Raw genomic sequence first — 57,671 nt, forward strand, 5'->3', positions numbered from 1 at the left:
CCGCACCGTGCGCTCCACCGGCGCACCGCCGCGCCGCACCCGGTCCAGGTCGGCGTAGACCGGGAACCCGGCCGGCGCGTTCGGCATCACCGCCGCGCCCGGGCCGTACAGCCACAGGCACGCGGGCGGCCGGGCGAGGTCGCCGTGCGCGGCGCCGTAGCGCACCTCACGGCGCACCTGGTCGTCCTGCGCGTGCGTCATCACGGTGTACGCCACCCCGCCGACGACGGTGATCAGCAGGGTGATGATGGCGGCGGTGGTCAGGACGATCCGCCGCCGGGCCCGGCGCACCGCGGCCTCCCCGGTCCGCCCCGGTTCCCTCACAGCGACCCCAGCCGGTAGCCGACCCCGCGGACCGTGCGCACCGCCCTGCGGCCGAGCTTGCGGCGCAGGTAGTACACGTAGGTGTCGACGATGGACGGCGCGTGTGCCTCCTCGAACACGGTCCGGCGCAGCTCCGCCCGCGAGTACACCGTGTCCGGGCGGGTGGCCAGCGCCCACAGCAGCGCGAACTCCCGCGCGGCCAGCGCGACCCGCTCACCGTCCGCCAGCACCACCTCCCGGCGCCCGACGTACAGCTGGCCGGAACCGATCCGCAGCACGTCGGTCGCGTCGAGCGAGCGTCTGCACAACGCCCGCAACCGGGAGGTGAGTTCGTCCAGGTCGAAGGGTTTGGCCAGATAGTCGTCGGCACCGGCGTCCAGCCCGTGCACCCGGTCGGGCACGCTGCCCATCCCGGTCAGCAGCAGCACCGGCGAACGCACCGGACGGGACCGCAGCCGGCGCAGCAGGTCCAGGCCGTTCAGCACCGGCAGCCGCCGGTCGATGACGAGCACGTCGTACCGGCGGGAGAGGCCGAGGTGCAGGCCGCGCTGCCCGTCGGTCGCGACGTCCACCGCGTACCCCTCGTCCCGCAGCACCCCGGTGAGCAGCTCGACCAGCTCCAGGTCGTCCTCGACCAACAGCAGCCGCCAGGGACCCCGCGTGTGTCCGTTCGTCACTGTGCCCTCCCTCGCCGCAGTCTCGGGCCTGTCAACGCCTTTGTGACACACGGGAGTTCCGGTTCCGAGCCACTGGCGGGAAGGACACCGCCCGGTGGACCGCCGACCGTCGGGATCACGCCACCGCACACCTGTCCACAAACCCCCGCAAGGCGGACTGGCCTGGGAGGACGAGCCCGCCGCCGCTCCCGCGAGCGGGCCCGGCGTCGAGAACGCGCCCGGCCGACCCCCAGCCGAGGCGGACGGTGACGGCCGCTATGCCGTGCCTCGTGTTAGCGTGGTGCGTTTACGTGGTCGTCGCGGTGGGCGATTCCGCCTGTCCGGTCCCGCCGGGCCTTCCTCGCCACGTCCCCCAGCGGAAGGCTGTTCATGACGCACCCCGATGTCCCCGCTACCGCGCACGGCGGTCCCCTCGGTGGCACCTTCACCGGTCTGGGGCTGCCGGAGGAGGTACTGCGGACACTGAGCGATCTCGGGGTGCGCGAACCCTTCCCCATCCAGGCCGCCACGCTGCCCGACGCCCTCGCGGGGCGCGACGTCCTGGGACGCGGACGCACCGGCTCGGGCAAGACGCTCGCCTTCGGCCTGCCGCTGCTGACCCGTACGGCAGGGCGGCGCGCCGAGCCGAAACAGCCCCTCGCGCTGGTCCTCGTACCCACCCGGGAACTGGCCCAGCAGGTCACCCAGGCCCTGGCACCGTACGCCGAGGCGCTGCGGCTGCGGATGGCGACGGTCGTCGGCGGCCTGTCGATCGGTCGGCAGATCGCCGAGCTGCGCCAGGGGGCCGAGGTGGTGGTCGCCACGCCCGGACGCCTGCACGACCTGGTCGAGCGCAACGCCTGCCGCCTGGGACGGGTCCGGATCACCGTGCTCGACGAAGCCGACCAGATGTGTGACCTGGGGTTCCTGCCGCAGGTCGTCGACGTCCTCGACCAGGTGCGGCCCGACGGCCAGCGGATGCTCTTCTCGGCCACACTGGACCGCGACGTCGACCAGCTGGTCCGCCGCTACCTCCGCGACCCCGCCGTCCACTCCGTCGACCCGGCCGCCGACACGGTCACGGCGATGGAGCACCACGTCCTGGTCGTCCACGGCCCCGACCGCTACGCCGTCACCACGGAGATCGCCGCCCGGGACGGCCGAGTCCTGCTGTTCCTCGACACCAAGCACGCCGTCGACCAGCTCACCCGGCACCTGCGGGCCAGCGGTGTGCACGCCGCGGCCCTGCACAGCGGCAAGTCCCAGCCGCAGCGCACCCGCGCCCTGGCGCAGTTCAGGAACGGCCAGGTCACCGCGCTGGTGGCGACCGACGTCGCGGCCCGTGGCCTGCACGTCGACGACCTCGACCTCGTGGTCAACGTCGACCCGCCCACCGACCCCAAGGACTATGTGCACCGGGCGGGCCGCACCGCCCGGGCGGGCAGGTCGGGCCGCGTGGTCACCCTCGTCCTGTCGGGCCAGCGCCGCGAGACGAGCCGCGTGATGGCCGAGGCCGGTGTCACGGCGAGCGTCGCCAAGGTGCGCTCCGGCGAGGCGGAGCTGAGCCGGATCACCGGCGCCCGGGCTCCCTCCGGCACCCCGCTCGACAGCGGTTCCGCGGCCCCCCGCCCCAAGAACACCAACGCTCCCTTCCGCGGCCTCGGCACCAGCAGGGGCACCCCCGGCGCTGGCGGCAGGTCCCGCAAGGCGGGCGAGGCCCGCAAGCTCGCCGAGGCACGCAGGGCCGCCCAGGTGCGTCGCAGCGGCTGAGGGCTCTCCGTCGCAGCGGCTGACGGCCTTTATTGGCAGGTCGTACCCGTCCCGGCATGACAAGCTGTGCTCGCCCACCCCGAACCCAGGAGGTCACCATGACCGCAGAACCCGTATCCATGGAAGGTTCGGAGCCGACCGCCCCGGAGACGTCCTCCCCGCTGGCGCCGGACAGCGACGGCACCTACGACCTCAAGCGCAAGTTCCGCGAGGCCCTGGCGCGCAAGCGCGGTGCGCAGGCGGAGGCGTCCGAAGCCGCCGCCCGCCCCGACGCGTCCAAGGTGCGTGGCGCGCACGGCCCGGCCGCGAGCCAGCGGTCGTTCCGGCGCAAGAGCGGCGGCTGAGCCGCTCCCGAACCCACCCCCGGGCCGGGGACGACCTGGCCCGGGGGTCTGTCGTGGTCTGCCGTCACGGCGGACACCCCCGGTCGGCCGCGCTGCCACGGCCCGCGCGTGCCGCGCTTCTCAGAGCGCCTGCCAGACCCGGGTCAGCGCCGACGTGGTGAGGACCTGCTCCGGACGCCCCTGCCCGGCGAGGCGGCCGTCCCGGAGCAGGAGGCAGGCGTCCGCCGCGCGCGCCGTGGGGGAGTGGCGGGAGCCGCTGGACTGGCAGCGGCCCCGGCCCACCCTGTTCGTCCGCGGATACGTCGCGTACGTCTCCGAGCCCAGCGAGAAGGCGCTGCACGCCATCGACGTGGAGACGGGCGAGAAGATCGCCTCCGTCACCCTGCCGAAGGGCACCAACGAAGTGTCGGGCGTCGTCGCCGGACACTGACTCCCCAGCGGGGTGTACTCCGCGGTGGCGAGGGACTGACTCGTGCCGCGTACCGGACAACCGCGGTACGCGGCACGTGAGGTGGGGCGGTCCGCCCTACGCGCAGCAGCCGCACCCCTCGTCCGTCCTGCCGCCACCGGAGGGCACGACGGCGCCGGTGGGCGCGCAGCAGCCCTCGCCCCGCCAGGCGTCCCGGCCTTCCCTGACGGCGACCCCGGCGATGGCGAGGGCGGCGAGCGGATCGGCCCAGGACCAGCCGAGGGTGGCGTTGAGGACCAGACCGACCAGGAGTACGGCGGACAGGTAGGTGCACAGCAGGGTCTGCTTGGAGTCCGCGACGGCCGAGGCGGACCCGAGTTCGCGTCCGGCCCGGCGCCGGGCCGCGGACAGGAACGGCATGACCGCGAGGGACAGGGCGGCGATGACGATGCCGGGAACGGAGTGTTCGGCCTCCCCGGCACCGGTCAGCGCGCGGACCGCGTCGAAGGCGACGTAGGCGGCGAGGGCGGAGAAGGAGACCGCGACGACGTGCAGGGCGCGTCGCTCGCGGGCTTCCCGCACGGCGTGGTCGGAGGCGGGGAACTGCCAGGCGACGGCAGCCGCGGAGGACACCTCGACGACCGAGTCGAGGCCGAAGCCGACCAGGGCGGTCGAGGAGGCGAGCGTCCCGGCGGTGAGGGCGACGACCGCCTCGACGGTGTTGTAGGCGAGGGTCGCGGCGACCAGCAGCCGTATGCGACGGGTGAGTGCCTCCCGCCGCCCCGGGGAGATGCCGGGGACACGGACACGTCGGCGGACACGGTCAGCAGCACCCCTTCTCGGCGGCGTCCGCACACGTCCGGTCGGTCTCGACCGCGACCACGGCGGTACGCAGATCGTCCAGGGCATGGCCGAGACGCTCGTCGGCGATCTCGTAACGCGTACGGCGCCCGTCCGGCACGGCCACGACGAGGCCGCAGTCCCGCAGGCAGGCGAGATGGTTCGACAGCCGGGTCCGCGAGATGCCCAGGGCGTCGGCGAGGTCGGCCGGACAGGCGGGGCGGTGGTTCAGGGCGAGCAGGACACGGCAGCGGATCGGGTCGGCGAGCGCGCGGCCGAACCTGGCCAGCACCTCGATGTCGGAGGCACGGTCAACACGGGCACGAGAGTACACGGATCGCTGAATCCAGGAGACTGTGAACCGATCAGCTCGGAACGGCGATCTCTCCCGCACGACCTGAGCGTCCGTCAGCAGCGAGCGTGTCGGGTACGTTGCACACTTCGCGCACATCATCCGGGGGAGCGTTGACGGATTCGTCGTTGGACCTGGCTGGCCGGTTGGTCGGTGCCGTGAGCGCCGGGGACACGGACACGGTGCGGACGTGCCTGGAGCAAGGGGCGGCACCGGACACCCCGGGCCCGGACGGGCTGCCCGTGCTCTGCACGGCCGTGGCGGGGTTCGACCACCTCATCGCCGAGATCCTGGTCCAAGGGGGTGCCGACCAGGACCGCGAACTCCCGGACGGCGGCACTCCGCTCCTGCGGGCGGTCGACACCGGCTCTCCCGCGCTGGTCTCCGCGCTCCTGGGAGAGGCTCCCAGGCTCCGCTTGCCCGAGGCTTCCCGGCGGGAACTGCTGGACCTGGCCCGGTACTGGCACGAGACGGGCGTGGTCAAGGAACTGCGCAGGCGGACCGGAGCCGGAGGACCGGCTGCCAGGCGCCGGATCGACGACCCCCACGGTGACACGATCGACGAGTTCTCCCTCGGCGGGCACACCGTGCGGGACGGCCACGGGGCCGTCCTCACCCACCTCGAGTGGGCGTTCGGCGTGTTCCCGCCCCTCGACGAAGTGCTGGCACGCGCCCTCCCGCACGCGCGGGAAGGAGACAGCAACTGGTTCGCGGCCGCCTACTACCTGGGCCAGCGCCGCGGCCCGCGCATGTGGTCCGAACTCACCTCGCTGCGGCAGCACCCCGACCCCGTCCACCGCCGCTTCCTCGCGCAGGTCTTCTGGCACCGGAACTTCCTCGGCACGGTGGACCGCGCGCTGGACGTCGCCCAGGACGTCGACTTCCTGGCGTCCTGGGCCCGGCAGGAACCCGACGGGCGGGTCCTCGCCGCCGTCCTGGACGTCTACGCCGGTCAGGAGCATCCGGAGCAGGAGGCCATCGGCCTGCGGTACGTCGGCCATCCCGATCCCGGCGTACGCGGCGAGGCCGTGTTCTGCGTGAGCCGGGAGCGGGCCGCCCGCAGCGACGCCGCCACGGCGGCACTGCTCGGCCTCGTCCACGATCCCGAGCCCGAGGTCCGGGCCTCCGTCGCCGTGGCGTTCGCCCAACGCTTCACTCCCGACAAGCGGCTTGAGCCGGAGGTCCGGGACGCCCTGCTCGTGCTGGTCCGCGACGAGACCCTCCGGGTACGGCGCCACGCCGCCGAGTCGCTCTCCGGCTACGACGACCGGAGCGCCCCCGTCCTGGAGGCCTTCCTGGCACTCCTCAACGAGGAGGACCCGGACCTACGCCTGGAGGCAGCCTGGGCACTGGCCCGCCGCGACCACCCACGCACCGAGGAGGCGTACGAGCGGGTCGGCCCACTCGACACGTTCTCGGAACACGACCACCGAACCTCCGGCCTCTGGCACTACCGCGCGAACCGCGAGCATGGCGGCGCGTCACACTGGACGTAGCGGTCGGGCCCCGGTTCGTCCCAGTTCACGTGATCTTCCGAAGCAGCCCTCTCGATGACCGGTCAGTTCCGCGGGCGCACCGTCTCTGCGCTCGTCGTGCCGCTGTCGACGTCCACGCTGACAGTGGTGACACCGGCGATGCCTTCGAGCTCCTCACCGACCGACCGCGCAGTGGCCGCGGACCATGCCTCTGACGGTGTAGACGAGCTCGGTCACGGTGTCCGCGCCGGTTGCCCGCCGTCTCCGTGGGTCCGAAGAGCGCGGGTGGTCATGTGGGCCTGGCGCATACGTCCGTCCGGCGTGAACCGGCCGAAGAAGTGGACCTCGGTAGCGAGGTCCTTGCCGCGCCGCGAGGAGTGCGTGGTGTACCGGGCGGCGAGCCGGTCGCCGTCGACGACGGGCCTCGTGCACCTCCATACGCAGCGTGGGGGTGCAGTCAGAGGGAGCCCGGAAGCCGCCATGGGATGATCCTGGTTCGCTGAGCGGAGCACCGTCGCCGCGATCCGGCTCTGACTGCATGCAGTCCACGACCCGCCCGGCGCTGCTCAGGCCCAGGTGCGGGAGCACAGCACCAGGCGGTGGCCGTCCGGGTCGGCGATCGTCACACCGTGCTCGTCCCAGTACGGGTTGTGTGCCGTGACGCGGGTACCGCCGACCGCGACCAGGCGGTCGATCAGGGACTCGTCCGCCGGCTTGCCGAGGTAGACGACGAACAGGTCGTCCACCGTCGGGGTCGGCTCCAGGGGCCGCTCCGCGTCGTGTGTCAGCTCGAAGTGCCAGGCGGCGCCGGGCGGGCCGACCATCAGCAGGTCGTGCTTGCCCGGAACGCGCTCGGTCGTGCGCCACAGGACGGCCAGGCCGAGGCCGTCCACGTAGAAACGTTTGGCGGCGGCGAGGTCCCGCGAGGGCCGGGCCACCCGGACTGGGACGGTGGCGTCGATCACGCCGAGACCTCCAGGGCCGCCCGCCAGACGGGGCTGTCGACGTAGTGGTTGTCGAACCGCTCCGCGGAGGCGGCGATCTCCTTCGCGTCGGCCTCGCCACGCATCACCCGCCCGAGCAGGCGCAGGTAGTCGAACCGGCCCATGCCCGGCGTGAAGACGAACAGTACGTCCGCCTCACAGCCGGGCGCCGCGGCGAAGGCGTGCGGGGTGTGGGGCGGCACGGCCAGGAAGTCGCCCGTCTCCAGGACGGTGACCTCCTCACCCACCAGCACCTGAAGGGACCCGCTGATCACGAAGAACAGCTCCGTCGCCTTGGTGTGGAAGTGGGCGGGCGCCCCCACGGCCCCCTTGGCGAACGTGGACCGGTAGCTGGTGAAGCCGTCGGTGGTGCTGTCCGAGTCGGCGAGCAGCGTCATCACACTGCTGGGGTCGGCACAGGTCTCGGCCTCGGTGTGACGGGTCAGTACCGGCCGTCCGCCGGTCTCCGCGATCTTCATGTCGTGTCCTTCCAGGGGATCGGGGAATCGTGCAGGGAGTCGAGAGGGCCATGAGCTCTCCGGGAGGCCCGTGTTCGGTTCTGCAGGGCGGGCGTCAAACGAAGATCACGGAGGGTTCGCCGGTGTACCAGGTGTTGTCGATGCGGAGCCGACGGATGACCCAGCGGTCGCCGTCGCGGACCAGGTCGACGTCGTAGGGGTTCTTCAACAGCGCGTGTGTGGCGGGGTCGGCGATGAGCAGGTGCTGGGCTTCCACCAGGGCCGTGAGCCGGGCGGTGTCGCCATCGATCGTGATCCGCGTGTTGGTGACCTGGTGTGTGGTGTCCACCCGGCCGGTGAACACGGCCAGAATCGTGGTGACGATGGTGTCGCGCCCGGACATCAGTGGCGGCTTGGCCCCCCATGCGGAGGCGGCCGGGCGGAAGTCCAGCTCGGCGTCAGGGGCGAAGGCCGAGGCGAACAGCTCCCTGTCCTTCAGGTCCTGGCCCAGGCCGAAGCGGTAGAGCGCGTCGGTGATCTCCGCCCGGTCCCTGAGCTCCGCGACGGCTGCGGAGGTGTCGTGCGCAGGGGCGGTCAGGGCCCGGTCGCGGGTGACGTACATGATGTTCTCTCCTGTACGGGTGAGGTGGCCTTTCAACGCCTCTGATCCTGCTGCGGTCCGGATAGGGCATCAATGCGCACCTGTGCAACGATCGTGAAGCCTCGATTAACGATGGGAAGGTGCGGGATGCTGGAGCGGCACGAGCTGGAGGCGTTCCTGACACTCGCCGAAGAGCTGCACTTCGGCCGCACCGCCGAGCGGCTGCACGTCTCCACTGCCCGGATCAGCCAGACCATCGCCAAACTGGAGCGCCGCATCGGCGTCCCGCTGTTCAACCGCACCAGCCGCCGGGTGGAGCTGTCCCTGCTGGGACGACAGCTGTATGAGGAGACACTCCCCGCCTGGTCCCGGATCACCGACGCGTTCGAGCGGGCCGTCGAATCGGGGAGAGGGATGACCGGGCTGCTGCGGGTCGCCTTCACGGGGCCGGCGGCAGGCCAGCTGCTGGTCGGGGCGACGCAGGCGTTCCGCACCCGGCATCCCGACTGCGAGGCCCAGATCAAAGAGGCACACCTGCCGCAAGTCCTGCCGTGGCTGCGTAGCGGCCAGGTGGACATCGCGCTGACCTGCCATCCAATGCACGAGGAGGGCATCGTCATGGGGCCGGTCCTGGTGCGGGAGGCACGTATGCTCGCCGTGCCGACAGGGCACCCGTTCGCCCGCCGCGCAACCGTCTCCGTGGAAGACCTGGCTCGCGTGACCGTGCTGCAGATTCCCGAGACGCTGCCGAAGTCCCTGCGCGAGGACCGGGCGCCGAGCCGGACCCCCACGGGGAGACCGATCGCACTCGGTCCGTCGGCCATGACGTTCAACGAGACGCTGACCTTCGTGGGCGCCGGGGAGGGAGTCTTCGCCGTCGGCGCCCACACCAGGCGCTACTTCGCTCGCCCCGACGTCGCCTATGTCCCCTTCCAGGACGCAGCGCCAGTGGACTGGGGCCTGGTATGGCCCGCCGACGGGGCGACAGCCCGCGTTCGCGCCTTCAGCGAGACAGCACTCAACCTGGTGCAGGCACCTGCACCGAACCCCTGACCGTCACCGACGGCCCGGACGCCGCGCGGGCAGAGCGCGCGAGCACCGGATCGACGACCCGCAGTCGTCCCGGTCACCGCCGCGCTGCTTCGGCCACTCAGATTCATGGAGCTGCGGGCACCTCCTCCTTTGCGGCGGGATACGAAGGGCCTGGGCCGGCGATGGCCTCCCTTGAAGTGGTGTAGCCGGGCGGGGTCCTGGAACGCGCGGGTGTCTGCCCGGGGCGTGCATCCGCTGACCGCGCGTGCTCCCTGAACAAGAGCGGGCCAGCGCGCAGATCTCCCTGGTGAAGGGCCAGTTCAACCGGAGGAGCACGCGATGGCCTTGTCCCAATCTGAGCTGATGCGGCTGCTTGAGTCACTACGTCGGGCGGAGCAGGCCGGCGACCTGGACCTGAAGATTCCCTAGGTGCGGACCGGGTCGTCCTTCCCGTCCCTGCTGGAGCGGCGGCGGCGCATCGACCGGGCCCTGTTAGCCGTGGTGATGGAGGCTCACGTGCACGGGGTCTCCACCCGCAGCGTGGATGACCTGGTCAAAGCCCTCGGTGCGGACAGCGGAATCTCCAAGTCCGAGGTTCCGGGAGCGTCCGCGTCCGCCCCCGCGTGCTCGACGGTGGACGGGGAGGGACCCGCCTCGCGCGTCTCGCTGCTCATCCAAACTCCCCTCGACCGCGGGCCCGGACGGGTCCCGGCCGATCCAAAAGGAGTGGGAGGAGTGGGAGGCCCCTGTCAACCGATCCTGGTCCCCGGTCAGGGTTGGCCTGATCTCAACGCGTCACGCGCGGGAAGATCCCGTGAAGAAGAGGCAAAGCAGCAGTTCAGACTGCAACTGCCATGGCTTATCGGCGAGTTGTGTAGATCGTCTGTGTGCTTGACATGGACAGGGTGTTCTTTGTTAGGAATCTCGGCTGCCAACTGCCGTCCGGCAGATGGTCCTTGGTTCCTTCGAAGGGAAACCGATGCACAGACCACGGGCCGTAAGGCTCTTGGCCTCGAGTGCGGCGCTGGCGGTCCTCGCGACCGTCGCACCGATGACACCGGCATTCGCGGCACCACCCGACACGGGACGACTCGCCGACAGCCTCCGCGGTCTCTTCGCCGACGGGGACACCGAAGCTGCTGATCCGCCAGAGCTCCCCGACACCGATGTCCCGGCCAGTGACAAGCTCGCCAAGGCGAAGGACACGCCAAAGGCCAAGCGTGTCAGGGAGCTGACGGGCCGGCGGACGCCGTACTCCCGTCACTGGCGCATGTCGGACGGGCGGGTTCAGTCCGAGGTCTCGGCCATGGCCACCGCCTACGAGACGGGCAAGGGCGAGGACTCCGAGTGGAAGCCGATCGACACCGCGGTCACCGGCACCGACCGCAAGGGCTTCGAGAAGGCGAACACCACCAACCTCGCCCGCACGTACTTCGGCTCACGCCCCGGTGAGCTGGTCCGTTTCGAGCTCGACGAGGGCCACTGGGTCGCCATCGGCCTCAAGGACGCGGGGGCCGCGAAGCTGACCCCGGCGGTCGACGGCAACAAGGTCACCTACCAGGACGCCCTGGGCCAGGGGATCGATCTCTCCTACACGGTCGGCAACGGCAGCGTGAAGGAAGACATCGTCCTCAACGAGCGTCCGAAGGGCACCCCCTCCTTCGAGTTCACGCTCACCACGGGTGGCCTGACCGCGAAGTCGGAGAAGAACGGCACCATCTCGCTGTACGGCGAGAACTCCCCCGTCGGCGCTCCCGCGCTGGTGATCCCCGCGCCGTTCATGACGGACGCGAAGAAGGACGCCGGCTCCGCGTACGGCACCACCGGCACCGACGCCGTCCGCCAGGTGCTGTCCGGCAAGGAGGGCTCGTACGGCATCAGCCTGAAGCCGGACGCCGAGTGGCTGGCGGCGCCGGAGCGCCAGTACCCGGTGACGGTCGACCCGACCGTCACGATCGCGCCGACTCCGACGCAGTCCGCGGACGCGATGATCTCCTCGGACGACCCCAGCGCCAACTATGCGGACCTCTGGCGCCTTTCGGTCGGCAACACCAGCACCGGCACGTCGCGTGCGCTGCTGAGGTTCGGGCTGTCCGGCATACCCGTCGGCACACAGCTGGATTCGGCCGAACTGAAGCTGTACTACGACCAGACGCACACCACCGGCGCCACCGAGGTCCAGCTGGAGGCGCACCGGGCCACCACGGCCTGGACCGAGACGGGCGCGACCTGGGACAGCGCCAAGGACATCACCGGGGAGCTGTCCGGCACGTCGGTCCTCGTCGACGACGGCGACTCCGGTACCACAGCCGCCCAGGGCGCCTGGCCCACCTCGGGGAACACCGCGTACACCCAGTACGCGATCGGGCAGGACTACCGGTACAACAAGGACGCCACGGCGGGTGACACGTACACCTGGCGGCCGAGCCTCCCCGAGGACGGCGAGTACCAGGTCGACGTGCACTACGTCCCGGCCTTCGACCGCGCCACCGACGCGCCCTACACGGTGACGTACGACGGCGGCACCAGGACCTACCAGGTCGACCAGCGGGCAGGGACCGAGGGTGTCTGGAAGCCGCTGGGCAAGCACCCCTTCCAGGCCGGCACCACCGGCCAGGTCGTGCTCGGTGACGGCCCCGCCTCGACCTCCACGACCGTCCTCGCGGACGCGGTGCGCTTCACCAAGGGCGGTGTGGTCACCAAGCAGCCGCAGGAGGTCAACACCTGGCATGCCTTCCCGGTGACCAAGACGGTCCAGCAGTGGCTCGACGGAACCTACGAGAACCACGGCTTCGTGGTGAAGGCCGCCGACGAGTCCGCGAGCGCCCCCAAGGGCGGCCCGCGGTACGAGGCCGCCGAATACGCCTACAAGGGCGAGGTCGCCAACTACCCGAAGCTGATCCTCACGTGGGGCAACCAGGGCGTCGACGTCAACCCGCCGAAGGTCATCCACTCCACCGGTGCCGAGCTGAGCTGGCCCGCATACACCGACCCGTCGACCTCGCCGGGCGACGACATCGTCGAGTACCAGGTCCACCGCAGCGTCTTCCAGCACTTCAAGCCGTCCTCGCAGACCCTGGTCTCCCCTGTCGCCAGGGACACGCGCGCGTACACGGACACCTCGGCCCGGCCCACCCCGGCCGACTCCGCCGAGGAGTTCGGCGACGCGTACTACTACATGGTCGCGGTGAAGACCGCGAACGGGCAGATCCTCCCGTCCGCCACGGAGCTGGTGCGTCTGCCCAAGGCCGGACGCACCACGGTGGTGCTGCAGTCCGGGCAGAGCGACACCACGCTCTCCTCGGCGGAGCCGTCCACCGGTCACGACACGCTCACCGACGCGGGCGCCGCCCACCCGTGGCTGTCGGTGGGAAACAACTCGGCCACGTACGGCAACACCCGTGCCGTGCTGAAGTTCCCCGGCGTCAGCGAGATCCCGAGCGACGCCCGGGTCCTCGAGGCGCAGCTGAACATGTGGGGCTTCCAGACCACGACCGACTCGAACGGCGCGATCTACGAAGCTCACGCCCTGACCCGTGACTTCGACGAGGCGACCGCGTCCTGGACCAAGGCGGACGCCACCACGTCGTGGACGTCGGCCGGTGGTGACATGGACGCCGCCGTCTCCGACACGGTCGGCACGGTCACCAACGACCCGGCACGGCACTCGTGGTACATCACCTCACTGGCGCAGAGCTGGATCTCGGACCCCGCCGGCAACCACGGTGCGGCGGTCAGACTGCGCGACGAGTCGACAGCCGGCCCGCGAGAGCGGACGCTGTTCCTCTCCTCCGAGGCCGAGGAACCCCAGCTGCGCCCGCAGCTGGTCGTCACGTACCTGACGAAGTCGACGGAGGCGACGTACCACGCCCCGTACACGCCGTCCCGGATGATCCCGGGTGACGAGTACACAGTCGACGTCACCCTCACCAACACCACCACCGGCATCTGGGCGGCGGGCGACCACGCGCTCTCCTACACCTGGTCGCTCCCGGACGGCACCGACGCCACCACCGGTGGCAACCAGCTTCAGACAGCGCTGCCGGACGAGGTCCTGCCCGGCGACTCGGTCACCGTGCCGGCCAGGCTGAAGGCCCCGATCAACTCGGACTCCGGCAACAAGCGCCTGGACTACGTGCTGAAGTGGGGCCTGAAGAACACCACGACCGGCACCTGGCTGTCCGACAGCGACGGCATCGCCCCGCTGGCGCAGAACGTCCGCACCGAGGACCCGACCTCCAACCAGCTCGGCCTGGAGAAGTTCTACTCCTACGCGGGCAAGAACACGGGCGCGGGTTCGTCGCTGATGACGAACCTGTACGCGGGCAACAGCGTCTGGCAGTACAACGCGTTCTCCAACCCGGGCCGCGGCGTCACCACCTTCGCACGGTTCGCGTACAACTCCCAGGACACCTCCGACACGGTCCTCGGCCACGGCTGGTCGGCCCAGGCCGCGATGCCGCTGCGCCTGGGCGCCGCGCTGGACTTCCACCCCAACCCGAACCCGACCGAGGTCACCCTCCCCGACGGTGACGGCACCGCCCACGTCTTCCGCAAGCAGGCGGACGGGACGTGGCTGGCACCGGCGGGTGTGCACTACCTGCTGCGGCAGGGCACCGGCGCGGACTGCACCCCGGACAAGGACGGCGATCCGAAGGCCTGGTCGCTGACCCGACCGGACCGCACCCAGTTCTTCTTCGACTGCGACGGCTACCTGACGTCGATCGTCGACAAGAACGGCAACACGCAGACGTACACGTACGCCGAGCGCAAGTCGAACAACAAGCCGGTCAAGTTCCTCACCTACATCGAGGACCCGGCCGCGCGTCAGTCGCTCACGGTCGAGTACTACACGAAGGCCGACACCAACAGCCCGAAGATCATCGACCACGTCAAGTCGATGACCGACATCTCGGGCCGGAAGGTCACCTTCGAGTACTCCGACCAGGGCCTGCTCACCACCCTCACCGACGGTACGGGCAGCGCGCAGCCCAAGGTGTTCCGCTTCACGTACGACATGGAGCAGGGCAACAAGAACGCCAAGCTGGTCAAGGTCACCGACCCGCGCGGCAACTCCACCTCGCTGGACTACTACTACCCGAGCGAGGGCGATGACCCGAAGTTCCACTGGAACACGCAGACGCTGACGGACCGCCTGGGCGGGACCACCGGCTATGTGTACACCGATCCGGACGGCACGGCGGGCTCGGTCGTCAACACCAAGGTGACGGACGCCGAGAACCACGACACGCAGTACGTGCTCGACGGGTACGGCCGCGCCACCCAGATGACCAACGCGAAGTCCGAGACCACCAGGACGGCCTGGGACACCGACAACAATGTGACGCGCCTGGAGGAGGCCAACGGCGCGGTCACCACGTGGAAGTACGACACCACCACCGGCTATCCGCTGGAGATGAAGGACGCCGAGGCCAACAAGAACGGCACCGCGGCGCAGACCCTCACATACTCCTACGGGCTCGACGGCCATATCGCGGACCTCTTCGAGAAGAAGTCCCCGGAGGGCCGCACCTACCGGTTCGGCTACGACACCAAGGGCAACCTGACCTCGGTCACCGACCCCAAGGGCGTCGCATCCGCCGCCGAGGGCGACTACACCTCGCGCACGGAGTACGACGCGCTGGGTCAGGTCGTCAAGGAGACCGACGCCAACGGGCACGCCACGCGGTACGGCGAGTTCGCGCCGGCCGGCTACCCGAGGACCATCACGGACGCGGCCGGTCACCCCTCGCACTTCGTCTACGACGTGCGAGGCAACGTCACCAAGGTGACCAACGCCCAGGGCGCCGAAGTCACCCAGACCTATGACGTGTTCGGCAGGCCGCTGGAGAAGCGCGAGCCCAAGGACCAGGAGGCAGGCGAGTTCATCGTCACGCCGGAGCCGGTCTATGACGCCAACGACAACATCACCAAGGCCTTCGCCCCCAACGGGACGGAGACCACGGCGGTGTTCGACAAGGCGGACCAGCGGATCGAGTCGGTCAAGCCGTCCGACGAGCCCGGCGGTCCGGTGCGCAGGTCCACCTCCGTCTACGACAAGGTCGGCAACCTCGTCTCCGGCACCGGCGCACAGGGCAACCTGACGGCGACCGAGGGCGACTACACCGCCACCACCACGTTCGACGCGATCTACCAGCCGATCGAGATGGTGGACGCCGAGGGCAACAGGGCGACGTTGGAGTACGACAACGTCGGCAACGTCGTCAAGGTCGTGGACGCGCGCAAGAACGCCACCGCGGACGCCGACGACTACACCACGCGCTACGAGTACGATCTGAACCACCGGGTCAAGCGCACGGTCGACGCCCTGGAGTGGGCCACCTCGGTCCGCTACGACAAGGACGGCCTCCAGATCGCGCAGACCGACGCGGAGGGCAACGAGTCGCTCGCGACGTACGACGAACGCGGCGCGCTCGTGGAGTCCAGGGTGCCGGTCAAGGAGGACGCCTCCGGCAACATCAGCTACCGCACGACCAAGTACGCGTACGACCAGGTAGGCAACCGTACGAAGACCATCACCCCGCGCGGTGTCGCCACCGGTGACGACGACGCGGACTTCATGTCGGAGACGGTCTACGACGAGCTGAACCGGGTCAAGGAGGAGCGCTCGCCCTACGACAAGGACGACGTGCTCTACTCCTCACCGGACTCGGTGTTCTACGAGTACGACTCCGTCGGCAACCTGCGGTCGGTCTCGGCTCCCCCGTCGGAGGGCCAGACGGTCCGCAATGTCACCGACTACACGTACTTCGACAACGGCTGGACACGTACGGCCAAGGACCCGTGGGACATCACCACGGCCTACGAGTACAACAGGCTCGGCCAGCAGACGAAGAACACGCTGACCTCGGCGGGCGGCTCCCAGCAGCGCACCATGACCTGGGACTACTACCCGTCGGGCAACAAGAGGGCCCACTCGGACGACGGTGTGCCGGTCGGCAACCAGGTCGTCCTGGTGGACAGCTCGGACTTCAACAACACCGCGACCCAGGGCAACTGGTCGCGGACGCAGGCCGAGCAGCAGTACGGCTACGACACGTACTCGCACCCCGCGGGCACCGGCACCTCGTCGCTGTCCTGGCAGTTGAACATCCCGCAGAACGGCACCTACGAGGTGTTCGTGCGCTACCCGAAGGTGACGGGTGCCGCCTCGGACGCCAAGTTCAAGGTCGACCACGACGGCGGCAGCACCACAAGAACCGTCGACCAGACCGCGAACACCGGCGCGTGGGTCTCGCTGGGGTCCTACGCGTTCGTGGAGGACGGTCCGCAGAAGGTAACGCTGACCGACGCCGCCCATGGCACGGTGCTCGCGGACGCGGTGAAGCTGGTCCGCTCGAACTCCGGTGAGACGGACGACGAGAAGAAGGACTTCACCTACAGCTACAACGCGAACGGCAACATGACCGAGGTCCGTGACCTCTCGCCGGGCGCGAAGATCGACACGTACAAGATCTCGTACGACGGCCTCAACCACATCACCAAGGTGGAGGAGCTCGCGGGCGGCACGGTGAAGAGCACCACCTCGCTGGCCTACGACGAAAACGGCAATCCCGTCACGTCCACGCACGATCTGACCTGGACGAAGATCGAGTACGACGAGCGCGACATGGTCAAGAAGGTGACCAACGCCGATTCGCCCACCGCGGGCGATCAGCAGATCACCACGATGACCTACACCGGGCGCGGCCAGCTCCTGAAGCAGACCAAGCCCAACGGCAACACGCTCGACATGCGCTACTACCCCGACGGGGCGGTGGAGCAGTCGCTCGAGAAGACCTCGGGCGGCACCGTGGTGTCGCAGCACGACCTGGAGTACTCGCCCAACGGGCACCGCTCCAAGGACGTCCTGAAGCTGATGAACGCCGATGACAACTCGGCCTACATCAACAACACGTACACCTTCGACTACGACCCGCAGGACCGCATCACCAAGGTCACCAAGAGCGGCGACGACGCGTCCACCGAGTCCTACCGCTACGACCGCAACAGCAACATCATCGAGCAGACGGTGGACAACGTCACCACCACCCAGCGCTACGACCGCAACCGCCTGTTGTCGGCGAGTTCGGGCGGGGTCACGTCCACCTACAACTACGACCCGCTGGGCCGGCTCGACGCCGTCAGCACCGGCGGTCAGACCGTCGAGAAGCACTACTACGACGGCTTCGACCGTGAGGCGAAGGTCCGGCAGGGCGTGGGCGCCACCGCGGTGACCACCTCGTACGTCTACGACCCGTTCGACCGGACGGTCTCCCAGACCACCTCGGGCGACCAGGGCAAGACCACGGCGTTCACCTACCTCGCCATGGACAAGACGCTCGTGCGCGAGACGGTCGACGGCAAGGCGGACAAGGACTACCAGTACATAGCCGGTGGTCAGCGCGCCACGCAGATCAAGCACAAGGACGACGGCAGCAAGGAGGTCTCGCAGTACGTCACGAGTCCGCGCGGCGACGTCGAGGCGATCACGAAGGAGGACGGCAAGACCCGTTCCACGTACGGCTACACGGCCTACGGTTCGGACGACTCGTCCCAGATGACCGGTGCGGACAGGCCGGGCAGCGGCACCCCGGGCAAGAGCGACTACAACTCGTTCCGCTTCAACTCCTCGCGCTGGGACGGCGCCTCGGGCACGTACGACATGGGCTTCCGCAACTACGACCCGGGGCTGAACCGCTTCCTCACCCGGGACTCGTACAGCGGCGCCCTGGCCGACATGTCCCTGGCGACCGACCCGTTCACCGGCAACCGGTACGCGTTCGCCGGCGGCAACCCGATCAGCTTCGTCGAGCTCGACGGGCACCTGTTCGGTCTGTCGCTCTCGGACATCGGCCATGCCACGCTCGACGTGGTCGGCCTGGTTCCCGTCGTCGGTGAGGTCGCCGACGTCGCCAACGGCATCTGGTACGCGGCCGAGGGCAACTACGCCGACGCCGCGCTGTCGTTGACCTCGGCGATCCCGCTCGCGGGGTACGCGGCCACCGCCGTCAAGGCCGGCCGCTACGTCGAGAAGGGTGTCGAGGCCGTGGACTCCGCCAACGACGCGCGCAAGGCGGTGGACAACGCCGGTGACGCGGCGAACGCCGCGAGCGACGCCCGCAAGGCGGACGGCGTGGACGCCCCGACGACGAAGTCGCCGGACAGTCCGCAGGCACCCGCCTGCAAGGTGAACAGCTTCCTGCCGGGCACCCAGGTCGTCCTCGCGGACGGCACCACCCGGGCCATCGAGAAGCTGGAGGTCGGCGACCTGGTCGTGGCCACCGACCCGGAGACCGGGGACACCCGGGCCCGGGAGGTCACCGAGACGCGTGATCACGAGGGTGCCAAGGAGCTCGTCACCCTGACCGTCGACTCCGGCGGCAAGGGCAAGGCGCTCAAGCTGACCTCGACGGCCGCGCACCTGTACTGGCTGCCGGACTTCGGCACGTGGGTCCCGGCCAAGGACCTCAAGTCCGGTATGTGGCTGCAGACCTCGGCCGGTACCTGGGTCCAGATCAGTGCGGTCGACACCGCCCACCGCTCGGCCAGGGTCCACAACCTGTCGGTCGAGGGCGTCCACACGTACTACGTGGGGTCGGGTACCGCCGCCGTCCTGGTCCACAACTGTGGCTACAAGGACGAGGCGGTCAGGGCGCAGCAGCGCGCCCAGGAACTCGCCGGTCAGCTCCACTTCTTCAAGGAGTCCATGGTGACCGTGGCGGTCATCGGGGTCCGGAAGAAGGGCACCAAGGACATCGTCGAGAAGGTGGGCATGAGCTCCGGTCAGAAGGGCGACCTTCTGAGCCTCTCCGACGGCCAGTCGTTCGTGCCCGGCAACCTGGTGCCCGGACGTGTGACCAAGAAGGGCAATCCCGCCTACGAGCACGCTGAGGAATCGGTGTTCAGGTGGCTTGAGGAGAACCCGGACTACGAGGTGCTGTACGGCGGCACCTCGAAGAACGTGTGCTCCGACATCTGCGCACCACTCGTCGAGCAGAGCAAGATGAAGCTCGACGGTGAGGTGTTCGGCGGAGCGTCCGACAAGACCGACTTCCGGACGTTCTGGCGCTTGAGGCGCTAGGAGACACCGGCGCCACCTCCAGTGGCGCCGCCGGACACGCAAGCAGGACGCCCGGCCGGGGAGCTTCCCCGGCCGGGCGTTCGCGTCGCGGGACGCGCTCAGCTCGCGCCGGTCAGACTCCACAGGTGCACGGCCGCGCGGTCCTCGGCGAGGGTGGCCCACAGGCCGGGGCCGGCCGGTGACGGGCTGCCCGGGACCGGCAGGGAGTAGACGATCCGTCCGCGCAGGGCGAGTGTGCCCGGGTCCACGAGCCAGTGACGGGGCTCGGTGGTGTGCCCGTCGGTGCTGACGACGGCACCGTCCTCGTAGGGGTAGGCGCCCTCGTAGTCCCAGCGCGCCATGTCCTCACCCGGCGCGGGTGGCACGACATCCCTGGCGTTGAGGCGTCCGGTCTCCTGCGCGCCGGGGGACTCGTGCAGATACAGCGCCCACTGGCCGGGATCCGTGCACAGGAAGTGGCCACCGGACGGGCTGACGTCCTGCAGCAGTACCCCTTCGATGCGTTCGAAGCTCAGGTCCGTACCGTCCCAATGCCCCCACAGGGAAGGGGAGTCCTCATGCCCCTCACCGACGGTCAGTCCCATGTACGAGCCGTCGGGATGCGGGAAGTGCGCGGACGCCGAACCCACGGTCGAGGTCCTGGTCCGGCCGAGCACCGACCCGTCGGCAGCGTCAAGGACCAGCCACTCCTCGTGCGGCCAGTCCTGTGCGTGCCGCACATGGGCCCACACCAGCTTGCCGTCCGGGCTGAACGCGGCGGAACCGCGGTCCGCGTCCCGATGCCGCGGGTCGTCCGCGTACTCTCCGAACGAGGCGTGGGCCGTCGTGCACCTGGCGGCGGACCAGCACCCGTGCGGGAGCTCCCAGTGAACCTTGCCCGTCCGGTCCACGGCCCGTACGGCGTGCACGCCGCTGAACACGGCGAGGTCGCCCGTGGGAGAGACGGTGGCATCGCCGAAGGGCCGAGGCCAGGGGGCGGGGAAGCGGGACTCGGCGCCGTGCTCCTGACCTGTCGGGCCGAGCCGGACCATGGCGAGCTCGTCGTCCCCGCGCTGGACGAGCAACCTGTGACCGGGCCCGTACTGGATGCGCGGAGCGTCGGCGTCTACGGCACCGAGGGGGGCGAGGACCGTGGCAACGAGGCGGGCCGTGTGTGCCACAGCGGCCGCGTCTGTGGGATCGGTGGACATGGATGGCATGCTTCCACACCGGAGTGGCAGGTAGCGTGCCACCGCGGGGAGAGCCGCGTCAGGTGACGGTGGGCCAGCTGCGCAGCAGGGCGGCGGTCTTCCCGGCGGTGCAGGCCGGGGCCAGGAGCAGGTCCTCGAGGGCGAGGGCGTCCTCGCGGACGGGTTCGACGGTGATCCCGGCGGCCTCGAGGTACATCACGCCGGTGGCGGCGGCCACGGCCATGACGGAGCGTTCCAGCCAGCGGCACCGGCCCAGCGTGTGCACCAGGGCGGCGGCTCTGGCGTAGGGCCGTCGTAGACGGGCTGTTCGAACAGTTCGGCCTGGTGGCGGGCGACCACCGAGACGGGGACGCCGTAGTCGTCGGGGGCCGGGTCGTTCACCCCGGCGGCCCCGGCGACCTGCAGGATCCAGGGAACGTCGATGTGCGGGTTCGTCAACGCCCGACCTCGCCCGTGCCGGACGATCACGTGCTGACGATCTCAGCTTCGACCAGCCCGCCCACAGCTCGTCCGCCGCCTCCACCTGTTCGGCATCCGGCCACGCACGGCCCGCAACACTGCCCTCGTCGAGATGGCCTCCGAGCTGCCCGCCGTCATGGTCAGCCGACTGCTCGGCGTTCACCAAGACACCGCCGACTCCTGGAAGCACATCGGCGGACAGGGCAACGTCTACGCCGCCGAAGCCGCCAGCCGCCCTGAATCCACGTTTCCATGAATTCAGGCTTCTATGTACCCTCTGGGGGTGCTGACACTCGCTGCTGACATCGAGGCGCTGGCGCGGTTCGGCCGCGCCCTCGCCGACCCCATCCGCTGCCGCGTCCTGCTCGCCCTCCGCCAGGCCCCCGCCTACCCGGCCGACCTCGCCGACGCCCTGGAAGTCTCCCGTACCCGGCTGTCGAACCACCTGGCCTGCCTGCGCGACTGCGGCCTGGTCGTCACCGTCCCCGACGGCCGACGCACCCGCTACGAACTCGCCGACGAACGCCTCGGCCACGCGCTCGACGACCTGCGGACAGCCGTTGTCGCCGTCGAAGCGGACAAGACCTGCCCGGACGCGGAGAAGAAGGGATGCTGCTGAATGACCGCGATACCCCTCAGCCCCAACTCAGCCCGCCGTGACACGCTCGCCCGGCGCATACGCCTGCTCGTCGCTGCGACCATCGCCTACAACGTCATCGAAGCCGTGGTCGCGATCACCGCCGGCACCCTGGCCTCCTCGGCCGCACTGGTGGGCTTCGGGCTCGACTCCGTCATCGAGGTCTCCTCCGCCACAGCCGTCGCCTGGCAGTTCTCCGCCCGCGACCCCGCCGTCCGCGAGGCCCGCGAGCAGCGCACCCTGCGGATCATCGCCGTGTCGTTCTTCGCGCTCGCGGCCTACGTCACCGTCGATGCCGTCCGCGCGCTGACCGGCACCGGCGAGGCCGACCACTCGATCCCCGGCATCGTCCTCGCCGCTCTCTCGCTGGCGATCATGCCCTTCCTGTCGGCAGCCCAACGCAAGGCCGGCCGCGAGCTCGGCTCCGCATCCGCGGTCGCCGACTCCAAGCAGACCCTGCTGTGCACCTACCTCTCCGCCGTGCTCCTGGTCGGCCTGCTGGCCAACCTGCTGCTCGGCTGGTCCTGGGCCGACCCGATCGCCGCCCTCGTCATCTCCGCGATCGCCGTCAAGGAAGGTCGCGACGCCTGGCAAGGGAAGGGATGCTGCGCGCCCACCACTCACGCCTCTGACGTGAGTACCGCAGTAACCTGCGGCTGCGCCAAGGGTGGTGACTGCTGCTGACAACCACAACCGCGGCAATCCTCGGCATTCGCATCGGGCGCGGACGGTGCGCTACCTCAGGCGCCCGCTGGTCCGGCGGCGCCGAGCAGGCGGAGCAGGCTGACACGCAGCACATCCTGCGCCTCCGCCGCGGGGAGGCGGCCGGCGTCCTGCTCCGTGCTCGCGGTGTGGCCGAGCGCCATGGTCGAGGCGACGAGCCAGTCGACGGGGAGGCTGCTGTCGAACTCCCCGGTCCGTTGCCCTCGTTCGATCACCTGTCCAAGCCGCTCGGCGACGGGCAGGTGCCGGTCCCGGTCGACCTCCGTGCTGACGGGCTGGGCACTGATCATCCTCAGCAGCACGGGGTAGCGCTCGGCCACCTGGGCGCTGGCATCGATCATGCGGAACAGCGTTTCCGTCGCGGTGTCGGCGTCATGGGCGATGGCGTCCATGGCGGCCACGGCCTCGTCGGTGATCCGCTCGACCACGGCCAGCAGGAGCTGTTCCCGGGAGGAGAAGTGGGCGTAGACCGTCGGTCGGGTCACGCCCGCGGCTCCGGCGATGGCCTCCAGGCCGGCGTCGGGCTCGATGTTGAGGACCTGAGTCGCGGCATCCAGGATGGCGGCCCTGCTGCGGCGGGCGTCGGCGCGGCGGTTGCGGGAAGGGGATGACTTCATTTCTTACATGTTGCCAAACTTGTCAGCGGCTGTATATTTTACAGCTCGTAAAAGATTGCGTCCGTACATCGAGAGCGGGAGAGACATGCGACCACTCGGCAGCACCGACCCCGGACAGTTCATCGCGGACTTCTACACCTCCTTGACCGAGGAGTTGCTGCGGTCGGACGAGGATGCGGCGGCGATCATCGACCGGTATCACACCCCGGACATCGTCGAGATCGCCGACGGGCACCGGATGGACCGCGACAAGCTCATCGAGCACTGCCGTCCCGTGCGCAGGAACCGCCCCACTCTGCGTATGGAGGTGCACGAGGCCGTCGTCGACGGCGACCGGCTCGCCGCCCGGTACACCATGCACTCCTCGCAGCGCGGCAAGGACCTCGCCACCGAGGTCTACTTCTTCGGCCGGTTCGTGCCGGACGGACGTATGCGCCAGGCCCACATGACCACCCGCACTCTTCGGGTCGACGGAAGCAGCGGGCGGCAGGCGACGACACCGTGACCGAGCGCGTCTACGCCGTCACAGGAATGGTCTGCGGCCACTGCGCGGCGTCGGTTGGCGAAGAGCTCGAAGGCATCGCCGGTGTCACGGCTGTCAGCGTGGACGTCGACAGCGGCAGGGTCGTGATCACGAGCGATGAAGCGCTGGACACCGCGAGCGTACGCGCGGCGGTCGAGGAAGCGGGCTACGAGCTGTCTGCCGAAGGCGCGTAGATCCCTGCCGGCAGCCGCCACGAGGCAGTGCCCCACCGTTGAACCGCGCGTCGGACTGTCCGTGCGCCGGGGTCCACGCCTTCGGCCGCCGACCCGCCCGACACATGCATAGATGGTTGCACCTGCGGAACTGACCGCGTCCCGCACGCCAAGCGGCGGCGTCAGGCCCGCCTCCGACAACCGTCACCGAGAGGGCTGCCATGCGGCGGATCACGGGCTTCGGCTCTGCGGCGCGGTACATCCGCACCGCACGCTCACGCAGCTCCAACGGGTACTTCCCCGGGTCGGGCATCGGCAGGGCTCCTCTCCGTGAGTCCTGTCTGACCCACTGTCACCACTTCCCGTATCTCGGGGGAACCTCACCTCCTTTGAGACGGGATACGAGGGGCCTGGGCCGGCTGACCCATGGCGGCGCGTGGTCCGACTGGCAGAACGGGGGCCGCCGTATCCCCCATGCCGCCGCCTCTTAGTGCGTTGTGGTAAAGGGAGTCCCTGTTCGATGAGCAGGGGCTTCTTCGTGTGCGGGGCATGATCGCGATGGGGTAGGGGCAGGCAGCGGGCGGCTTGTTGTGGATCGAGGAGGGTGCGATGCCGTCGGTGCTGGGGTTGATGGAACAGCGTGAGGCGCGGGCGAGGCAGGATCTGGAGTCCTGGACGGAGGTTCTGGAGCAGGCTCAGGCGGAGGTGGATGCCGCGCGGGAGCGAGTCGAGCGGGCCCGGGTGGGGCGTGAGGAGCTCGTGTCGGTGCTGGCCGAGGAGAGCCCGGTAAGTACGCCGGTTTCCGTGCCGTCTGGTGGTGAGAGGGCTGCGGCGGTGGGGTCGAGCGGCCCCGGCGCGGGGCATGGCGAGAGGCCGCCGGTGTGGCGGTCGGGCCTGGGCGAGGAGGTGCTCAGCGGCCTGTACCGGGAGGTGTTCGCTGCGGTGGTGGCCGCTGCGGGGCCGGTGAACGGGGTGGAGCTGACGCGGGCGGTGGGCCGGGAAGCGGAGATCAAGAACGAGGTGGAGAAGATCCGTCACCGTGCCTACGTGCTGGAGAAGCGGGGCTGGCTGGTGCGGGCGAAGGACGGACGGTTCATGCCCGCGCCCGAGGCAGTCGGCTGGGGCGCTTCTCCGGCCAGCGCGGAGCGTCTGCGGCCAGGCGCCTCGACAGCCTGATCACGGCGGCCCACCACACCATCGCCGCGTGGTGGTCGGGGCGGCGTTCGTGGTCGCGGTTGAGGCGGCGTGAGCGGGAGAGCCAGCTCAGCGTGCGCTCCACCACCCACCTGCGGGCCAGGACGACAAATCCGCGCCGCCCGTCAGAGCGGCGCACGACCTCGACGCGCACTCCGTGGCGGGCGAACGCCTTCGCCAGCGCCGGACCCTGGTAGGCGCTGTCGACCCACACCAGCTTCAGCAGCCGGCCCGGCTGGTCCATGAACGTCTCCAGCAGCGCGGGGGCGGCCTTGGAGTCGTGCACGTCGGCCGTGGTCACGGTCACCTCGAGGAGCAGGCCCTCGGTGTCGGTCAGGATGTGGCGCTTGCGTCCGTCACGTGACTTGCCGCCGTCGTATCCGCGGCTGTCCTCGCCGACGGTCTCGGAGGCGTCCACCGACTGACTGTCGATGACTCCCGCACTGGGCTCGGCGTTGCGGCCTGAGCGTTCCCTCGCCGTGCGGCGCAGGCGTTCGTACAGTTCACGCACGTAGTCACAGGCCCGCCAGCGGCGGAAGAAGTCGTAGACCGCCCGCCAGTACGGGAAGTCAACCGGCAGGGCCATCCACCTCACGCCGTTGTCGACCAGGTAGCGCACCGCGTCGAGTATCTCGCGGTGGCAGTACGCCTCCGGACGCCCGCCCCGCTTGAGCAGCCAGGCCGGCACCGGCATCGCGGAGCGGACCTCGGCCCACTCCGCATCCGTCATGTCGCTCGGATAGCACCGCACCCGCCGTCCCGGAGCGACCGAACCGAACCTGTGGACGTAGCAGTCACACCCAGGGGTGACCGTGGTGGACGCGGGCACAGCAGGGATGGTCAACTCGTCAGGCAACGGGTCTCCTTGCTCGTGACCGGCCTCAACAACCACGTCACTACCAAGGGGCCCGTTTCTTCATGCCCACGACCACATGGGCATCTCTGCCCGAATGATCACCCGCACCGCAGGCTTCGAACGAGATCCGGTTTGCCACAACGCACTTACAGCAACCAGGCCGGAGTGATGTTCCTCACAAACATCGGTCGGGGGTGTCGGTGTAAGGTCGGGACCGCCCTTGACCTGCACAAAGCAGGCAGGGAGCCGTCTTCCAGGAGTCCGACATGCTGCGCACCATGTTCAAGTCCAAGATCTAGCGTTTGGGTATTTTTGCAGGTCAGAGGCCCGCTGACCCCGCTCGGGTCAGCAAACGGTCAGCATCGGATGCGGGAGCGTCCCAGCTTGCTGACCTGGTGGCGGCCATGACGAAGGACCTGGACACAGGTGCCTGGCTCCCGCTCGGGAGGTTCGCTGCACGACTCGACAGCTCGTCCGCGGCACGGGTCCTGAGCGAGTGGGCTGCGTTCGGGGGCAGAAGTGGCGTGCCCTATGGATGCCGCCTGCCCCCTTTGGCCGCCACCGTACCCTCGGCCGCACTGGAGTCCTTCCCGTCCACTGCGCCGGCGCCATGGGCCTCGGCTTCGGCACCGTCGTCATGTCCGACACTGAGACCGAAGCCGCAGCCGACTCCACCGCGGCGGCCCGCCGTGTGACCTGCTGCCTCATGATCACCCGCGCCCGCGAGCGGGGCCGGTGCCGGGTCGGCAGGACAGCCGGGTTGCCGCGCCACCTGGGGGGCTGCACGGGTAGGCCATGATCCGCTAAGCGCCCACTGGGTGAGATGTCCGAGGAAAGGACGTGCGACGCCCGACCCGTACGTACGACAGCGGATCCCCGTATTCACCATGCCGCCGCCTCCCAGCAGCGATACTGGATGCATGGACACGACGATCGCCCCCCGCGCCGAGGTGCTGCGGGACCGCTACCGCAGCCGACTGCCCGAGCGCTTGCTGGAGCTGGCCGGTCCCGTCGAGGGCAACGTCGACCTGCCGCTCCACATCGTCTGGTCCGGTCGGACCAGCTACAGCCTGGACCGTCCGAAGTCCCGCATGACGCTCTACCGGACCGTCCTCGCCGAAGGACTGAGTGAGGACCTGGTGGCCCTCCTGCACCCCCGGCTGCTTACTGAGCAGTGGCCCGTGCTGCGGCGCTTGATCAGTCCCTACATCCGCGAGGTCTGGGAGGACGCCTTCCCCGAGCTGCTCCGCACCGCTCCGGGCGACACGACCGCCGCGTGAAGCTCACTCCGCTCCACGAGCGTCTCCTCGCCGACATCCTCGACCTCGGCTCCCCCTACCCTCTGGTCCTCACCGGCGGATACGCCGTGCAGGCCCACGGCCTGGTCGAACGCTTCAGCCGTGACCTCGACGTCGCCACCGAGAACCCCGCTCCGATGCAGGAGATCGTCGCCTCACTCACAGCAGGGCTCAGCGCGCGCGGATGGCGGCCCACGCACGTCCAGACCGATCCGCTCAGCGGCCGGTTCCTCGTCACCGATCCGGGCACCGGCGAGGAGTGCGAGGTCGATGTCCTCAAGGAGGCGTTCTGGGCTCCGCCCGCCCAAACCCCCTACGGTCCCGTTCTTTCCCTCGACGACGTGATCGGCACCAAGGTCCGCGCCCTCGCCGACCGCGGCACCGTCCGCGACCTCATCGACGTCCAGGCCGCCTCCCGCCACCGCTCCATCGCAGACCTCGAATCCCTGGGCCGCCGTCGCACCCACGACGTTCAGCCTCGAAGACCTCCGGGACCGGCTCATCGGCGCGGACTGGTACGAGGATGAGGACTACACCGCGTACGGGCTCACCTCCCGGCAGGTCGAAGAACTCAAGGCGTGGGCGCTGGAGTGGGCGGAGGATCTGAGCGCGCGCATCCATGACGAGAACGCCTGAGAGGCGGTCATCGCGTCCGTCCCCTCTACCGCCGTTGTAACGAGAGGCTGTGGCGCCACGGTCGCGTGGAGTGAGTTGGCCGAGCGGCTGGGCAGGTGGGTCCACGGCCGGGCGAGACGGGCGCCGCGCCCCGTGGACGACAGCAGCTGAGTGAAGGTACCGACGGGGGCGCCGAACGGGGATGCAGCGTGGTTCATGACGGCCGTCGCCCGCTCCGGAACGCTTGATGCGCCCGTCTGCCGAACAGCGGGCCGGCGGTCCCGGCGGCGGGGCGGCCGCACCGGGTCCGCGGGCGGCGCCGTCAGCCGCCGAGCGTCATCGCCTGCTCCGTCCAGATGACCTTGCCGTCCTCGGTGTGGCGAGTGCCCCATCGCTCAGCGAACTGGGCCACGAGGAAGAGGCCCCGTCCGCCCTCGTCCGTGCTGGCCGCATAGCGCAGATGCGGCGAGGTGCTGCTGTGGTCCGAGACCTCGAAGATCAGCACGCGGTCGCGGATCAACCGCGCCTTGATGGGCCCTGTGGCGTGGCGCATGGCGTTGGTGATCAGCTCGCTGCAGATCAGCTCCGTCGTGAAGACGAGGTCCTCCAGTCCCCACTCCATGAGCCGGGCCGAGACGGCAGCGCGTACGCCGCGAACGGCGGCATGATCGCGCTCTACGTCCCACTCGGCGACCTGCCCGGGCCCCAGCACCCGCGTACGGGCGACGAGCACCGCGATGTCGTCGCTCTGGATCTCCGGCAGCAGGGCGTCGAGCACGGCGTCACAGGTCTCCTCTGGCGACCGGTCAATGCCCGCCAGCGTTTCGCGGAGCAGCCGGAGCCCGTCGTCGATGTCCATGTCGCGGCGCTCGACGAGGCCGTCGGTGAACAGGACGAGCCTGCTGCCCTCGCGTAGATGCACCTCGGCGCACTCGAAGGGCAGTCCGCCGATGCCGAGGGGAAGGCAGGACGGCACGTCCAGGAACTCCACCGTCCCGTCGGGGTGTACGAGTGCGGGCGCAAGGTGGCCGGCGCTGGCGATGGCACAGTTGCCGGTCACGGGGTCATAGACCGCGTACAGGCAGGTGGCTCCGGTGACGGTGGTTTCGTCGCCGGCCGCGATCGCGTCCTGGTCGATGAGCGCGACCAACTCGTCCAAGTGGCTGAGGAGTTCGTCGGGCGGCAGGTCCAGGGGAGTGGAGAAGTTGTGCACGGCGGTACGCAGCTGCCCCATGGTGGCCGCGGCATGCAGTCCGTGCCCGACGATGTCCCCCATGACCAGCGCCACCCTGGCGCCCGACAACGGGAGGACGTCGAACCAGTCGCCGCCGACCGCCTGCGCGGGCAGGTAACGGGAAGCGACCTCGACGGCGTCCTGCTCGGGCAGCGCGCGGGGCAGCAGTCTCCGCTGCAGGGCCACGGCCAGTCCGTGCTCGCGGGTGTAGCGGCGTGCGTTGTCGAGGGACACGGCGGCTCGGGTGGCCAGTTCTGCCGCGAGGGAGAGGTCGTCCTGGTCGAAGGGGTCGGGCTTCTCGGACCGCCAGAAGTGGACCATGCCCAGCAGCGCACCGCGCGCGGACAGCGGCGCCGTGATGAGCGAATGGATCCCGAAGTCGATGACGCGGGAGCCCCGCGCGGGGTCCAGGTCCACCTCCCGCCACTCCGTGGACTTGCGCAGATCAGGCACCAGGACCGCCAGGCCGCTCTCGACGGCGCGGGCCTGTGGTGAGAAGGGCGCGAACGTCATCAGGTCGCCGACGGCGAACAAGGGAGCGTCGTCGCGGATGCCGCTGACGGCCGCGCGCTGCATCCGCCTACCGCTGGTCCTCGTGCCGTTCGTCCCCAGTTCCACATCGCGCAGCATGGACTCTGCCAGGTCGACGGTGACGTAGTCGGCGAAGCGCGGAACCGCGACCTGCGTCAGCTCTTCGGCCGTACGGGTCACATCGAGGGTGGTGCCGATGCCGCCGGTCGCGTCGTAGAGCAACTTCAGCCGCCACCGGACCAGCTCGACCCTCTGCGACGCCTCTCCGATCATCTCCATCACTTCTTCGGTGCCGACCTCCTCCTCTCCGGCCACCGCGGCGATCGCAAGCCGCGCGGACGCGCTGCCCACCGAGCCGGCGAGCTGGGCTTCCGCGTGATGGACCAGCTCCGGCGGCGCTCCGGCTGCCGGTGAATCGGGTCTCCTCCCGGGGTAGGAGCGCAACGCCCGCTGGGCGCCCTCCCGCCCGAGGAAGCGCTCCAGCAGGGTCTGCAGTTCTCCGACCGTGGCGCGGACCTGCCAGCGCCGCTCCATGACAGGCTCTTCGAGGACTTCGACGAACCGCTCCGCCTGTGCCCGCTCGGCGGCGTCCGGACGGTCCGCGAGGGAGACTGCGACATACCCGCCGAAGTTCAGCAGTGCACTCCAGAACATCGCATGGCTGATCGGGTCCATTCCCGCCAGGCCGAACAGCTGCTGTGGCCGGAGCAGCCCGATGCCGAGCGGGCCCTCCCTCAGGAAGGAAGAGGGCAGCAGCTCGGCCTCGGCGAAGGTCGGCAGCAGCAGGGTGTACGCCCACACGGCGAATCCCGCCACCAGGCCGACCAGCACGCCCCGGCGGGTACCCCCCTTCCAGAACAGGCCACCCAGGATGGCGGGCGCGAACTGTGCCACAGCCGCGAACGACACCAGGCCGATCGACACCAGTGCCGTCTCCTCGCCCGCGAGCCGAAAGTACGCGTACCCCAGCAGCAGGATCAGCACGATGGTCGCCCGGCGGATGCCCAGCACCAGCCCGGCGAGGTTGTCGCGGTGCGCCAGCCGGGACTTGCTGCGCAGCAGCAGCGGCATCACGAGCGAGTTGGACACCATGGTACTGAGCGCGGTCGTCTCGACGATGACCATGCTGGTGGCCGCACTGAGGCCGCCGATGAAGACGAGCAGTGCGAGTGCCTCGTGGCCCTCGGCCATCGGCAGGGTCAGCACGTAGGTGTCGGCGTTGACGGCCTTCCCGAACCGCAGAAGGCCGCCGGCCGCGATCGGAAGCACGAAGAAGCTGATCACGAGGAGGTACAGCGGGAACAGCCACATCGCCCGTCCGAGGTGCTTCACGTCGACGTTCTCCACAACGCTGATCTGCCACTGCCGGGGCAGCAGCACGATCGCCAGCATGGACAGCACGGTGAGCCAGACCCACATGCCGTAGCCGGTGTGCCCGCGCAGCGTGAACATCGTGGTGAGGCCCGCGTCCGCGGCCCGGGAGAAGAGGTCGTGGAACCCGCCGAACATCCAGAAGGTCACAAAGATCCCGGCCGAGAGGAACGCCACGAGCTTGACCACGGACTCGAACGCGATGGCGGCGACCATGCCCTCGTGGCGTTCGGTGGCGTCCAGATGACGGGTGCCGAAGACGATGGTGAACGCGGCGAGCACCAGCGCCGCGTACAGCCCGGTGTCCTGCCACAGCGGGATATGGCTCAGTTCCGGGGTGGAGGTGAGCTCGGGGTGCCGCCGGATCACCGCAAAGGTGATGGAGACCGCCTTGAGCTGCAGTGAGATGTAGGGAACCACTCCCACGACAGCGATGATCGTCACCAGACAGCCCAGCGCGGTGCTCTTGCCGTAGCGGGCGGAGACGAAGTCGGCCAGTGAGGTGACCCGGTGCCGCTGGCTGATCCGGATGATTCTGCGCAGCACCAGCCAACTCAGCGCGAGCATGATCGTCGGCCCCAGGTAGATCGGCAGGAAGCCGATTCCGGTCCTGGCGGCCCCGCCCACGCTGCCGTAGTACGTCCACGAGGTGGCGTACACGCCGAAGGACAGCGCGTAGACCGTGGCATTGTTGATGATGCTCCGACCGGAATCCGCCCGCCGGTCACCGTAGAAAGCCACTGCGAAGAGCAGGCCGAGGTACCCGGCCGAGACCACGACGATGAACCAGGTCTGGAGCACGGCCTACCTCGATCTGCCGCCGATCACGGCGACCAGACCGATCACGATCGCCCAGACGAGAAACAGGTAAGCCGCGAGAACGGGGACGCCGAAGATCTGGCCCATGTGATCGAACCGCGCCAAGAACGGCGGAACGATCAGCACGAACCCCAATGCCGCTACGGCCGTGAGACCGGGCTGCTTGTCGTCCCGCGACTCCGCCATAAGCCGCCTCCACATCCTCAAGGTCATGCGTCGCGACGTGCACCGGCGTTCGACCGATGTCATACCACGGCGTCGATCGGCGCCGTGGTGACACGCACTCTGCTCAGTTCAGCACGGCCCGGACAGGCCCGCTACCTCGCCGAACCGCCCACCCGCCACCTGGTGCGTGAGGGACGCGTGGCCGGCCGACCCCTGGTTGTCCGCCCACCGGGACGGACGCATCTTGTCGTGCGCCATCCTCGGCGGAGGGGTCTGGCATCGTGGGCGTGCGGTGACGTCTGATCAGGGCAGCCGGTGGCGCGGTGGCAGGGCCCTCCCCCCCCCACCGCTCGGCTCATATCCTCCCTCGCGCATCATGGCCTCCGCATGGCGCAGGTCGTCCGTGTGGGCAGAAAGGCCTCCCACATGTCTGATGACTCATCAGGTATGCCGGCATCCGGTCGGCATGAGTCCCCGCGCGTTCCGGGCGATCGTCCCAACGGACGTCGGTGACGGCGCGAAAGCCCAGGCGGGAAGCCGCCTCGCCTGGCCGGAGCGATGTTGCTCACAGACATCGGACGGGTGCGTCGGTGTAGAGTCGAGACCGCCCTTGACCTGCACAAAGCAGGCAGGGAGCCGTCTTCCAGGAGTCCGACATGCTGCGCACCATGTTCAAGTCCAAGATCCACCGTGCCACCGTCACCCAGGCCGACCTGCACTACGTGGGATCGGTCACGATCGACGCTGAGTTGCTGGACGCCGCTGATCTGCTGCCCGGTGAGCTGGTGCACATCGTTGATGTCACCAACGGTGCCCGGCTGGAGACGTACGTCATCGAGGGGGAGCGGGGGTCCGGGGTCGTCGGGATCAACGGGGCCGCGGCGCACCTCGTGCGGCCCGGGGATCTCGTGATCATCATCAGTTACGCTCAGGTGACCGACGCCGAGGCGCGGGAGCTGGAGCCGAGGGTCGTGCACGTGGACGCGGACAACCGCGTCGTGGACCTCGGTGCCGACCCCTCCGCTCCGGTGCCGGGTTCGGACCAGCAGCGCAGCCCGCAGGCCGTAGGGGGCTGACCGGCGAGGAGTGGGGTGCCCCATGAGTGACATCGAGATCCGCGACGACCGGGCGGCGGGCCGACTGGAGGCCGTCGGCGGCGGTGAGGTGGTCGGACGTATCGAGTACTTCGTCCTCGACGCCCCGCGCCGCGCGCTCGTGCCGGTGCACACCATCGTCGAGCCCGCCCACGAGGGCAAGGGCATCGCGGGCTCGCTGGCCCGTGAGCTGTACGCCGGTGCGGCGCGGGAGGGCGTGGTCGTGGCGCCGCTGTGTCCGTACGTCGTCCGGTGGGCCGAGCGGCACCCGGAGGAGGCACCGGCGGCCGACCCGGAGCTGCTGCGGGCGGCGAAGGCGTGGCTCGCCGCGCATCCCGGCCGGTTCTGAGCGGGAACGGGAGTTTCTCGGTGCTCGCCCTCCTGCACACCTCGCCCGTGCACGTGCCCGTCTTCGACGCCCTGCACGACCAGCACCATCCGGGGCTTGAGCTGCGACATCTTGTTGATGAAGGGCTGTTGGAGCGCGCCCGTGGCTACGGCGGGCCCGCGGGGGTCGCGGTGGACGTGCGGGGCGTGGTGGACCGGGCCGTCGCCGACGGGGCGCGGGCCGTGCTCTGCACCTGCTCGACCATCGGCGCCGTCGCGGAGGCCACGGCCGCCCAGGTGGGGGTGCCCGTGCTGCGTGTCGACCGGCCGATGGCCGCCGCCGCGGTGGCCGCGGGGCCGCGGGTCGTCGTGCTGGCGACGGTGGAGAGCACGCTCGGGCCCACCGTCGCCCTCGTCGAGGAGGAGGCGCGGCACGCCGGTCGGGACGTCGACGTGCGGAGCGTGCTGGTGGCGGGCGCCTGGGAGCGCTTCGCCGCGGGCGACACCGAGGCGTACGCCCGTACCGTGGCCGCCGCTGTCGACGCCGTCGGCGACGCCGACTCGATCGTCCTCGCGCAGGCATCCATGGCCCCGGCCCAGCGGCTGACCACCACGTCGGTGCCGGTGCTGTCCAGCCCCCGGCCCGGCCTCGCGGCCGCCGCGGCTGCCGCGGTGGCGGTGGCCCACCCGGGGGCCTGAGCTGACCCCCGCGGGTGACTGGGGGCGCGGGGGACGGGTAGGCGGGGGAGGAGTCCAGAGCCGACGTACGTTCGCCACTGGCCGGAGGACAGCATGACCGACCCGCACCCGGACCCCGTACCCCCCGGGCCGCCACCGCCCGACCCCGGGCCCCAGCCCCCCGAACCCCACCCCGTACCGACCCCCGAACCCCCACCGGGGCCGGATCCCACACCCCCGCCTACGCCCACACCTCCGCCCCCGACGCCCCCGCAGCCCGGACCCGCCCCGGTGCCGCCGCCCGGCCCGGGCCCCGGTCCCGTGCCGCATCCCCCGCCGGGCCCCGGCCCCGGCCCCAGCCCCCTGCCGGAGCCCGACCCGTCACCCATCCCGCCGGGACCCGAGCCGGTGCCCAGCCCGGAGCCCGGGCCGCCGCTCAGCTGAGGGAGCCGTACACGCGAAGGGGCCCCGCACGCGCGGGGCCCCGACGCATGGGCGTGACGTGGTGTCAGCCCGAGACCTCCGAGCGGTCCCCGCCCCACAGCGTGTGGAACGAGCCCTCCCGGTCGGTCCGCCGGTACGTGTGCGCGCCGAAGAAGTCCCGCTGGCCCTGGGTGAGGGCGGCGGGCAGGCGCTCGGCGCGCAGGGCGTCGTAGTAGGCGAGGGCGGCGGAGAAGCCGGGGGTGGGGACGCCCTGCCGGGTCGCCGCGACGAGGACCTCGCGCCAGTCGTCCTGCGCCGCTGCGATCTCCTGCGCGAACGTCTCGTCGGACAGCAGGCTCGGCAGGTCCGGGCGGGCGTCGTACGCGGCGCGGATCCGGTCGAGGAACGCCGCGCGGATGATGCAGCCGCCGCGCCAGATCGCCGAGACGGCGCCCAGGTCGATGTCCCAGCCGTACTCCTCGCTGCCCGCGGCGATCTCGTGGAAGCCCTGCGTGTACGAGACGATCTTCGAGGCGTACAGGGCCTGCTCCACCCGGTCCGCGAACGCCGCCGCCTCCGCCTCGCCGAGCGGCGTCGCCTTCGGGCCCTCCAGCCCGCGCGACGCCTCCCGCAGCGCCGCGTGGCCGGACAGCGAGCGGGCGAAGACCGCCTCCGCGATGCCCGACACCGGCACGCCCAGGTCGAGGGCGATCTGCACGGTCCAGCGGCCGGTGCCCTTCTGCTCGGCCTGGTCCACCACCACGTCCACGAACGGCTCGCCGGTCGCCGCGTCCACGTGGGACAGCACCTCGGCGGTGATCTCGATCAGGTAGGAGTCCAGACGACCGGTGTTCCAGGTGCGGAAGATCTCCGCGATCTGCGCGGGCGCGTACCCCGCCACGTCGCGCAGCAGCTGGTACGCCTCACCGATCAGCTGCATGTCGGCGTACTCGATGCCGTTGTGCACCATCTTCACGAAGTGCCCGGCGCCGTCGGGGCCGACGTGGGTGACGCACGGCGCCCCGTCCGCCGCCTTCGCGGAGATCTTCTCCAGCATCGGGCCCAGGGAGTCGTACGACTCCTTCGAGCCGCCCGGCATGATGCTCGGGCCGTGCAGCGCGCCCTCCTCGCCGCCGGAGATGCCGGTGCCGACGAAGTGGATGCCGCGCTCGCGCAGTTCCCGCTCCCGGCGCCGGGTGTCCGCGAAGTGCGCGTTGCCGCCGTCGATGATCATGTCACCGGGTTCGAGGAGCGGGGCGAACTCCTGGATCACGGCGTCGGTGGGGTCACCGGCCTTGACCATGATCACCAGTCGGCGTGGGCGCTCCAACGCGTCCACGAACTCCTTGGCCGTCTCGGCCGCGATGAACTCGCCCTCGCCGCCGAACTCCTCCACCAAGGCGTGCGTGCGCGCCACCGTCCGGTTGTGCACCGCGACCGGGTAGCCGTTGCGGGCGAAGTTGCGGGCAAGATTGCGGCCCATGACCGCGAGACCCGTGACGCCGATCTGGGCTTTGCTGCTCATACCGCCTGCTCCCTAGGGGATCCGTTCGTGCCGGGCGTACTGCGTGTGCCGCCAGTCTGCCTTCTGGGCCATCCTGACGTGCCGGTACCCCGGCCGCATGTCCGGTGCCGACGGACACCTGTACGTACGGCGACCGCCACCGGCTCACCGGCCGCCCCGCCGATCCGGCCAACCGAGGGTGCGTAACCAGCCACTTGGGGTGACGCCCGGCCGAATTGCCGTCTTGTCAAGGCCTGTTGAACACGCATACTTTTGGGCCCTCCTGACGCATGTCGAAGGGGCTCTCCCATGGCCGTACGCGGTCGGCACCGCCGGTACCAGCCGAACAGGATCAACCGTGCCTCACTCACCGTCACGGTCGGCGGCGCCGGGATAGCCATCCCCCTCGTCGGCGCCGGCAGCGCCCAGGCGGCCGACGTCGGCACCTGGGACAAGGTCGCCGCCTGTGAGTCCGGCAACGACTGGGACGTCAACACCGGCAACGGCTACTACGGCGGGCTCCAGTTCACCCAGTCCACCTGGGAGGCGTACGGCGGCCCCCGGTTCGCCGCGCGCGCCGACCTCGCCAGCAAGGACCAGCAGATCGCCGTCGCCGAGCAGGTGCTCGACGGGCAGGGCCCCGGCGCCTGGCCGGCGTGCTCGTCGCGGGCCGGACTCACCCGCGGCGGCGCCAGCCCCGAGATCAGACCCGCCAAGGCGCCCGACAGGGCCAGAACCTCCGTGCAGGACGTCCAGCCGCAGACCACCCCGCAGTCACGGGCCGGGAAGGCCGAGATGTACACGGTGGTCCGCGGCGACACCCTCTCCGGCATCGCCGACACCGCGCACGTCCGGGGCGGCTGGCAGGGCCTGTACGCCGTCAACCGCGCGGTCATCGGAGCCGACCCCGACCTGATCCTGCCGGGGCAGCGGCTCAGCCTGCACGGCGAGGCGAAGAAGCACGAGAGCGCCGGGAGCGGGTCCACGGGGGCCAAGAGCGCCGAGAAGCAGAAGACCCCCAGCGCCGAGAAGCAGAAGACCCCCAAGAAGGACCCGAAGAAGGCCCCGAAGAAGGAGAAGAGCTCCAAGAGGGAGCAGAGCCCCAAGAACGAGCAGAGCTCCAAGAAGGCCGCCCCGCGCAAGGAGACCCACTCCGAGCCGAAGACCACGTCACGCTCCGAGGAGCGCGCGTCCCACTCGCTGGTCGCCCCGGTGAGCGCCGCCCTGGGCACCCCGTACCACGCGTCCGGCTCGTCCTGGTCGAAGGGCTACCACACCGGCGTCGACTTCCCCGTGCCCACCGGCACCTCAGTGAAGTCCGTCGGGGCCGGTCAGGTGGTCAGCGCGGGCTGGGGCGGCTCCTTCGGCTACCAGGTCGTGATCAGGCACGGCGACGGCCGCTACAGCCAGTACGCCCATCTGTCGGCGATCTCCGTCAAGGTGGGCCAGCACGTCGGCACCGGTCAGCGCATCGGCCGCTCCGGGTCCACCGGCAACAGCTCGGGCCCGCATCTGCACTTCGAGGTGCGGACGGGGCCCGGTTTCGGTACGGACGTCGACCCGGTCGCCTATCTGCGCGCCGGGGGCGTCAGGATTTGACCCGCGCCCGGTGCCGGTCCAGGACCAGCACCGGGACGAACGCCGCTCCGTAGCCGGAGGGGTAGTACAGCACCGGCTGGTCAGCCGCCCGGGTATCCGCGTCCGCGTCCGCATTCGCTTCCACGTCCGCCTTGGCGCCCTCCGAGTCCACGGGGGCCCGGTTCTCGTGGGCGGCCTCGGAGACCGGCCGTGGCACGAAGACGTCACCGCGCAGCCGCTCGCGCGGCTCGGGGGCCAGCTCGGCCACCGGCTCCGGGTCGTCCGCTCCGGCCTGCCGCCTGTCCTCGGCCCGCTCGCCCCCGGCCCGCTCTGACACCGCGTCCGGGTCCTCGTTCTGGATGCGCTGCGCGGTCAGCAGGATCAGCCCGCCCGCGGCGACCACACCGCAGCTCAGTGCGAGCACGGTGCCCGTGGTGCCGTACCGGAAGCTCTCACCGAACATCGTGATGCCGACCGCGGCGGCCACCACCGGGTTGACCACCGTCAGCGTCGCCAGCGGGGCGGCGAGTCCGGCGCCCCGGTAGGCGGCCTGCGACAGCAGCAGTCCGGCGGTGGCCAGTACCGCGATCGCGGCGAGCGGGGGGAGGTCCGCCGCCGTGACGCCGCCGGTCCAGTCGACCGCGACGGTCTTGGTGAACACCGAGGACATGCCGAAGGCGATGCCGGACGCGGTGGCGAGCAGCATCGCGCGCACGGCGGGGTGCCGGTGCGCGGCGCGGCCCGCGACCATCAGCGTCACCACGACACCGCCGGTCACCAGGAACACCGCCGCCTGCTCGGGGGCGCCGAGGGACTGGTTGTCGGAGGCGCCGACCAGGGAGAGCAGCCCCGCCAGGCCCACGGTCGCCATGATCGCGCCCCGCCAGGCGGTCGCCCCGGCCCTGCGGCCGACGAACAGCGCCGCCATCGGCAGCGCGAACACGATGGTCAGCGCGCCGAGCGGCTGGACCAGGCTGAGGGGGCCGTAGGCGAGCGCCGCGACGTGCAGCAGACCGCCGAGGCCGTTGAGCGCGACCGCCGCCCACCAGCTCGGGCGGCGCAGCGGGGCGTACTGCTGGGTGCTGGGCGTGGTGTCCGCCACGCGCTCCTGCACGATGGCTCCGCCCGCGTACGCGATCGCGGACACGAGCGACAGCAGCACGGACAACGCGAGGGCGCTCATCGGCTGCTCCTCTGCGTGAGGCGGGTGCGCTTCACCCGGCGCGGCGAACGGTCGGCTTCCATAGCCAACACCATGCCTCCCAAAACTGTTCCCGTCGTCGTCCCTGAGCAGGCATTGGGTCCTACTGCCGATGGAGTACGACCTCACCCCTGTCATCCCCAGGTCGGGTGACAGACCCGTCCGGCCCCCTGACCAGGACCCCTGAGGGCCCTGGTAGGACTGCCCTCGTGGCCCTTGGAGCGGAAGACCCGGAAGCAGCGGCGAAATCAGCGGAAGTAGTGGAACTCGATTCCCGACTTGACGCCCTCACCCCGCTGGGCGGCTTCTTCGTCCTGAGGACGATCCTGGACCCGGCGGACCCGGCGGACCCGGCGGACCCGGCGGACGCGCGGCACGCCGGGCTCCCGACCCTCGCCGACGTCTACGGCGGCACAACGTCGGGTACCCACGGCGACTCCGTCGGCTTCCGGGTACGGAAGGTGGCCTGTTCCCTGGGTACCCAGGAACCGCGGACCGCCGCCTCCGTGGCCCACCTGGGCCTGGCCGCCCGGCTCTGGTCGACGGCGCTCGGCTGTGCCGCCGTGTACGGGCGCGTCCCCGACCTCGACCCCGGGCGGCTGCGCTGGGACGCCGACGCCAGCGCCCCCGACGACCTGTGGCTGGCCGGGGTGCGCCCGCTGCCCGGCGACGCGGGGACCGTCGCGGCGGTCGTGCTGGACGCCCACCTCGCACCCCTCGCCGCGCTGCTGCGCGACCGGTACCGGCTCGCCAACGGGCTGCTGTGGGGCAACGCGGCCTCCGCGCTGACCGGCGCCGCCTGCGAGCTGGACCGCTGGGCGCACGCCCACGGCCGCCCCCGGGTCGCCGAGCGCGCCGCAGCCCTCACCCGGCGGCTCCTCGCCCACCCCCGGCTCACCGGGACCGGCACCCTCACCGGCACCGCCTTCCGGCGCCGCAGCTGCTGTCTGTACTACCGGGTGCCCGGCGGCGGCCTGTGCGGCGACTGCTGCTTCACCCGGGCGCCGGACGACTCCTGAGGCCCCTGCGGTCTTCCGTACCCGCGCCCTCATGGGTGACCATGTGGACACCAGCCGCCGAGCCAGGGAGTCGCGGGTGCGAGTCGGACTGCTGACCCGGGAGTACCCGCCGGACGTGTACGGCGGCGCGGGCGTCCACGTGGAGTTCCTCGCCCGGGAGTTGACCTCCCTGGTCGACCTCGACGTGCACTGCTGGGGCGAGGGCCGCGCCACGGGCGTCGTACGCCACCGGCCCTGGCCCGCCCTCGACGAGGCCAACGACGCGCTGCGCACCTTCTCCGTGGACCTGTCGATGGCCGCCGCCCTGGAGGGCCGCGAACTGGTCCACTCGCACACCTGGTACGCCAACCTCGCCGGGCACCTCGCCAAGCTGCTGTACGGCGTGCCGCACGTGATGACCGCGCACTCACTGGAGCCGCTGCGGCCCTGGAAGGCGGAGCAGCTCGGCGGCGGCTATGCGCTGTCCGGCTGGGCGGAACGCACCGCGATCGAGGCCGCCGACGCGGTGATCGCCGTCTCCGGCGCGATGCGCGAGGACATCCTCGCCTGCTACCCGGCGCTCGACCCGGCCCGCGTGCACGTCGTGCACAACGGCATCGACACCGGCCTGTACCGGCCCGACCCCGGCACCGACGTCCTGGAGCGCCTCGGCGTCGACCCGGGCCGCCCCTACGTGCTGTTCGTCGGCCGCATCACCCGCCAGAAGGGCGTGCCGCACCTGCTGCGCGCCGTACGGGACATCGACCCGGCGGCGCAGGTGGTGCTCTGCGCGGGCGCCCCCGACACCCCGGAGATCGAGCGGGAGTTCCAGGAGCTGTACGCGGAGCTGAGCGCCGTACGCGACGGGGTGCACTGGATCCCGCGGATGCTGCCGCGCCCGGAGGTGATCCAGCTCCTCACCCACGCGTCGGTGTTCGTCTGCCCCTCGGTGTACGAGCCGCTCGGCATCGTCAACCTGGAGGCGATGGCGTGCGGGACGCCCGTGGTGGCGTCCCGGGTCGGGGGGATCCCGGAGGTGGTCGAGGACGGGGAGACGGGTCTGCTGGTGCCCGTCGACGACGACTTCGAGGCGGGCCTCGCCCGCGCGCTGGACACCGTGCTCGGCGACCCGGCGGCGGCCTCGCTGATGGGCCGGGCCGGACTGGAGCGCGCGGTGCGGGAGTTCGGCTGGGACACGGTGGCGCGGCGCACGGTGCGGCTGTACGAGGAGACCCTGAAGTAACCGAACACACCCCCGACTTCTCGAACAGGCTTACTCCCTCACCCCACGGGGCACTCATCGGTCAACCAGGGTGAGGGAGGGGCGGCCATGCGTCGTGGAGGACCTTCGGTACTCGGGATCGTGCTGGCGGGCGGGGAGGGCAAGCGGCTGATGCCGCTCACCGCGGACCGCGCGAAACCCGCGGTGACCTTCGGCGGCACCTACCGGCTCGTCGACTTCGTGCTCTCCAACCTCGTCAACGGCGACATCCTGCGCATCTGCGTGCTGACGCAGTACAAGTCGCACTCGCTGGACCGGCACATCACCACCACCTGGCGGATGTCGAGCCTGCTCGGCAACTACGTCACACCCGTCCCGGCGCAGCAGCGGCTCGGCCCGCGCTGGTACCTCGGCAGCGCGGACGCCATCCTCCAGTCGCTGAACCTGGTCTACGACGAACGGCCGGAGTACGTCGCCGTGTTCGGCGCCGACCACGTGTACCGGATGGACCCGCGCCAGATGCTCGCCCAGCACATCGAGTCCGGCGCCGGGGTGACGGTGGCGGGCATCCGGGTGCCGCGCGCCGAGTCGCCGTCGTTCGGGGTGATCACGCCGGGGTCCGACGGGCTGACGGTGGAGCGGTTCCTGGAGAAGCCCGCCGACCCGCCCGGACTGCCGGACAGCCCCGACTGCGTCTTCGCCTCGATGGGCAACTACGTCTTCACCACCAAGGCCCTGATCGAGGCGCTCCAGCGGGACGCCGAGGACCCGGACTCCGTGCACGACATGGGCGGTTCGATCCTGCCCCAGCTCACCGAGCGCGGCGAGGCCCAGCTGTACGACTTCAGCGAGAACCACGTCCCCGGCGAGACCACCCGCGACCAGGGCTACTGGCGGGACGTGGGCACGCTGGACGCGTACTACGACGCCCATATGGACCTGATCGCCGAGCGGCCCGCCTTCAACCTCTACAACCGCAGCTGGCCGATATACACCCACTCGAACCAGCTCTCCCCGGCGCGGTTCAACGCGGGCGGCATCGCCAGCGAGTCGATCATCAGCGCGGGGTGCCTGATCCGCGGGCAGGTGACCCGGTCCGTGCTGTCGCCGGGGGTGCTGGTCGACCCGGGGGCGGTGGTGCAGGGCTCGGTGCTGCACGACAACGTGCACATCGGGCGGGGCGCCGTGGTGCGCGGGGCGGTGCTGGACAAGAACGTGGAGGTACCGCCCGGCGCGACGATCGGCGTCAACCCGGAGCGGGACGCCGAGCTGTACACCGTGTCCCAGGGCGGGGTGATCGCGCTGGGGAAGGGGCAGCGGGTCCCGTAGGGGGGTTTCCTCCGACCGTTCGGCGGCGGTCGTCGCGCGCGCCCTCGTCACATGATGTTAACTGTGCGTAGCGTGATCGTACTTGACCGTAATCGCCCGATCGCGATTAACTGCTGGCTCACCGTCGTCGTCGCGAGGCAAGCCATTGACTTCCGACCCGCTCGCACCCCTCGACCTGGCGTTCTGGAACATCGACTCCGACCGCCACCCCATGCACCTGGGCGCGCTCGGCGTCTTCGCGGCGCACTCACCCACCGCGGGCGCCCACGCGGCCGACCTGCTCGCCGCCCGCGCCGCCGCCGTGCCGGGCCTCAGGATGCGCATCCGCGACAGCTGGCGACCGCTCGCCTTCGGCGGCGCAGCCCGCGAGCCAGACCCCCACTTCGACCCCCTCGACCACGTCCGGCTGCACGCCCCCACCGGTGACTTCCAGCAGGCCGCGGGCCGTCTCATGCAGCGCCCGCTGCAACGCGGACGGCCCCCCTGGGAGGCGCACGTACTGCCCGGCACGGACGGGACGTCGTTCGCCGTCCTCTTCAAGTTCCACCACGCCCTCGCCGACGGACTGCGCGCCCTGGCCCTGGCCGCCGCCGTCCTCGACCCCACCGACCTGCCGACCCGCCGCCCCCGGCCCCCCGAACCCGCCCGCGGCCCGCTGCCCGACGTGCGCGGCCTCCCCGGGATGCTGCGCGGCGCCCTCTCCGACGTCGGCCGCGCCCTGGACATCGGCGCCTCCGTCGCCGTCTCCACCCTCGGCATGAAGACCACCCCCGCGCTGACCTCCGCACCCAGCGGCAGCCGCCGTACCGCCGGGGTGGTCGTCGACATCGACGACGTCCACCGCATCCGCAAGGCGGAGGGCGGCACCGTCAACGACGTGGTGATCGCGGTCGTCGCCGGTGCCCTGCGCCGCTGGCTCGACCAGCGCGGTGACGGCAGCGACGGCGTCGCGCCGCGCGCCCTGATCCCCGTCTCCACACGCCGCCCGCGCACCGCCCACCCACCGGGCAACCGGCTCTCCGGGTACCTGATAAGGCTTCCCGTCGGCGACCCCGACCCGCTCGCCCGGCTCGCCGCCGTGCGGACCGCCATGGACCGCAACAAGGACGCGGGCCCCGGCCGCGGCGCGGGCGCCGTCGCCCTGCTCGCCGACCACGTCCCCGCCCTCGGCCACCGGCTCGGCGGACCGCTGGTCGCGCAGGCCGCCCGGCTGTGGTTCGACATCCTGGTCACCAGCGTGCCGCTGCCCGGCCTCGGCCTGAAGCTCGGCGGCCACCGGCTCACCGCCGTCTACCCCTACGCCCCGCTCGCCCGCGGCCAGTCCCTGGCGGTCGCCGTCTCGACGTACCGCGGCGGCGTGCACTACGGGCTCGTCGCCGACGCCGAGGCCGTCCCCGACCTCGATCTGCTGGCCCGCGCGGTCACCGAGGAGGTGGCGGCGCTCACCGCCGTCTGCGACCCGTGATCACCACGGGTTTGGCGGCAGGGCCCACCGCTCCGTAAAATCCCCTGTTCGAATGCGGTGCGAGCAGCGCGCCACGACGGCAGACCAGGGAACGGCAGCGGCCATGACGGTGACAGACGACTCCGCGACGACCACGGAAGAGGTCGTCCACGGCCCCGGCATCGACCCGGAACGGCTCGCCGTCTGCCTCAGCGTGCTGGAGGAACTCGACACGCTCGACGTCGACCACCCCGACGCGATCCGGATCCGCCGGGCGACCTCGCATATCTACCGCACGGTCAAACAGCGCCGCCGCCAGGAGCGCCGGGCCGCGAAGACCGCCCACGACAAGGCCGTCACCGAGGCCACCGCGACCGGCTCCGCCGAACGCATCGACGACGAGACCGAGGGCATCCTGCCCTCCTCCCGCACCGAGGAGGGCCAGATCGCGGGGATACTCCAGCGCCCCCGCTCCTGCTACATCTGCAAGCAGCGCTACGTCGAGGTCGACTACTTCTACCACCAGCTCTGCCAGCAGTGCGCCGCCGACAACCGCGCCCGCCGCGACGCCCGCGCCGACCTCACCGGCAAGCGCGCGCTGCTCACCGGCGGCCGGGCCAAGATCGGCATGTACATCGCGCTGCGGCTGCTGCGTGACGGTGCCCACACCACCATCACCACCCGGTTCCCGAACGACGCCGTCCGCCGCTTCAAGGCCCAGCCCGACAGCGCCGACTGGATCCACCGGCTGAAGATCGTCGGCATCGACCTGCGCGACCCCGCCCAGGTCGTCGCGCTCGCGGACTCGGTGGCCGCCGAGGGCCCGCTCGACATCCTCATCAACAACGCCGCGCAGACCGTACGCCGCTCCCCGCAGGCGTACGGCGAACTCGTCGCCGCCGAGTCCGCCCCGCTGCCCGCCGGTGAGCTGCCCGCCGCCGAGGTGATCGGCACCTTCGGCTCCGGCGCGGTCGCCGCGCTGCCCGTCGCGGGCGGCGGCGCGCTCACCGCGCAGGACGTCACCGACCTCGCCCTGGTCTCCGGCTCCGCCTCCCTGGAGCGGATCGCCGCCGGAACCGCCATCGACGCGGGCGGCCTGGTGCCCGACCTGCACGACACCAACAGCTGGGTGCAGACGGTGGAGGAGGTCACCCCGGTGGAGCTGCTGGAGGTGCAGCTCTGCAACTCCACGGCCCCCTTCATCCTCATCAGCCGCCTGCGCCCGTCGATGGCGTCGGCCGCCTCCCGCCGCACCTACATCGTCAACGTTTCCGCCATGGAGGGCGTCTTCGCCCGCGGCTACAAGGGCGCCGGGCACCCGCACACCAACATGGCCAAGGCCGCGTTGAACATGCTGACCCGCACCAGCGCCCAGGAGATGTTCGACAAGGACGGCATCCTCATGACCGCCGTCGACACCGGCTGGATCACCGACGAGCGCCCGCACCCCGACAAGGTCCGCCTCGCCGGGGAGGGCTTCCACGCCCCGCTCGACCTCGTCGACGGCGCCGCCCGCGTCTACGACCCCATCGTCCGCGGCGAGCAGGGCGAGGACCTGTACGGCGTCTTCCTGAAGGACTACGCGCCCGGCAAGTGGTGAACCGTCCGGGCCGCCACCAGCTCCAGGACCGTACGCCAGTCCTCCAGGACACCGGCGTCAAGACCCGGCACCGCGGCGGCCTCGTGCGCCTGGCGCAGGGTCAGGGCGTCGTCGGCGAGCGGGTCACGGGCGAACGCGGCGGCCTCGGCGGGCGACATCGCGCCGTTCCCGGCGCCCGGCGCGCCCGCCGGGGACGAGACGGCGGCGAGGTACCGCTCGGCGGGCGCGTGCAGCCACACCAGCCGCGCGACCCGCTCGCCGAGCAGCGACCGCACGGCGTCGGCGGCGCGGGCCGCGTCGCCGCGGGGCGGCGTCTCAGCGAGTACCTGCACCAGCCCCGCCACCTGGAGTTCCTTGTCGGCGGGGCGACTTCGGCGCAGCAGCGCCGCCGTCCGCAGCGCGTGGTCGCGCCGTTCGCAGACGTACAGCAGCTCCATCAGCTCCCCGACGCCGCGCACTTCCATGCGTCCGTCCTCCCGCGAGACAGCCGTAGCGGAAAGCCACGCAATCATGAGCAGCTTGCGGACGGGCCAACGGGACCTGAACTGAGGGCCCGTCCGCCACACAGGTATCGAAGCGACGTTCGACCGGATAGGCCGAGCGGGTGGTCGGCGGGCCGGGCATCATGTAACGAACAGGCGCAGAACGGTGCGAAGCGCATACGTTTCGACTTGGCATAGTTACACCTTGTTTTCAGCCCCATCGAGCGGAGGCCCGCTCATTTGGTTAATCTGTAGCGGACGGACAGCAGTACGGGGCTCCACCCAACCCACGGTCCGTCCCGGGACAAGCCGGTACACCACGGCCCGCTCTCCCGCGACTTGCCGGCGCCACCGCGTCCGACTGTTTCCACCAGGACCCGAGGGCACCGGGCGGCCGGAGCGCGGCCGGACGGCACGTCCCGAGGGTTACCCGACACATAAGGAGTGCGCGGTGACACCGGAGAAGACGAATCGCGACCAACGCCCCAAGGAACGCCCGGAACGCGCGAGCCGCAGGCCCGGCGAGATCGGCAGCCTCGACGTGTGGGCCCGGTCCGCCCCCATCCGACTCGCGGGCTACGAGGACGACCTCGCCGAGCCCCACATCCTGCCCAGCGTGGACTGACCCCGGGACGTCCCCTCGCGATCGCCGCCCAGCATGGGCGTGCCAGACTCACGCCCATGCTGATCAGGGAAGCCACCGCCGACGACTGGCCGCGCGTCTGGCCCTTCTGGCACCGCATCGTCGCCGCCGCCGAGACCTACGCCTGGGACCCGGACACCACCGAGCCCGCGGCCCGCGCCCTGTGGATGCACTCGGCCAAACGGGTGTACGTCGCCCAGGACGCCACCGGCGCCGTCGTCGGCTCCGCCTACCTCGCCCCCAACTACGGCGGCCCCGCCGCCCACCTCGCCAACGCCGGTTTCATGGTCGACCCCGACCACGCCGGACGCGGCATCGGCCGCGCCCTCGCCGAACACGTCCTCGCGGAGGCCAAGGCCCACGGCTACCGCGGCATGGTCTTCAACGCCGTCGTCGAGACCAACCCGGCGGTCACCCTGTGGAAGTCCCTCGGCTTCACCGTCCTCGGCACGGTTCCGCAGGCGTACGACCACCCGAAGCACGGCCTCGTCGGCCTGCACGTCATGTACCGCGCCCTCTAGTCCACAGGCTGGTCCAGGGGCGCCGTACGCCGCCACGGCCGGGCCCGCTCGATCCCCGCCGCCAGCCCCAGCAGCGCCGCCTCCGACCCCGGCCGCCCCACCAACTGCACGGCGGTGGGCGCGCCCGAGGGCAGCGTGCCCAGCGGCACGACCAGCGCGGGCCAGCCGACCAGGTTCCACGGCGGCGTGAACGGCGAGTACGCCGAGTTGGCGACGAGGTTGCGCAGCCAGCCCCGCTCGTGCCACTCCGCCGCCCGCGGGGCCCGCCGGGCCAGCGCCGGGGTGAGCAGCACGTCGTACGCGCCGAAGAACGGCTCCAGACGCTGGCGCAGCGCCGTTCGGGCCCGCCCCTCCCGCGCCCGGTCCACGAACGGCCTCCCCACCGCCGCGTGGACACGCGTCCGCCGGGCCAGCAGCCGCGGGTCGAGGTCGCGCGCGTCCACCGCCGTGCCCGCCGTCCACTGGGTGAGCGCGGTGACGCCCAGCGACGCCGGGTACGGCGGGTCGGCCCGGCGCACCAGGTGCCCCGCCCGCATCAGCACGCCCGCGGCGTCCCGCGCGGCGCTCGTATACGGCTCACTGACGGTGATCCCGGCGAGCGGGCTGCGCAGCGAGAGGGCGACGCGGAGGCTGCCGAGGGTGCCGCTCGGCGCGTAGTCGGCGTCCGCCAGCACGGAGAGCGCCAGGGCGGTGTCCTCGACCGTCGTGGCCAGCGGCCCGTTCTCCGCCATGGCGAACCAGTCGCCCTCGCCGATCCCCGCGGGGACCACTCCGTGCCCCGGCTTCACGGTGACGAGACCGCAGTTGGCGGCGGGGATGCGCAGCGAGCCCATGCCGTCGTTGCCGAGCGCGACCGGCACCATGCCCGCGGCCACGGCGGCGGCACTGCCTCCGGAGGACCCGCCCGCCGACCGGGTGGTGTCCCACGGGTTGCGCGCGGTGCCGTACGGGCTGTCCGTGGTGCCGAAGACACACAGTTCGGGCACGTTCGTCAGCCCCACGACCACCGCCCCGGCCGCCCGCAGCCGGGCGACGGTGACATGGTCCTCGGCGGCGGGCGTGTCCGGCGTCGCGGCCGAGCCGACGCGGGTCGCCTCCCCGCGCACGGCGAGGTTGTCCTTGACGGCCACGGGGACGCCCGCGAGGGGCAGTTCGGCCAGGTCACCCCGGGCACCGGTCTCGTCCGCCTCGATCAGCGCCCGCTCGGCCCGTACCTCCCGGAAGGCGCCGATCCGGCCGTCCCACTCCCGGATCCGACGGAGGTGCTGTTCGACCACCTCCCTCGGTGTGACCCGCTTGTCCCGTACGGCGGCGGCGATGTCCACGGCGGTGCGGCCGGTCCAGTCGGTCACGTGGGCTCCTCGGGGTGCAGGTCGGGAGGGAGAAGACGCAGGGCGCGGGCGCGGTCCTCGGGGGAGAGGCGGGGCGTCGCGGCGCGGGTGAGGCGGAACAGGCCCAGATGGGCCTCGGCGGACTCGTGGGCGGTGACGAGGCGTTCGGCGGCGTCGAGGCGGGTGGGGGTGGGGGCGTCGGGGTCGTTGAGGATCGCGGCCAGGGCCCGGGTCGCGGGCCTGCGCCAGGCACGGTACCGGGTGAGGGCGGTGGCGGCGGTGACGCGGGCGGCGGCCGGGTGGTCGGCGCCGTCGAGGACCCGGCGGTAGGCGGCGACGGCCTCCGAGCCGATGTCCAGCTCCTCCCAGGCGGAGGCGGCGGCGAGGTGGGCCTCGGGGTCGGTGGTGGCGGGGGAGGAGAGGTCGTGGAGGATACGGCGGCCCTCCTCACCGAGGTCCTCAGCGAGGAGGGCGGCGGCCTGGGCGCGGGCGGGGAGCGGGGCGGAGGGGTCGGCGGCGAGGGCTCGGGTGAGGGGGATGCGGTTGTGGGCGCCGCTGGTGGGGAGGGAGCGGCAGATGGTGACGCGGAGTCGGGGCGGGGTGGCGGGGGTGGCGGCGAGGTCGTACCAGGGTGCCTCGGGGAAGCCGCCCCCGATCTCGGCCGCCGTGATCCGCTCCGTGAGCGGCGCCTCCGGGTCCCTGGCCCAGTCGAGGAGCAGGTCGTGCAGCCGACCGGCCTCCGGGTGCTCGTGCATGAGCAGGGCGACGCGGCGCAGGTCGGTGAGGGCGCTGGGGGAGCGCTCGGCCACCAGGTCGAGCCACCGCGATACGGCCTCCTGGGCGTCGACGCCCGCCAGGGCGCCCGACTCGACGGTGAACGGCTCGCCGCCCACGCCGTAGGTGAGGTTCTCCCACACCGCCGGGTAGATGCCGGACGAGGAGCACCGACCCGCCGCCAGGTGCAGGCTCAGCCGGTGCAGGGGGTCCGCGCTCAGCCCCGTCATCCGGGCCCTCCACCGTGGGTAGGGCACCAGTCCCACGGAACGCGCGCTGGCCTCGGCCCGGTCCTCCGGATCCATGCCGGGATCGTCGGCCAGCCGGTTCAGCCGGGCCCGCAGCAGGGGGGGCGAGTGCCGTCCGGCGCTGGCAGCGGGCCTCGATGGACAGCAGGGAGGCGGCGGGCACGGTCTCGTCGGCGAGCAGGCCGTGCAGCCGCTCCCACAGGGCCGCGTCCGGGTGCAGGGCGTCGGCGAGTTCCAGCAGCCGGTACAGGTGTTCGTCGAGCAGCGCGGCGTCATCGAGGAGCCGGTGCAGCGCGTCGGAGGCCCCCCGGATGTCGACCTCGGCCAGGTCCGCCAGGGCGGCGACACGTTGCGCCCGGCCGGTGCCGGAGTCCTCGGCGATACCGCGCAACAGGGCCGACGCGGTGCCCCGGCGACCCGCGTTCAGGAGCCGCCGTGCCGCGTTCCGGCGTACCGAGCCGGGCAACGCGGTGTCGCCCGCCATGGCGGCGAGGGCGTCGCCCTCCGCGGCGGGATCCGGATGCGGGATCTGGGTGAGGGCGAGCAGCCTGTCGCTGCCGCTGATGCCGGGGTCCGCCGCGAGCCGGGTGAGGACGTCCCGTACCGACTCCGCTTCGCCCGGACGGATCAGCACGTCGGTGAAGTGCACCCGGTCGCCCACGGGCAACGCCGGGTCGGTCAGGAGGCCCAGAAGGAGCTGCCGATGCCGCGTGGACAAGCCGAGGTCCTGGAAGGAACGGGCGAGGTGGCCTACGTACCAGGGCTCCAGCGGCTGGCTGAGCAGCTCCTCCGCGCACTCCTCGGCGGCCTGGTGCCGGCCGACCTGCACCAGGCGCGTGACGGCCTCCACCCGCGTGTAGGTGGGGAACCGCTCGTCACGCGCGGTGCGTTCGATCAGGTCGTGGTCCTCGCACATGACGACGGCGGTGTAGGCGGTGGTCTCCGCCACCGCCGGGTCGGTGAGGATGTCGGACGCCAGGGTCTGTTCCGCGGTCCGTTCCGCGCTTCCCCCGGACTTCCGCAGCCGCCAACTCGCCTTGTAGCGGAGGTGGAGGGGCAGCGAACGGTCGTTGCACAGATGAAGGGCGTTCTCCTCGTCCGGGCCGGAGCGCAGCGTGCCGGTCAGATAGCGGTACTTGGGGGAGCCGGGGTCACCCATCGCCGGGTTCCCGGCCAGCGCGTCGGTGAGTTCGGCCCACGCGGCCCGGTCCTGGACGGTCGCCAGGTGAGGCCGGAAGGTCTCGACCGCGAGCGCGGGGAACTCGATCGTGCCCAGCACCTCGCGGAACGCCGTCAGTCCGGTCGGCTGGTCCAGCCCGAACAGCGCGACCGCGGCCTGACACCGCTGGCTGGGCAGCAGGTCCGGGTCGCGGACGAGGGCGAGCAGGCGGTGGACCGCCCCGGCGGGATCGCCCGCGTCGGCGAGGAGCTGGGTCGCCTGGATCCGTTGGGCGCTGGGCAGGCCGGTGTCGTCGGCGAGCCGCGCGGCCAGCTCGGCTGCCCGGTCCGCGTCCCGGCGTACGTAGTGCCGCAGGGCGTCGGTGCGCGGCTCGTGCGGGACGGCCGGGTCGTCGACGATGGCGCGCAGCTTAGGTGGCTCCAGCACCGCGAACAGCCGGTCGAGCACGCTGGGCACACTGAGATCGCCCACGGACACGGAGCGGCCGTACAGCTTCAGCACCGCCCGAGCGAACCGCGCCGTCAACCCCTGGTCCACCACCAGCCCATCACTCAGGATCGTCGCGCACAGCAACAGGTCCCGCCAGCCCCCGTTGTCCACCGCCGTGCGCAGGAACTCCCCGAGCGGCATCCCCCGTTCGTGCCAGTGCGCGGCCATGAACAGGGCCACGTTGGGTCGTTCGGCGGCGATCTCCTCGCGGATGATGCGCAGGGCCTCGGGGTCCTTAGGGCTGAGCCGTTCGGCGGTCGCGCACCCGGCGAGGTACTCCTGCACGGTCTGGTGCGGGAACGCCAGTTCCCCGCCGCGCTGGGTGACCAGCCCGGTGAAGGTCAGGGCGCGCAGCACCAGGTCCCTGGGCGGCGCCTCGGGCGCGAGCTGTTCGAGGACCTGGTCGAGCAGGGGCCGCGCGTCGCCGCCCTGCCGCTGCTCGGCCACCAGCCGCAGCACCTCGTGCATACGGTCCAGCAGGTCGGGCGTGATGCCGTGGCCCCGCTCGGCGGTACGGCTGAGGCGCTGCGCCCCCTTCTCCCGGAGGATGCCGACGAACCGGCCGTACAGCTTGGCCGGATTGCGCGGGAGTTCGGACAGGGCCGCGACGACGCAGATCATCGTCAGGGTCAGCGGGTTGCGGGACACCTCGCCGAGCCGCCCGTGGCGGACCTCGGCGACCAGCTCGGTGGCTCGCCGCTCGGCGTCCGGCACCTTCAGCGCCGTGAACCACGCCAGGGCGACCCCGCTGATCTCCTCGTCGCCGAGCGGCAGCAGGGCGTACCGCCGCAGCGCGCTCAGCCGGTCCATGTCCGCGTGCAGCAGCGACCGGCTGGCCACGACGAACCGCAGGTACGGCTCCCGCGCCCACCGCTGGAGCCGCTTGATCACCTCGCGCCGGGCCTCGGGGTCGAGGACCTCGTCGAGGCCGTCGACGCAGACCAGCCAGTCCACGGAGGGCAGGGGCGCGCCGGTGAAGACGTCGGCGGGCAGCGAGCGCCGCAGGCCCGGCAGGTCCCGGGCGACCGCCGCCGCCACGGCCTCCGGGAAGGGCAGGTCGAGCAGTTGGTCGGCGGTGACCCGCACCGGCAGGTACGGCGGCGCCTGGCCGGGGTCCTCAAGCCACGCCGTCGCCGCGGTGAGCGTCACGTGCCGCAGCAGGCTGGACTTCCCCGAGCCCGCGCCGCCCGTGTACAGGACATGGCGGTCGGACTCCAGCACGCTCTCGGCGGCGGTCTCCTCCCTCTCCGCGGACCGGGCCGCCGCTTCCCCACCCGGCTTCGACGCCTCCTGCCGCACGTACACCCGGGACAGCGGTACGTCGCCCACGTCCGTCAGGAGTGAGGCGTACGGGTGCTCGTCCGCGCCGTCCCGGGCCGCCGCCAGATAGTCCCGGAGCGCGGGGCCCGGGTACCGGAGCTCCCCGGCCCGCAACTGCTCGTCGGTGAGGGTGTTCAGCCAGCCGACCGGCGGGTCCGGCACCGTGCACCGGGCGAGGATCTCCGCCACCGGGACCATGTGGGCGCTGCCCGCCGCGTTGGCGGTGGTGATCATGCCGCACACCGCGCCCGTGCGGTGGTTGACGACGGGGCTGCCGCTGAAGCCCTCGCCCACCGGGGTGCCGTACACCCGCGGCATCGCTATCGCGTCGTCGTCGAACGTCAGCCGGGAGTCGCCCTGGTACTCCAGGACCGCCCACTGCCCGGCGCGGAAGTCGCCGCGGGGATGGCCGTAGACCGACACGGGGTCGCCCAGGGACGCGTGGGGGGAGATGAGGACGGGCGAGACCCCGTCGATCTCGCCGCGCAGGACCGCCAGGTCCAGGCCGTTCGCCGCGTGGTAGCGGTCGTCGGGGGTGACCTTCAGGGTGACGTCGTGGCCGGTCGACGCGATCCGGGCCCGTACCGTGTCCGTGCCCGTGACCACGTGGGCGCAGGTCACGACCACACCGGGTGCGAGCACGAAACCCGTGCCGCCACCGCCGTCGGGCCGGTCGAGCGCGACCGTCGCGGCCTTCAGCGCGCCCTTCCAGGCGTCCACCACCCGTGCCCCTCCACGCTCGTCGGACGGACCGCTCATCGTAGCGGCCCGGGTGGTTCGAACCACCTGCCGCAGGGGAGCTGTACCGACATGCATGACGACCGCAGCCTCGTCGAAGCCCGCCTGCGACGCGTCCTCGACGAACGCGTCCGCCCCGCCGTCTACCCCGAGTCCGTGCCGCTCCAGGTGGCCGTCTGGCACGCCCCCGGCGAGCCCGTCCCGGTCGCCGAGGGGCTGGCGGCGCCGCCGGAGCCGATCGAGGTGGGCGCCCGCTGGGGCGTGCCCTGGGGGACGAGCTGGTTCCGGGTCACCGGCACCGTGCCCGAGGAGTGGGCCGGGCGGACCGTCGAGGCCGTCCTCGACCTCGGCTTCGACGAGAACATGCCCGGCTTCCAGTGCGAGGGCCTCGTGTACCGGCCCGACGGCACCCCCGTGAAGGGGCTCAACCCGCGCAACCAGTGGGTGAGGATCGGCGCGCCCGTGGCGGGCGGGGAAGAGGTGCGGCTGCATGTCGAGGCCGCCTCCAACCCCGTCGTCCTCGGCGGGCGGGGCTTCCGTCCGACGCCGCTGGGGGAGAGGGAGACCGCGGGCCACGAACCGCAGTACACGCTCGCCCGCATGGACCTCGCCGTCCTCGACGAGACCGTGTGGCACCTGGTCCTCGACCTGGAGGTGCTCGGTGAGCTGATGGCGGAGCTGCCGGGGGAGTCGCCCCGCCGCTACGACATCCTGCGCGCCGTCGACGCCGCGCTCGACGCCCTCGACCTCCAGGACGTGGGCGGCACCGCCGACGCCGCCCGCGCCCGGCTCACCGGCGTGCTCTCCGCCCCCGCCGTGCCCTCCGCGCACCGGATCAGCGCGGTCGGGCACGCGCACATCGACTCGGCGTGGCTGTGGCCGCTGCGTGAGACGGTCCGCAAGGTGGCCCGCACCACCGCCAACATGACCGCCCTCCTCGACGACGAGCCGGACTTCGTCTTCGCCATGTCGCAGGCGCAGCAGTGGGCGTGGGTGAAGGAGCACCGGCCCGAGGTGTGGGCGCGGGTGAAGAAGGCGGTGGCCGACGGGCGGTTCGTGCCCGCCGGGGGCATGTGGGTGGAGTCGGACACCAACATGCCCGGCTCGGAGGCGATGGCCCGGCAGTTCACGCACGGCAAGCGGTTCTTCCTCGACGAGTTCGGCGTCGAGAACGACGAGGCGTGGCTGCCCGACACCTTCGGCTTCGCCGCCGGGCTCCCGCAGATCATCCGGGCGGCGGGCACCAGGTACCTGCTGACGCAGAAGATCTCCTGGTCGCGCACGAACAGGTTCCCGCACCACACGTTCCTCTGGGAGGGCATCGACGGCTCCCGGGTCCTCACCCACTTCCCGCCCGTCGACACCTACAACTGCACCATGCACGGCGCCCAGCTCGCGCACGCCGTCCGCAACTTCCAGGACAAGGGCGTCGCCCGGCACTCCCTCGTGCCCACCGGCTTCGGCGACGGCGGGGGCGGCACCACCCGCGAGATGGTCGCCAAGGCGGCCCGGCTGCGCGACCTGGAGGGCTCGCCCACGGTGGTGTGGGAGACACCGTCCGCCTTCTTCGCCAAGGCCGCGGCCGAGTACCGGAATCCGCCCGTCTGGGTCGGTGAGCTGTACCTCGAACTGCACCGGGCCACCCTCACCAGCCAGGCGAAGACCAAGCAGGGCAACCGGCGCAGCGAGCACCTGCTGCGGGAGGCCGAGCTGTGGGCGGCGACGGCCGCCGTGCGCACCGGGTTCCCGTACCCGTACGAGGAGTTGGACCGGATCTGGAAGACGGTGCTGCTGCACCAGTTCCACGACATCCTGCCCGGCTCGTCCATCGCCTGGGTGCACCGCGAGGCCCGCGCCACCTACGCGCGGATCGCCGGGGAGCTGGAGGGGATCATCGACGCCGCGCAGGGCGCCCTCGCCGGGACCGGAACCGTCCCGCTCACCTTCAACGCGGCGCCGCACACCCGTGACGGCGTACCGGCGGGCGCCGCGGCCACCCCCACCACCGAGGGCCGGACCACGCTCGCCGACCGGCCCGGCGGCGGACACGTCCTGCACAACGGCCATCTGCGCGTCGAGATCGACGGGCGCGGCCTCGTCGTCTCCGCGTACGACGTGGAGGCCGACCGGGAGGCCGTCGCGCCCGGCGCCGCCGCCAACCTGCTCCAGCTGCACACCGACTTCCCCAACATGTGGGACGCCTGGGACGTCGACGAGTTCTACCGCAACACCGTCACCGACCTGACCGACGCCGAGTCGGTCACGGCCGGTGAGGACGGCGTCTCCGTGCGCGTCGTCCGGTCCTTCGGCGCCTCCCGCGTCACCCAGGTGCTGTCGCTGCCGCCGGGGGAACGGCAGCTGGTGGTCGACACGGAGGTGGACTGGCACGAGACGGAGAAGTTCCTGAAGCTGGCGTTCCCGCTCGACGTGCACGCCGAGCGGTACGCCTCCGAGACGCAGTTCGGGCACGTCCACCGGCCCACCCACACCAACACCAGCTGGGAGGCGGCCAGGTTCGAGGCGTGCAACCACCGCTTCGTGCGGGTGGCGGAGCCGGGCTGGGGTGTCGCCGTCGTCAACGACTCGACGTACGGCCACGACGTCACCCGCACGGTCCGTGAGGACGGTGGTACGACCACCACGGTCCGCGCCTCGCTGCTGCGCGCCCCGCGCTTCCCCGATCCCGAGACCGACCAGGGCGTCCACCGCTTCCGGCACGCCCTGGTGCCGGGCGCCAGCATCGGGGACGCGGTGCGTGAGGGGTGGCGCGTCAACCTGCCGCAGCGGCGGCGGGAGGGCGCCGGGCCGGTCGCGCCGCTGGTGTCGGTGGACCGGGACGCGGTGGTGGTCACGGCCGTGAAGCTCGCCGACGACGGCAGCGGTGACGTGGTGGTGCGGTGCCACGAGGCCCACGGCGGGCGGGCGCGGGCCACGCTGACCGCCGGGTTCGCGGTGGCGGGGGCGGTGCTGACCGACCTGCTTGAGCGTCCGTTGGAGGGCGGGGGCGTGGAGCGGGACGGCGAGCGGATCACCGTACGGCTGCGGCCGTTCCAGTTGGTGACGCTGCGGCTGGCGCGGGCCTGAGACCCGTACCGGTTCAGTCGTCGGTGAGGTGGGACCGCAGCCAGGTCTCCACCTCGCCGACGTGCGCCGCCGCCGCCGCTCGGGCGGCCTCCGGGTCGCGGGCGGTCAGGGCGCGGTGGATCGCGGCGTGTTCGCGGCGGGTGCGGTCGAAGGCGCCCGCCTCCTGGTAGCCGCGCCAGACCCGGGCGCGGAAGGTGCGGGAGGACAGGCCGTCCAGGATCGCGGCCAGGGTCCCGTTGCCCGCGGCCACCGCGATCGCCCGGTGGAAGGCCAGGTCGTGGGCGAGGATCAGCTCGGGGTCGTCGGTGGCGTCCATCGCCGTCAGGTGCCGCTCCACCTCCGCCAGTTGGTCGGGGGTGATCCGGGCGGCGGCGAGCGCGGTCGCCGTGGACTCCAGGACGCGCCGGATCTCCAGCAGCTCCACCAGCCGCGGCCCGCGCGACAGGTCGGCGACCACCCCGAAGGTCTCCAGCAGGTCCCCGGCCTCCAGCCGGGTGACGTAGATGCCGGAGCCGTGCCGGGCCTGGAGGACGCCGAGGACGGTGAGGGCGCGGATGGCCTCCCGCGTCGAGCTGCGGGAGATGCCGAGTCGGGCCGCCAGCTCGCGTTCGGTGGGCAGCCGCTGGCCCGGCTCCAGTCGGCCCTCGGCGATCATCGCCTTGATCTCCTCGATGGCGCGCTGGGTGACCGTGCCGCGCCCCGGGCCGCTCGTCTCCGTCTTGTCCACGTCGTTGCTTCTCCTGGCGTCGGTGCGGGGCAGTCTAGCGAGGCAAGTGGTCCGACCAATGCGCAGGTTCTGACCGCTGTGGGGTGTTCTCGGGGGGAAGTGGTCTGATAAGTAAGGAGGGTCGCTGTCCCCGACGCCTCGGACCGAAAGGCCCTCCGTGCCACCGACCTCCGCCCGTATCACCACCGTCGACACCTACGACGTCCGCTTCCCCACCTCCCTCGAACTCGACGGCTCCGACGCGATGAACCCCGACCCCGACTACTCGGCGGCCTACGTCGTGCTGCGCACCGACGCGGGCGACGGGCACGAGGGGCACGGGTTCACCTTCACCATCGGGCGGGGCAACGAGGTGCAGACCGCCGCGGTCGAGGCGCTCCGCCCGCACCTGCTCGGCCGGTCCGTCGCCGCGCTCTGCGACGACCCGGGCAGCCTGTACCGCGACCTGACCGGCGACAGCCAACTGCGCTGGCTAGGACCGGAGAAGGGCGTGATGCACATGGCCGTGGGCGCGGTCGTCAACGCCGCCTGGGACCTGGCCGCCAAGCGGGCCCGCAAGCCGTTGTGGCGGCTCCTCGCCGACGCCGACCCCGAGTGGATCGTCAGCCAGACCGACTTCCGCTACCTCACCGACGCGCTCACCCCCGACGAGGCCCTCGCCCTCCTGCGCCGGGCCCGCGCGGGCGTCGAGCAGCGCCGCGAGACGCTCACCGCGCGCGGCTACCCCGCCTACACCACCTCGCCGGGCTGGCTCGGCTACGACGACGCCAAGCTCACCCTGCTCGCCACCCGCGCGGTCGCCGACGGCTTCCGGCAGATCAAGCTCAAGGTGGGCGCCGACCTCGCCGACGACGTCCGCCGCTGCCGGGTGGCCCGCGCCGCGGTCGGCCCGGACATCCGTATCGCCGTCGACGCCAACCAGCGCTGGGACGTGGCCGAGGCGGTCCGTTGGACCCGGGCGCTCGCGGCGTTCGACCCGTACTGGATCGAGGAGCCCACCAGC

The 57,671-nt window shown here is 71.5% G+C and carries 43 protein-coding genes and 5 pseudogenes (2 of these 48 cut by a window edge); 28 read left to right on the top strand and 20 right to left on the bottom strand.

The genetic code is table 11. The annotated features are described in order from the left end of the window. Window positions 1-291 carry the 5' portion of a HAMP domain-containing sensor histidine kinase gene (locus ABZ659_RS15930; protein WP_360219175.1) on the bottom strand. Its footprint begins 1,068 nt before the window's first position, so 291 of the gene's 1,359 nt are visible here — the first part of the coding sequence; its start codon is at window positions 289-291; its stop codon lies off the left edge, out of view. Between the two features lie 29 nt (window positions 292-320). Further along, window positions 321-1,001, bottom strand: a complete 681-nt coding sequence (locus ABZ659_RS15935) for a response regulator transcription factor (protein ID WP_360219178.1) — start codon at window positions 999-1,001, stop codon at window positions 321-323. 369 nt (window positions 1,002-1,370) lie between these two features. Between ABZ659_RS15935 and ABZ659_RS15940 the strand changes: the two genes are divergently transcribed. Continuing rightward, window positions 1,371-2,750, top strand: coding sequence for a DEAD/DEAH box helicase (locus tag ABZ659_RS15940; protein ID WP_360219181.1), 1,380 nt, complete (start codon window positions 1,371-1,373; stop codon window positions 2,748-2,750). 98 nt (window positions 2,751-2,848) lie between these two features. After that, a complete protein-coding gene (locus ABZ659_RS15945) occupies window positions 2,849-3,094 on the top strand; it encodes a DUF5302 domain-containing protein (protein WP_360219184.1) in 246 nt (81 codons plus the stop codon). Window positions 3,095-3,214: 120 nt separating this feature from the next. On the opposite strand, the pseudogene ABZ659_RS15950 reads toward ABZ659_RS15945, so the two are convergent. Next, a pseudogene (locus ABZ659_RS15950) lies at window positions 3,215-3,328 on the bottom strand (ABC transporter ATP-binding protein); the annotation flags it as partial. On the opposite strand from ABZ659_RS15950, the pseudogene ABZ659_RS15955 reads away from it, so the two are divergent. Next, window positions 3,327-3,524, top strand: a pseudogene (locus ABZ659_RS15955) (hypothetical protein); the annotation flags it as partial. The pseudogenes ABZ659_RS15950 and ABZ659_RS15955 overlap by 2 nt on opposite strands. A 96-nt stretch (window positions 3,525-3,620) precedes the next feature. Here the strand turns inward: ABZ659_RS15955 and ABZ659_RS15960 are convergent. Together ABZ659_RS15960 and ABZ659_RS15965 are read right to left on the bottom strand one after the other, a co-directional pair. Then, window positions 3,621-4,295: a cation transporter gene (locus tag ABZ659_RS15960; protein WP_360219553.1), complete on the bottom strand. Its 675-nt coding sequence runs from the start codon at window positions 4,293-4,295 to the stop codon at window positions 3,621-3,623. Window positions 4,296-4,326: 31 nt separating this feature from the next. Beyond that, the gene (locus ABZ659_RS15965) at window positions 4,327-4,677 is read right to left on the bottom strand and encodes a metalloregulator ArsR/SmtB family transcription factor (protein ID WP_360219187.1); all 351 of its coding nucleotides are present in this window, start codon (window positions 4,675-4,677) and stop codon (window positions 4,327-4,329) included. Window positions 4,678-4,853: 176 nt separating this feature from the next. Between ABZ659_RS15965 and ABZ659_RS15970 the strand changes: the two genes are divergently transcribed. Continuing rightward, a complete protein-coding gene (locus ABZ659_RS15970) occupies window positions 4,854-6,191 on the top strand; it encodes a HEAT repeat domain-containing protein (RefSeq protein WP_360219190.1) in 1,338 nt (445 codons plus the stop codon). A gap of 545 nt (window positions 6,192-6,736) precedes the next feature. Here ABZ659_RS15970 and ABZ659_RS15975 read toward each other — a convergent pair. The 3 genes from ABZ659_RS15975 to ABZ659_RS15985 form a co-directional block, all read right to left on the bottom strand. Then, the gene (locus tag ABZ659_RS15975) at window positions 6,737-7,135 is read right to left on the bottom strand and encodes a VOC family protein (RefSeq protein WP_360219193.1); all 399 of its coding nucleotides are present in this window, start codon (window positions 7,133-7,135) and stop codon (window positions 6,737-6,739) included. Further along, a complete protein-coding gene (locus tag ABZ659_RS15980; RefSeq protein WP_360219196.1) occupies window positions 7,132-7,632 on the bottom strand; it encodes a cupin domain-containing protein in 501 nt (166 codons plus the stop codon). Before ABZ659_RS15980 ends, ABZ659_RS15975 begins: the two co-directional genes overlap by 4 nt. A gap of 94 nt (window positions 7,633-7,726) precedes the next feature. Beyond that, entirely contained in the window at window positions 7,727-8,233 is a 507-nt protein-coding gene (locus tag ABZ659_RS15985; protein ID WP_360219199.1) for a nuclear transport factor 2 family protein, read from the bottom strand. A gap of 126 nt (window positions 8,234-8,359) precedes the next feature. Here ABZ659_RS15985 and ABZ659_RS15990 point away from each other — a divergent pair, with 126 nt between their 5' ends. The 3 genes and pseudogenes from ABZ659_RS15990 (at window position 8,360) to ABZ659_RS16000 (ending at window position 19,328) form a co-directional block, all read left to right on the top strand. Then, window positions 8,360-9,265, top strand: coding sequence for a LysR family transcriptional regulator (locus tag ABZ659_RS15990; RefSeq protein WP_360219202.1), 906 nt, complete (start codon window positions 8,360-8,362; stop codon window positions 9,263-9,265). Between the two features lie 318 nt (window positions 9,266-9,583). Next, window positions 9,584-9,841: pseudogene (locus ABZ659_RS15995) on the top strand (transposase); the annotation flags it as partial. 454 nt (window positions 9,842-10,295) lie between these two features. After that, window positions 10,296-19,328, top strand: a complete 9,033-nt coding sequence (locus ABZ659_RS16000; RefSeq protein ID WP_360219205.1) for a DNRLRE domain-containing protein — start codon at window positions 10,296-10,298, stop codon at window positions 19,326-19,328. A gap of 98 nt (window positions 19,329-19,426) precedes the next feature. Here the strand turns inward: ABZ659_RS16000 and ABZ659_RS16005 are convergent, their stop codons facing one another. After that, complete coding sequence (locus ABZ659_RS16005) at window positions 19,427-20,518, bottom strand: hypothetical protein (protein WP_360219208.1); 1,092 nt, start codon at window positions 20,516-20,518, stop codon at window positions 19,427-19,429. Between the two features lie 58 nt (window positions 20,519-20,576). Continuing rightward, window positions 20,577-20,956: pseudogene (locus tag ABZ659_RS16010) on the bottom strand (fic family toxin-antitoxin system, toxin component). A gap of 133 nt (window positions 20,957-21,089) precedes the next feature. Here ABZ659_RS16010 and ABZ659_RS16015 point away from each other — a divergent pair. From ABZ659_RS16015 to ABZ659_RS16025, 3 genes are read left to right on the top strand one after another with little or no spacing between them, the layout of a single operon-like run. After that, entirely contained in the window at window positions 21,090-21,233 is a 144-nt protein-coding gene (locus tag ABZ659_RS16015; RefSeq protein WP_360219211.1) for a hypothetical protein, read from the top strand. A 27-nt stretch (window positions 21,234-21,260) separates the two neighbouring features. After that, window positions 21,261-21,596: a metalloregulator ArsR/SmtB family transcription factor gene (locus tag ABZ659_RS16020; RefSeq protein ID WP_360219214.1), complete on the top strand. Its 336-nt coding sequence runs from the start codon at window positions 21,261-21,263 to the stop codon at window positions 21,594-21,596. Next, on the top strand, window positions 21,597-22,298 hold the full coding sequence (locus ABZ659_RS16025) for a cation transporter (RefSeq protein WP_360219217.1): 702 nt from the start codon (window positions 21,597-21,599) through the stop codon (window positions 22,296-22,298). A gap of 56 nt (window positions 22,299-22,354) precedes the next feature. Here the strand turns inward: ABZ659_RS16025 and ABZ659_RS16030 are convergent, their stop codons facing one another. Next, entirely contained in the window at window positions 22,355-22,954 is a 600-nt protein-coding gene (locus tag ABZ659_RS16030; protein ID WP_360219220.1) for a TetR/AcrR family transcriptional regulator, read from the bottom strand. Window positions 22,955-23,039: 85 nt separating this feature from the next. Between ABZ659_RS16030 and ABZ659_RS16035 the strand changes: the two genes are divergently transcribed. From ABZ659_RS16035 to ABZ659_RS16045, 3 genes are all read left to right on the top strand, one after another. After that, window positions 23,040-23,459 carry a nuclear transport factor 2 family protein gene (locus ABZ659_RS16035; RefSeq protein WP_360219223.1) on the top strand — a complete coding sequence of 140 codons (420 nt, stop codon included), beginning with the start codon at window positions 23,040-23,042 and terminating at the stop codon, window positions 23,457-23,459. Beyond that, on the top strand, window positions 23,456-23,671 hold the full coding sequence (locus ABZ659_RS16040; protein WP_360219226.1) for a heavy metal-associated domain-containing protein: 216 nt from the start codon (window positions 23,456-23,458) through the stop codon (window positions 23,669-23,671). The genes ABZ659_RS16035 and ABZ659_RS16040 overlap by 4 nt, the downstream gene beginning before the upstream one ends. Before the next feature lie 588 nt (window positions 23,672-24,259). Further along, on the top strand, window positions 24,260-24,826 hold the full coding sequence (locus ABZ659_RS16045) for a hypothetical protein (protein ID WP_360219229.1): 567 nt from the start codon (window positions 24,260-24,262) through the stop codon (window positions 24,824-24,826). On the opposite strand, the gene ABZ659_RS16050 is transcribed toward ABZ659_RS16045, so the two are convergent. Further along, entirely contained in the window at window positions 24,744-25,574 is an 831-nt protein-coding gene (locus ABZ659_RS16050) for an IS5 family transposase (RefSeq protein ID WP_360219232.1), read from the bottom strand. The genes ABZ659_RS16045 and ABZ659_RS16050 overlap by 83 nt on opposite strands. Before the next feature lie 1,046 nt (window positions 25,575-26,620). Between ABZ659_RS16050 and ABZ659_RS16055 the strand changes: the two genes are divergently transcribed. Further along, the gene (locus ABZ659_RS16055) at window positions 26,621-26,980 is read left to right on the top strand and encodes a hypothetical protein (protein WP_360219235.1); all 360 of its coding nucleotides are present in this window, start codon (window positions 26,621-26,623) and stop codon (window positions 26,978-26,980) included. Beyond that, a pseudogene (locus ABZ659_RS16060) lies at window positions 26,977-27,634 on the top strand (nucleotidyl transferase AbiEii/AbiGii toxin family protein). Before ABZ659_RS16055 ends, ABZ659_RS16060 begins: the two are co-directional and overlap by 4 nt. Before the next feature lie 301 nt (window positions 27,635-27,935). Here ABZ659_RS16060 and ABZ659_RS16065 read toward each other — a convergent pair. Together ABZ659_RS16065 and ABZ659_RS16070 are read right to left on the bottom strand one after the other, a co-directional pair. Continuing rightward, window positions 27,936-31,550 carry a SpoIIE family protein phosphatase gene (locus tag ABZ659_RS16065; RefSeq protein WP_360219238.1) on the bottom strand — a complete coding sequence of 1,205 codons (3,615 nt, stop codon included), beginning with the start codon at window positions 31,548-31,550 and terminating at the stop codon, window positions 27,936-27,938. A 3-nt stretch (window positions 31,551-31,553) separates the two neighbouring features. Next, window positions 31,554-31,754, bottom strand: a complete 201-nt coding sequence (locus tag ABZ659_RS16070; RefSeq protein ID WP_360219241.1) for a hypothetical protein — start codon at window positions 31,752-31,754, stop codon at window positions 31,554-31,556. 635 nt (window positions 31,755-32,389) lie between these two features. Between ABZ659_RS16070 and panD the strand changes: the two genes are divergently transcribed. From panD to ABZ659_RS16085, 3 genes are read left to right on the top strand one after another with little or no spacing between them, the layout of a single operon-like run. Next, window positions 32,390-32,809 carry an aspartate 1-decarboxylase gene (gene panD / locus ABZ659_RS16075; protein ID WP_360219244.1) on the top strand — a complete coding sequence of 140 codons (420 nt, stop codon included), beginning with the start codon at window positions 32,390-32,392 and terminating at the stop codon, window positions 32,807-32,809. 22 nt (window positions 32,810-32,831) lie between these two features. After that, a complete protein-coding gene (locus ABZ659_RS16080; RefSeq protein WP_360219247.1) occupies window positions 32,832-33,176 on the top strand; it encodes a GNAT family N-acetyltransferase in 345 nt (114 codons plus the stop codon). 20 nt (window positions 33,177-33,196) lie between these two features. After that, window positions 33,197-33,853 carry an aspartate/glutamate racemase family protein gene (locus tag ABZ659_RS16085; RefSeq protein ID WP_360219250.1) on the top strand — a complete coding sequence of 219 codons (657 nt, stop codon included), beginning with the start codon at window positions 33,197-33,199 and terminating at the stop codon, window positions 33,851-33,853. 487 nt (window positions 33,854-34,340) lie between these two features. Here the strand turns inward: ABZ659_RS16085 and gndA are convergent, their stop codons facing one another. Beyond that, window positions 34,341-35,780 (bottom strand): NADP-dependent phosphogluconate dehydrogenase, encoded by a 1,440-nt coding sequence (gndA, locus tag ABZ659_RS16090; protein ID WP_360219253.1) that lies wholly within the window; start codon window positions 35,778-35,780, stop codon window positions 34,341-34,343. Window positions 35,781-36,068: 288 nt separating this feature from the next. Here gndA and ABZ659_RS16095 point away from each other — a divergent pair, with 288 nt between their 5' ends. Beyond that, window positions 36,069-37,358, top strand: a complete 1,290-nt coding sequence (locus ABZ659_RS16095; RefSeq protein ID WP_360219256.1) for a transglycosylase family protein — start codon at window positions 36,069-36,071, stop codon at window positions 37,356-37,358. Here the strand turns inward: ABZ659_RS16095 and ABZ659_RS16100 are convergent. After that, window positions 37,348-38,520, bottom strand: coding sequence for a DMT family transporter (locus ABZ659_RS16100; RefSeq protein ID WP_360219259.1), 1,173 nt, complete (start codon window positions 38,518-38,520; stop codon window positions 37,348-37,350). The two genes, ABZ659_RS16095 and ABZ659_RS16100, sit on opposite strands and share 11 nt — an antisense overlap. Before the next feature lie 278 nt (window positions 38,521-38,798). Here ABZ659_RS16100 and ABZ659_RS16105 point away from each other — a divergent pair, with 278 nt between their 5' ends. The 5 genes from ABZ659_RS16105 (at window position 38,799) to ABZ659_RS16125 (ending at window position 45,131) form a co-directional block, all read left to right on the top strand. Then, complete coding sequence (locus ABZ659_RS16105) at window positions 38,799-39,557, top strand: (2Fe-2S)-binding protein (RefSeq protein WP_360219262.1); 759 nt, start codon at window positions 38,799-38,801, stop codon at window positions 39,555-39,557. 76 nt (window positions 39,558-39,633) lie between these two features. Continuing rightward, window positions 39,634-40,779, top strand: coding sequence for a glycogen synthase (gene glgA, locus ABZ659_RS16110; RefSeq protein WP_360219556.1), 1,146 nt, complete (start codon window positions 39,634-39,636; stop codon window positions 40,777-40,779). Between the two features lie 87 nt (window positions 40,780-40,866). Further along, window positions 40,867-42,087 (top strand): glucose-1-phosphate adenylyltransferase, encoded by a 1,221-nt coding sequence (gene glgC, locus ABZ659_RS16115; protein ID WP_360219265.1) that lies wholly within the window; start codon window positions 40,867-40,869, stop codon window positions 42,085-42,087. Window positions 42,088-42,232: 145 nt separating this feature from the next. Continuing rightward, window positions 42,233-43,552, top strand: coding sequence for a wax ester/triacylglycerol synthase family O-acyltransferase (locus ABZ659_RS16120; RefSeq protein WP_360219268.1), 1,320 nt, complete (start codon window positions 42,233-42,235; stop codon window positions 43,550-43,552). A gap of 103 nt (window positions 43,553-43,655) precedes the next feature. Then, window positions 43,656-45,131 carry an SDR family NAD(P)-dependent oxidoreductase gene (locus tag ABZ659_RS16125; protein WP_360219271.1) on the top strand — a complete coding sequence of 492 codons (1,476 nt, stop codon included), beginning with the start codon at window positions 43,656-43,658 and terminating at the stop codon, window positions 45,129-45,131. Here the strand turns inward: ABZ659_RS16125 and ABZ659_RS16130 are convergent. Further along, on the bottom strand, window positions 45,110-45,595 hold the full coding sequence (locus tag ABZ659_RS16130; RefSeq protein WP_360219274.1) for a metal-dependent phosphohydrolase: 486 nt from the start codon (window positions 45,593-45,595) through the stop codon (window positions 45,110-45,112). The genes ABZ659_RS16125 and ABZ659_RS16130 overlap by 22 nt on opposite strands. Before the next feature lie 469 nt (window positions 45,596-46,064). Here ABZ659_RS16130 and ABZ659_RS16135 point away from each other — a divergent pair, with 469 nt between their 5' ends. Both ABZ659_RS16135 and ABZ659_RS16140 read left to right on the top strand, forming a co-directional pair. After that, the gene (locus ABZ659_RS16135; protein ID WP_360219277.1) at window positions 46,065-46,238 is read left to right on the top strand and encodes a hypothetical protein; all 174 of its coding nucleotides are present in this window, start codon (window positions 46,065-46,067) and stop codon (window positions 46,236-46,238) included. Window positions 46,239-46,294: 56 nt separating this feature from the next. Beyond that, complete coding sequence (locus ABZ659_RS16140; RefSeq protein ID WP_360219280.1) at window positions 46,295-46,777, top strand: GNAT family N-acetyltransferase; 483 nt, start codon at window positions 46,295-46,297, stop codon at window positions 46,775-46,777. Here ABZ659_RS16140 and ABZ659_RS16145 read toward each other — a convergent pair. Next, a complete protein-coding gene (locus ABZ659_RS16145) occupies window positions 46,774-48,129 on the bottom strand; it encodes an amidase family protein (protein ID WP_360219283.1) in 1,356 nt (451 codons plus the stop codon). The two genes, ABZ659_RS16140 and ABZ659_RS16145, sit on opposite strands and share 4 nt — an antisense overlap. Window positions 48,130-48,567: 438 nt before the next feature. Next, complete coding sequence (locus ABZ659_RS16150; protein WP_360219286.1) at window positions 48,568-52,842, bottom strand: trypsin-like peptidase domain-containing protein; 4,275 nt, start codon at window positions 52,840-52,842, stop codon at window positions 48,568-48,570. An 87-nt stretch (window positions 52,843-52,929) separates the two neighbouring features. Here ABZ659_RS16150 and ABZ659_RS16155 point away from each other — a divergent pair, with 87 nt between their 5' ends. Next, complete coding sequence (locus tag ABZ659_RS16155) at window positions 52,930-55,941, top strand: glycoside hydrolase family 38 C-terminal domain-containing protein (protein WP_360219289.1); 3,012 nt, start codon at window positions 52,930-52,932, stop codon at window positions 55,939-55,941. 13 nt (window positions 55,942-55,954) lie between these two features. Here ABZ659_RS16155 and ABZ659_RS16160 read toward each other — a convergent pair whose 3' ends face one another. After that, entirely contained in the window at window positions 55,955-56,668 is a 714-nt protein-coding gene (locus ABZ659_RS16160; RefSeq protein WP_360219292.1) for a FadR/GntR family transcriptional regulator, read from the bottom strand. A 157-nt stretch (window positions 56,669-56,825) separates the two neighbouring features. Here ABZ659_RS16160 and ABZ659_RS16165 point away from each other — a divergent pair, with 157 nt between their 5' ends. Further along, window positions 56,826-57,671, top strand: the 5' portion of a protein-coding gene (locus tag ABZ659_RS16165) for an enolase C-terminal domain-like protein (RefSeq protein ID WP_360219294.1). 486 nt of this gene lie beyond the right edge of the window; 846 of the gene's 1,332 nt are visible here — the first part of the coding sequence; it begins with the start codon at window positions 56,826-56,828; the stop codon falls past the right edge of the window.

This window comes from Streptomyces sp. NPDC006997 (assembly GCF_040635175.1).
Taxonomy (GTDB): domain Bacteria; phylum Actinomycetota; class Actinomycetes; order Streptomycetales; family Streptomycetaceae; genus Streptomyces.

What these genes read in the sequence shown, in the direction of transcription:
- ABZ659_RS15990 (WP_360219202.1), top strand. Translation starts at nt 8,360, where the DNA reads ATGCTGGAGCGGCACGAGCTGGAGGCGTTCCTGACACTCGCCGAAGAG.
- ABZ659_RS15940 (WP_360219181.1), top strand. Translation starts at nt 1,371, where the DNA reads ATGACGCACCCCGATGTCCCCGCTACCGCGCACGGCGGTCCCCTCGGT.
- ABZ659_RS16125 (WP_360219271.1), top strand. Translation starts at nt 43,656, where the DNA reads ATGACGGTGACAGACGACTCCGCGACGACCACGGAAGAGGTCGTCCAC.
- ABZ659_RS16055 (WP_360219235.1), top strand. Translation starts at nt 26,621, where the DNA reads ATGGACACGACGATCGCCCCCCGCGCCGAGGTGCTGCGGGACCGCTAC.
- ABZ659_RS16070 (WP_360219241.1), bottom strand. Translation starts at nt 31,754, where the DNA reads ATGGCGGAGTCGCGGGACGACAAGCAGCCCGGTCTCACGGCCGTAGCG.
- glgC (WP_360219265.1), top strand. Translation starts at nt 40,867, where the DNA reads ATGCGTCGTGGAGGACCTTCGGTACTCGGGATCGTGCTGGCGGGCGGG.
- ABZ659_RS16015 (WP_360219211.1), top strand. Translation starts at nt 21,090, where the DNA reads ATGGCCTCCGAGCTGCCCGCCGTCATGGTCAGCCGACTGCTCGGCGTT.
- ABZ659_RS16030 (WP_360219220.1), bottom strand. Translation starts at nt 22,954, where the DNA reads ATGAAGTCATCCCCTTCCCGCAACCGCCGCGCCGACGCCCGCCGCAGC.
- ABZ659_RS16025 (WP_360219217.1), top strand. Translation starts at nt 21,597, where the DNA reads ATGACCGCGATACCCCTCAGCCCCAACTCAGCCCGCCGTGACACGCTC.
- panD (WP_360219244.1), top strand. Translation starts at nt 32,390, where the DNA reads ATGCTGCGCACCATGTTCAAGTCCAAGATCCACCGTGCCACCGTCACC.
- ABZ659_RS16005 (WP_360219208.1), bottom strand. Translation starts at nt 20,518, where the DNA reads ATGTCCACCGATCCCACAGACGCGGCCGCTGTGGCACACACGGCCCGC.
- ABZ659_RS15980 (WP_360219196.1), bottom strand. Translation starts at nt 7,632, where the DNA reads ATGAAGATCGCGGAGACCGGCGGACGGCCGGTACTGACCCGTCACACC.
- ABZ659_RS16095 (WP_360219256.1), top strand. Translation starts at nt 36,069, where the DNA reads ATGGCCGTACGCGGTCGGCACCGCCGGTACCAGCCGAACAGGATCAAC.
- ABZ659_RS16100 (WP_360219259.1), bottom strand. Translation starts at nt 38,520, where the DNA reads ATGAGCGCCCTCGCGTTGTCCGTGCTGCTGTCGCTCGTGTCCGCGATC.
- gndA (WP_360219253.1), bottom strand. Translation starts at nt 35,780, where the DNA reads ATGAGCAGCAAAGCCCAGATCGGCGTCACGGGTCTCGCGGTCATGGGC.
- ABZ659_RS16130 (WP_360219274.1), bottom strand. Translation starts at nt 45,595, where the DNA reads ATGGAAGTGCGCGGCGTCGGGGAGCTGATGGAGCTGCTGTACGTCTGC.
- ABZ659_RS16000 (WP_360219205.1), top strand. Translation starts at nt 10,296, where the DNA reads ATGACACCGGCATTCGCGGCACCACCCGACACGGGACGACTCGCCGAC.
- ABZ659_RS16045 (WP_360219229.1), top strand. Translation starts at nt 24,260, where the DNA reads ATGCCGTCGGTGCTGGGGTTGATGGAACAGCGTGAGGCGCGGGCGAGG.
- ABZ659_RS15945 (WP_360219184.1), top strand. Translation starts at nt 2,849, where the DNA reads ATGACCGCAGAACCCGTATCCATGGAAGGTTCGGAGCCGACCGCCCCG.
- ABZ659_RS16140 (WP_360219280.1), top strand. Translation starts at nt 46,295, where the DNA reads ATGCTGATCAGGGAAGCCACCGCCGACGACTGGCCGCGCGTCTGGCCC.
- ABZ659_RS15985 (WP_360219199.1), bottom strand. Translation starts at nt 8,233, where the DNA reads ATGTACGTCACCCGCGACCGGGCCCTGACCGCCCCTGCGCACGACACC.
- ABZ659_RS16035 (WP_360219223.1), top strand. Translation starts at nt 23,040, where the DNA reads ATGCGACCACTCGGCAGCACCGACCCCGGACAGTTCATCGCGGACTTC.
- ABZ659_RS16155 (WP_360219289.1), top strand. Translation starts at nt 52,930, where the DNA reads ATGCATGACGACCGCAGCCTCGTCGAAGCCCGCCTGCGACGCGTCCTC.
- ABZ659_RS16050 (WP_360219232.1), bottom strand. Translation starts at nt 25,574, where the DNA reads ATGACGGATGCGGAGTGGGCCGAGGTCCGCTCCGCGATGCCGGTGCCG.
- ABZ659_RS16080 (WP_360219247.1), top strand. Translation starts at nt 32,832, where the DNA reads ATGAGTGACATCGAGATCCGCGACGACCGGGCGGCGGGCCGACTGGAG.